We start from the raw sequence: 57671 nt of genomic DNA on the forward strand, positions 1-57671 counted from the left end.
CGGGTTCATCCTCGACTTCAAGGATCGGATCTACCACGTCGACTGCAAGGACGCGAAGCGTCGCGTCGGCAACGGCCGCAACGGTCGGCTCTCCTCGCACCTGCCGTGGGGTGACCTGCGGCGCGGGTGGGATTTCGTCTCGACCGGCCGCGGCGACGTGCCGTGGGAGGACTGCTTCCGGGCGCTCAACGCGATCGGCTACGACGGACCCATCTCGGTGGAGTGGGAGGACGCGGGCATGGACCGGCTCATGGGCGCGCCCGAGTCGCTGAAGCTCGTGCGTGCGCTCTGTGACATCGAGCCGTCCGAGGCGTCCTTCGACGCCGCGTTCAGCTCCGACGGCTGAGGAAAACGTCCTGGAACCAGCCGCCGATCGCCTGCAAATGACCACGCTGAGCGGGCAGTCGGTAGCCGGGACGGGTGTCGACACCCGTCCCGGCTACCGCAGCCCTGCTCGGCGTGGTCATTTGCCGTGCGCCCCCGAGCCCGGCGGCGCGGGGGCAGCCACCGGCCTGACCCGCGCCGCGTTCACTCGCGCGACGCTGGGCACACTCGCCAGTTTCTCCTTCCTGGTCTCGTGTACGGGGCCGCGGACTCCCGAACCCGCCGGCGCGCGCGCACCGTCGGCGGACGTAGACACCCGCCTGCGGAACCAGGACGACGGGTCCGCTCCACCGGGGCGACCCGTCACTCTGCCTGGGCTGCCGTTCTCGTTCCACCGGGACGGGTACGAGTTCCACGACCTCGCGCCGGGGCAGCTCCCGCGCGGTCCGAACGTCACGGCTCCGAGGCGAGACCCTGAACCGCACGACGACCACGGCGTCCGCATGATCGAGGTCGACAACACGCTCTACGACCATCCGAACTACCAGGCGAACTTCGGCCTGGAGAACCTCGAGTCGCACCGGTTGACCGGCGAGGGCTTCTTTCTCCACCGGGCGAAGGCCCAGGGGAGCCGGCTGATCGACCGGCGGGTGGAGTCGCGCGGCGCGTGGTTCTATCCGTACACCTTCGACTTTCCTCTGCACGGCGATCCCGACGACATGGCTGTGGCGCCGTGGTACAGCGGTCTGTCGCAGGGCAAGGCACTCAGTCTGTTCTCCCGGCTGGCGAAGGTCACCGGTGAGGCGAGGTGGCGCGTGGCCGCGGACCGGACGTTCGCGAGCTTCCTCCTCCCGCCGGATCCCGCACGCGCCCCACGCGGTGGTGGTGAGAAGCCGTGGGTGGTCGCCGTCGACTCCCACCAGCTCGTGTGGCTCGTCCAGCATCCCCGGGGCGCCACCCTCGCCGACTCCGACCGGATCTTCAACGGTCACCTGTCAGGGATCTTCGGGCTGTGGGAGTACGAACGATTGACGAGGAATCCCGCCGCACTCGCGTTGTACGACGGCGCGATCACGACCCTCCGGCGACACGTCGACGACCTGCGCGTACCGCACTGGCGGTCGACGTACTGCCTCACGCACCGCGCGGAGGCGTCCAACGGCTACCACCAGCTGCACGTCGACCAGTTCGCGCAGCTGTGGTTGATGACGCGGGAGCCGCGGTTCATTCAGTTCGCCGAGCGGCTGCGCGACGACAACCCGTACCCGATCCTCGCCTCGTCCCGCACCATCGAGTTCAGGGCCGGCGAGCACGTCGGCTACGACGTCGACATCGCCACCGGGCGGATCCTGGACGAGGAGCGGGTGAGCCTGCGTACGCCCGAGACGGGCACCACGGTCCGCCGGATGCGGATGAAGGGGAGCGCCGACCAGCCGGGCGGCATCTACTACCGGGTCGCGTCCGGTCCCCTCTACGACCGGTGGGTACGCGAGGATCCGGACCGTACGACCCTCCGCGGTCCCGTCGCCGAGCTGGCGTACCGGGGCGAGCGGCGGGCGCGTTTCGAGGGCGGTCGGGAGTACGTCGGCACGCGGTACGACCGGACCGGCGACGTCGTGACGACCGAGCGGGCGAGCCCTGCGAAGGACGCCGACGTCCGCATCGACCGGACGGCCTGGGTCGACGGTGCGCCAGCGGCGCACGTCACGGCGGGCCCGCTCGCCGGCACCTGGGTAGCACTCGCGAACGTCCGCCTCGACTAGGGCGTGTCTCCCAAATGGCGCCGGTCAAGCGAGCGGCGCATCCGCGCCCGGTTGGCAAGGCGGAGGAGGAAGGCGCACTGGGTTTGTGCGCCGATCGACGAGAACGCAGCCAGCCGGGATGCGGGGTGACGCGAGTCAGGCGGGATTTGGGAGACAGGGCCTAGACGGTCACCTAGGGTCTGGTCCGCGCCGAGGCGCCGCGCCAGCGCCGACGGTCCACAACTATCCTCCGCATGAGGGAATCCTCATCTGCACTCCGATGCGTGTCGTCGGTGGCGACAGCTGGGGATCGGCCGAGCCCCGTCGTACGCCGGGGCCGCAGCTGCTGGGGGGCTCATGCGGCGTCGGATGGTGCTGGTCGGTGCGCTCGTGTGCCTCGTCGGCACCGCGGCCTGTATTCCGACCGCCGCGGAGCCTGAGGTGCGCGAGCACGGAGCCCCCGCCGCCGCGCAGCCGAGGGTCACGCCGGAGCCGGTCAAGCCCGCACCGCCGACGAACAACGGCACCCGGGACCTCGCGATCGCACCGACCGGTGACGTCGCGGCCGGGATCGCCCGCCATGACGACGGGTCGGCACCGCCGGGAGGGCCGGTGTCGCCGGCGGAGGATCCCTTCACCTACCAGCGGGACGGGTTCGCCTTCCATGACCTGAGTGGTGCGGCCGTCCCCTACGTTCCCAGGACCGAGGTGGCGAAGGACGACGACCTGCCGCGTGACGCCGACGGCGTACGCATGCACGAGGTGGCGGGCGAGTTCTACGACCACCCCAACTTCCAGGCGGGTGACGGGATCGCCAACCTCGAGTCGTATCGGCTCACCGGCGACGAGTTCTACCTCGACCGGGCACTGGTGCAGGCGCGGCACCTCGTCGAGCACCGGGTGGAGTCGCGCGGTGCGTGGTTCTATGCGTACACCTTCGATTTCCGGGTCCACGGCAACCCCGCGGAGACGATGCGGGCGCCGTGGTACAGCGGTCTTGCGCAGGGCAAGGCGCTCAGCTTCTTCAGCCGCCTCGCCGCGGTGACCGACGACGACCAGTGGCGGGAGGCCGCCGACCGGACCTTCGCGAGCTTCCTCAACCCGCCGAGCGCCACCGAGCCGTGGGTCTCGAGGGTCGACAAGTACGGCCTGCTCTGGCTGGTCGAGTATCCGTACCAGGCGACCCCGGCGAAGTCCGACCATGTCTTCAACGGCCACATGTCGGCGATCGTCGGGCTCTGGGACTACTACCGCGTGAGCAAGGAGCCCCTCGCGCTGGGGTTATACGACGGGTCGATCACGACGATGCGGCGCTACCTTCCCATCATCCGCGTCCCCGACCGTCCCTCGCTCTACTGCGTACCGCATGCGACTCCCGCGTCGGGCAGCTATCACACCCTGCACATCAGCCAGTTCGTGTTCCTGTGGCTGATGACCGGGAAGCCGGAGTTCGTCCGCATGGCCGACACCCTGCGCGACGACGCTCCGCCGCCGATCCTGGCGGAGCAGCGGGTCGTCGAGTTCCGGGCCGACGCCCTGGTCGGCTACACGTTCGACCTGCAGTCAGGTGCCGTGCTCGCCCGCGACAACGAGACGGTCCGGGTCGGGAGCACCGGCACCACGATTCGGCGGATGCGGATCGCGCACCGGGGCATCTTCTACCGGATGGCGTCAGGTCCGCTCGCCGGAAGCTGGGTGGCCGAAGGCCCGGACAGTGCGATGGTCCGCGGACCGATCGCCGAGGTCAACTACAAGGGGCTCCGGTACGCACGGCTGTTGCGCGGACGGACCTATGTCGGCCACACGTTCAATGCCGCAGGCGACGTCGTCGACACCGCCGAGGTCGTCCCGACCGATGAGGTCGAGGTGTGGTTCGACAAGTCGGCCTGGGTCGACGGCGTACGAGCAGGTCACGTGGCGGTAGGCCCGCTCGCGGGCTCGTGGGTGGCGACGGCGAAGGTCGACCTCTCCTGACCGGAGGGCCGGCCGAGGTCGAGGTTGCTCGGCCGGTCGTCGCGACAGCTGCGCGGGGCCGGGGTTGGTCATTGCTGCGCGATTATCCGCAAACGCCCAACGTAATGCTCATCAGCCGGGCAGACTGATCACGCTGGTCTTCCTCTGGGAGGAGTTGCGCCGTGCCGGTCTTCGCGCTCAAGTCAGTGGCTCACAGAGCCGACACCCCACCCCCAGAAGTCTCCGCACCACCGGGAACTTCGGATACGGCTCCCTCGTCGGGAGCGGCACCGACGGAGGTCAATACCGGTGTCGAGGAGCTTCCGGCGCTCGACGAACTCGCCGAACGCACCCCCGATCTGGTTCGCCAGTACCTCCGAGAGATCGGACGGGTACGCCTGCTCACGGCTGCGCAGGAGGTGGAGCTGTCACGCTCCATCGAAGCGGGCCTGTTCGCCGAACGTAGCCTCGTCGAGGGCGGCACCGTTGACGCCACCCCAGCCGAACTGCAGGCGCTGGTCCGGCTCGGCTGTGAGGCCAAGCGACACCTGATCGAGGCGAACCTTCGGCTGGTGGTGTCCGTCGCCAAGCGGTGTACGGGTCGAGGGCTGCCGTTGCTCGACCTGATCCAGGAGGGCAACCTCGGTCTGATCCGGGCGGTGGAGAAGTTCGACTACACCCGGGGCTACAAGTTCTCGACCTACGCCACCTGGTGGATCAGGCAAGCGATATCCCGGGCCATCGCCGACCAGTCGCGCGCGATCCGCGTACCCGTGCACGTGGTCGACGCGATCAACCGGATCCTGCGGGCGCAGCGCACGCTCTTCCAACAGCTCGGCCGGGATCCGCTCATCGAGGAGGTCGCCGAGGCGGTCGCGCTCGATCCCGATCGCACCAGTGAGCTCCTCCGACTGGCCCGGGAACCCGTCTCGCTCCATACGCCGATCGGTGAGATGGAAGCATCCGAGCTCGGAGACCTGATCGAGGACCTCGACGCCGTCGCCCCGTTGGAGGCGGCGGCGTCGTCTCTTATGCGCGAACACATCGACCGGGCGCTCGCCCAGCTCGGCGAGCGGGAGCGCTACGTCGTACAGATGCGCTACGGCCTCACCGACGGGCAGGTGCACACGCTGGAGGAGGTCGGCCGCCGCTTCGGCGTGACCCGTGAGCGGGTACGCCAGATCGAGGCGAAGACCCTCGCCAAGCTCCGCGGTGGTGGCTGGGCCCCCGGTCTGAAGGAGTATCTCGCCTGACCCAACCGCTGACCCAACCGCGCGTCCGGGACCGTGGGGGAGTGCCAGTACCGTGAGCGGGTGCGCCGCCGGCCTGGTCTTCCTCGCGACGTGACCGATTCCCTGCAGCTGGAGCGCGGTGAGCGGGTGCTCGCGACATCCCGTGACGCCGCCGAGCGTTGGGTTGTCGGCACCGACCGCACGCTGTTCCTTCCCACGGCAGAAGGGGCATACGACCGAATTCCTTGGGAGCAGGTCGAACACGCCGAATGGGACCGTGACACCGAAGTCCTCCGGGTCACCGGGACGGCGCCGCTCGGGGAGCGTCTGCCGGTCTGGACCGTCAGCTTCGCCGAGCCCGACTCCCGCCTGCTCTCGCTGATCCGCGAACGGATCACCGCCAGCGTCGTCGTCGATCAGCGGGTCAGCCTGCGCGGTCCGCTCGGTGTCCGGGTGATCGCCCGCCGTCCGCCAGCCAAGCTCGCGGATCTGGGTATGGCAGGAGAGCCGGCTACGGAGCTGCCGGGTGCAGCCGGGCAGCCAGGCACAGCAGGGGAGCCAGGCACAGGGGGGATGGTGTGGGCACTCGCGTTCGACGAGGGGCTCGATCCGGCGGACCCGGAGATCCTGGCAGCCGCCGAGCGGGCGCTGGACCGCGTCCGTGCCGAGGTCGAGCCGTGAGCCGGACCGCGACGACCGTACGACGCCTGCTCGCGGCCGGTGTGCTCGTCGCTGGGGTCACCGCGTGTGCGCCGAGCGCCATCGGCGGACTGCTCGACGCCGACCAGGCCACCCCGACGCCCAGCGGATCCGCGTCGTCGGACCGGCTCGGCCCGCGGGCATCGGACCCTCCACTCGGCACTCCCGCACCAACGCAGGCGCCCGGGCCCCAAGGTCCGTCGGCATGTCCGACCGGAGGCGGAGGCGGCGGCAACTTCAAGGTGATCTCGGCGGCGGGACCCGCGCGGGCGAACCGCGCGCGCGACAGCGCGGCACGGGCCCGGCCGTGGAAGGATCGGCCGGTCGTCCGGCTGTGCTTCGACGTCGCGAAGAACCGTCAGGTCGTCCGCGGTACGGAGGCCGTGACCTTCACCCCTGACCGGCGTACCTGTGAGGTGATCTTCCGCGCCTGGCCCAACAAGCCCGAAACAGCTCGGTCGGGCAACCGACTCGAGGTCACCGCGGTCGCGGTCAACGGCCGCATCGTCGAGCCGCGTGTCCAGCCCGCCGGCGCGCCTCGCGGTGTGCCGGGCACGTTGATCAGGGTGCCGGTCAAGGGCTGTGTCGCGGCCGGCCGGTCAGTCAACGTCGAGCTCGCCTTCACGCTCACCCTCGGCGCCGACGGTCCCGAACGGGTGGGCTACTCGTCGGAGGACGGCACCGCCTGGCTGGCAACTGCGTACCCGCTGCTCGCCTGGGAACGCGGCCGTGGCTGGGCGACCGATCCCGCCGTGGACCTTTTCGGTGAGACGGTGACGAGCGAGCAGTTCCAGCTCGAGACGCTCGACGTCGTGGCACCGAAGGGGGACGACGTCCTCGGCACAGGCGAGCTCGTCGACACCATGCCCGCGGCCAGGGCGGGGAGTGTCGTTCACCGCTTCACCGCCGAGGCTGTCCGTGACGTCACGGTCACCGTCGGGCAGTTGACCCTCGCCGAGCGGGAGGTGGACGGCGTACGCATCCACGTGGGCGCACCGGCCGAGGTGAAGACCCGGGCGACACCGCAGGAGTGGGCCGACCTGACCGCGGCGGCTGTCGCGGAGCTGTCCGGCCACCTCGGGCCCTTTCCGTACGACGATCTGTGGGTGACGATCGCGCCCGACATCCCGACCGGCATCGAGTTCCCCGGGGCAATCCAGTTCGGGAACGTGAATCCGCGCACGTACCCGCAGCTCGTTCCGCACGAGGTCGCCCACATGTGGTTCTACGGCCTGGTGGGCAACAACCAGGCGCGGGACCCGTGGCTGGACGAGGCGTTCGCCGAATATGCGGAGGTCCTGGCCAACGGCACCGCCGGAGCCGAGACGCGGTTCGTGGTGCCGCCGCGTGTGCGGAACCGGGTCGGCGAGACGATGCGGTGGTACGCCGCACTGGGTCAGCCGGACTACTACGGCGCGGGGGTCTACCGGCAGGGCGGCGCGATGCTGCACGAGGCGCGGCGTACGGTCGGATCTGCCACATTTGACCGGCTTCTGCGGAACTACATCGATGCCAACGCCCACCAGATCGTCACCGACGACGACGTGGTCCGTGCCTTCTCCAGCGCTCCCGAGGTTGTCAAGCTCCTGCGGGAGTACGGCGCCATATCGCGCTGACGACAGGGCCTCGAAACGCCCTCCCATTGGCCTGTGCCGACGGGGTGCCCGGCGGCGCGGTGGGGCGAAGCAGGGCTGCTAACCTATGCGGGGCCGGCAGTCGTCGGCGTTGCGATCCCGCGTAGCTCAATTGGCAGAGCGTCCGGCTGTTAACCGGCAGGTTACTGGTTCGAGTCCAGTCGCGGGAGCACTTCTGACCTGGGGTTATACCCCGGTCGAGACTCTCTAGAGGTCCCTCTCCGTCGCCACAATCTGTAGCCCAGCGAGGGACCTTCCCTTTCGGGCGTCTTCCTTGAGGGACGCCTCATGAGCCCGGTGCCGACCGTCACCGTCACCGGCCCGCCGAGGGTCTGGGCACCGCACGCTCCTGGCCGCGGATCTCCCGCGGTTTCCGTCCGCCGGGCCAACGCTTTGTTACCGGGAGACGAACACTGTCACACAACTGTCATGCAACCCGCCGTGCCCGTGAGGATTTTCCCATGCACGGGAAGGCGGGCAAGCCGTCCCCAACTGGAGGGAAACACGTGAAGAACATTCGTCAGGTGGCCAGAGGCCTCGGCGTCGGCGGCGCCGCGCTCGCCCTGGTCGCGGGGGGAGCGCTGCTCGCAGGTGGAGCAGCCGTCGCGGCGGGCACCATTACGTCTGGAGACATCGCCGACCAGACCATCCAGTCGAGAGACATCGGTCCGGGTGGGGTCGGGTCCAGCGAGATTCGCGACAACGCGATCCGGCAGCATGACATCGGAGAGGCCGCGGTCGGGTCGAGCGAGATCCGCGACGGGAGGATCCTGATGCAGGATTTCGCCCCGGACACGGTAGAGCAGTTGAAGGGCGAGAAGGGCGACACCGGCGAGGCTGGTCCGGCTGGCGAGCAGGGTCCGGCTGGCGAGCAGGGTCCGGCCGGTGCCGACGGTGCGGACGGCGTGTCCAACTACGAGATTGTCGGCCGGTCGGCCGACGCCAAGGACGTCACCGACGCCGAGGGTCGAGTCACGATCACGTCGAAGTGCAGCAGCGGCGATGAGGTCGCCATCGGGGGCGGCGCGAACACCACCGGCACCGTCGTGCTCAATGCGTCGATGCCGGGCGACGTCCACCAGGTGTCCGAGCCCACCGAGACCGACCCGGCCGGACGCTGGGCGGCTGGTGGCTGGACCGTCGTGGTGAGCGGTACCGGCAACGTGCAGCCGTACATCATCTGCGCCACGATGGAGTAGGCAACAGCACAAATCGAACGGCCCCCGCTCAGACCTGGCGGGGGCCGTTCCTATTCGTCCGTGTCATGCCGGGTCAGGTACTCCTGGAGTGCGAGCATCACCAGCCCGGCCATAGGGATACGCCGTTCCCGCGCGTACGTCTGAGCGCGACGCCACAGGGCTTGATCCTCGGCCCGTACGTGCAGCGTCGTCTGACTTCCCTCGGCCACAAGGAAACCGCTCCCCACATATTGATCCACATGGACCCGTGCGGCTTCTGTGCGATGCATGGCGGGACCCGTTGCGGATGGACGGGCCTTCCCCCGACCGGCAAGTCCTTGCGTCAGACGGTCGGCTGGTTCACTGCATCGCCAAGCCCCGTACGCCCGTGAGAGCCGCCGTGACGACCGTGGCGACGATCGTTCCAGGCGGCCACAGGCAACGTTCGAGCTCAAGCCTTCCCACCAAGCGCATCCAGCGCGTTCCGTGAACGGCCTCTGCAACCGCTGCCGACCACGAAGGTCCGACGTGTAGTCTCGCGGGGAAGCGACGCCAACCTGTCAAGGGCGGCGGAGCGGGCACGGCCGTACCCGGGGTCGAGGGAGGCAGTTGTGGGAATCCCAGATCTCGCCACCTCGGCCTTCGCGATGAAGTACGCCATCCTGGTCGACGTCGGCTATCTCTACGCCGCGGCCGGCGAGGTCCTCTTCGGCGCGCGGGAACGCCGTGAATACCGGGTCGCCGCCGACGAACTGATCCAGGTGCTGCAGAAGCACGGCGCCGAAGGGCTGCCCGGCGAACTTCTCCGCGTCTACTGGTACGACGCCGCCCATGATCGCGTACCCACCGTCGACCAGCGAGTGATCGCAGCCCTGCCGATGGTGAAGGTACGCCTCGGCAATCTCAACAAGCAGGGTCAGCAGAAGGGCGTCGACGCCCAGATCCGCAGCGACCTCGACGCACTCGCCCGGCACGGTGCCGTCACCGACGCTGTGCTGCTCGCCGGGGACGAGGACCTCGTGTCGGCGGTCGAGGCAGCCCAGGCCTACGGCGTCCGGATCCACCTCTGGGGAGTGGAACCGTCCTACGGCAGCAACCAGGCCGAACGACTGGTCTGGGAGTCCGACACCGTGCAGGTGCTGTCCGCCGACCTGCTCCGGCCGTACTTCCGCCAGGCGCACCCGCTGCCCCACCACGCCACCCAGCCGAGCGCGGCGCCGACGCCGGCCGAGGTGTTCGCCGCCCGAGCGCCGGCCGCGAAGTCGGTGCGTACGCACTCACTCGGCGCCACGCTCTCCAAGCTCGGCCCCAATCCGAACACCGTGGAAGAGGTCGGCGAACACGTCGCGCAGAAGTGGATCCTCACCCGCGGCCGCGACAACATCCGCGACCTGCTGCCAGGGCCGATCCTGCCGACCGTGATCGACACCGAACTGCTCATCGAGGCGGAGAAGGAACTCGGCCATTCCCTGCGCCCCTATCCCGAGGCCAGGGTCTGGCTGCGGGACGGCTTCTGGGCGAGGGTCTACCGCGAGTTCGACATCACCGTCGGCAAGGCGACCAAGTAGCCACCCGCCGCTGTCGTCCAGGGGGAGTGGATCGGGTCAGTCCGGGACCCGGAGCCGATGGAGCTCCGCACACGGAACACCCCATTCCTCCAGATGGATCACCGACGGCCGGGATGCGGGTATCGCCCGGAGGTACGTCACGGCACAGTTGGCCATGTCGTCATGGGGATAGGCGTCCGCGACATTCTTGACGAGGTACGGAAGCGCCGCCCGGAACCCGCCACCGTGGCCCACCACCAACACGACCGGCGTGTCACGGCCTCCCTGGGTCGCTGGTCGCTGCCCGACCGTCGTCGCCGCTCCCAGGAGCGCCGCGCGGAGCCGGTTGGCGAGGTTGCGGAGGTTCTCGCCGTCGGGGAACCGGCGGGACCATTCGCCTGCCGCCCAACGACGATGCACCTCGGCGTACACGTCCCACGCCTCCTGGTCGCTGCGGCCGTCGAGAGCGCCGACATCGATCTCGCGCAGGCGTTCGTCCGTGCCGATGCTGAGGTCGAGCTTGGCGGCGATCACCTGAGCCGTCTCCTGGGCGCGCCGCGACGGGGAGCTGACGATCTCGGCGTCATAAAGCCAGCTCTGGTCGGCGAGGCGACGTGCGAGCTGTTCGGCCTGGTCGCGCCCGTGGTCGGTGAGCGGATGGTCGACAACCTTGTGCGACAACTGGTGGAGGGTGTTGGCCAGGTTCTCACCGTGGCGTACGTACAGGATTCGCACAGCTGCTGCGGAGGGCATGCCGATACCTCCGAAATCCGACTCCGAGCCGAACGGGGGTCACACGGTCGCACATGCGTGAGGTTGGGAGAAGATCTTGGTACGTACACAGGCACGGATGGACCGGCTGCACTGCGTCCGGGAAGGATACAGGCGGTCATCCCGGCCGCCCTCGCCGTGATCGCCGGTCCGGCCGTGGGTGTTCGGGTCTCACGCCGCACCTCTCGACGGTCCCGGCGCGGCTGGTGGCTAGGCTCTTCTCGCGGCAGCGGAGCGGCACCGGCGCCCGCTGTGTGGAGGGGCGGTAGCTCAGCCGGTTAGAGCAGGGGACTCATAATCCCTGGGTCGCGGGTTCGAGTCCCGCCCGCCCTACCCACACTGACCTGGGCAGACGTCCCAGCCAGCCAAGCCGGGTCATGTCGCATGGCAGTGGGTCTGTCAATGGTATTGTCCTCGACATGGCGACGAAGAGCAGCCGCCCCCGAGGTTTCGTGCGCAAGCGCGGCAACTCATACCAGGTGCTCGTGTACGCCGGCGTCGATCCGCTGACGGGCAAGGACAGTTACCTCACAGAGTCGACTCGGGACGAGCGCCAGATCGAGAGGGTGCGGACGAAGCTGCTCGGGAGGGTCGACCAGCAACGCAACGCGGCGACCAAGGCAACACTTGGCTACACACTCGACGCATGGTTCGAGGTGCACGACGCCGATCCGGTAACACTGGCCAAGTACCGTGAATACGCAGAACGGTTCCTCAAGCCTGCTATCGGCGACGTCGCGATTGCGAAACTGAGCGCCCGCATTCTCGAGCAGTTCTATGGGCAGTTGCGTCGTTGCCGTCGCCGTTGCGGTGGCAAGTCGTTCATCGAGCACTGGACCGACGAACGGCACGAATGCGGGTTGGTACGGCACCGTCGACGTAGGGAACACGACTGTGCGGCGGCTCGCTGCCGCGTGCTCGAGTGTAAGCCTCACGAGTGCGAGCCATTGGCGGCGTCAACCATTCGCCAGCTCCACTTCATCATCAGTGGCGCGCTTGGGACCGCTGTGCGGTGGGACTGGATCCCGAGCAATCCAGCCACGGTGGCAAAGAAGCCACGCCTCCCACGGCCGAAACCGACGCCCCCAACGCCTTCCCAAGTCGCCCGTATCGTCGCTGCGGCATGGGAACGCGACGAGGCGTGGGGCACCCTTGTGTGGCTCGTCATGGTGACTGGGATCCGTCGCGGCGAGCTGGTGGCGCTGCGCTGGCGCGATATTCACCTCGAAGCCGGCGTGTTGGAGGTCCGCCGGAACTATGTCGACGGGATCGAGAAGGATCCCAAGACCCACCAGATACGGCGGATCTCCCTTGACGAGGGCACGTGCCAGATGCTCCGAAGTCATCACGACCGTTACGCGGAACGCATAGCGGAGCTCGGCATCGACCCCAGCGAGGATGCCTACGTGTTCTCCTACGAACCTGACCACAGCAGACCCTGCAACCCCGATGCCGTTAGCCATCGATACACCGCTACATGCTCCAGCGTTGGGGTAGACAGTCACCTCCACGCTCTACGGCACTACTCAGCCACCGAACTCATCACCCAGGGCGTCGACCTCCGAACCGTCGCCGGTCGGCTTGGCCACGCCGGCGGCGGGACGACCACTCTGCGGGTCTACACCGCATGGGTACCCGAGTCCGACAAGCGCGCCGCGGCCATCCTCGCTGGCCGAATGGCTCCGCCGAACGCTGGCCGCAAGTAGTTGCCTGAGGATTAGCACCCATGTAATGGATCCTTGTCTTGGACCACCAGATGCGCCGCTCGATGAAGTCGTGGAGGAAGAACACGCCGGTGATCTTCAAGCCAACGACCTCGGCCCGAGCCTCATCCGCCGGGTCGTTGCGGCCGCTGCTCGTCATGGCTCCAGTATCGGACCCGTACCGACGGCGAGGGTAAAGCGCGCTCATCGGCACGTTCGTGGTTTCGGGTCAGGTGCCTGAGGCCATGTAGGCGGCGAGGATGTGGTTGGGGTGTGTGTCGAGGTTCTTGCGTGCTCGGTCGTAGCGCATGGTGGTGCGAGGGTCGGCGTGGCGGGCGGCGATCTGGACGTCGCGCAGGTCGACGCCGGCGTCGAGCATGGTGGTGACGAAGGTGTGTCGCAGCATGTGTGGATGCATGCGGGGGAGCCTGACGCCTGCTTGCTCGGCCAGGCGGCGCAGACGTCGGGTGGCACAGTGGCGGTCCATCCTGGTCCCGCGGGAAGTCAGCAGGATAGGCCCGGCTGTCCGTTGGCCGATTGCCCGCTCGATGGCGCGGCTGACCGCAGGCGGTAATGGAACTAGGACGACCTTGCCGCCCTTGCCGCGGACCCGGAGCACCCGGTGGCCGTGCTCTTCGCCTAGGTCTGCGAGGTTGCTTCCGGTGGCCTCGAAGATCCGCAAACCCAGGAGGCGCCCAGGAGGGTGACCAGGGCGAAGTCGTATGGGTTGACCGAGTTCCGGGCGGCGCTGAGCAGCGCCTCGAACTGGAGGTGGCTCAGGCCGAGGGTGGGCGACTCGGCCGGCACGGTGGGGCGGCGGACGTACTCGGCCGGCGAGTGCTCAAGGGCGCCGTCGATCACACAGCTGCGGTAGAACCCGGCGACCACGGACGCGCGCCGCGAGACCGTTGACGGGCGGTAACCGCGGACCTCTTGCATCCACCGGATGTAGAGCTCGATGTGAGGTCGTGCGGCTGTGAAGGGATCGAGGGCACGGTCCTCACACCAGGTCAGGTAACCGCGCAGGTCCGATTCGGTGTGGATCCGCGACTGACCCTTGAACCGGGCCAAGTACGCGGCGACGGCCATCCGCAGCAGCGGGCTTGTAGCGACGACAACGCCGGAGACGGCCGGCCCCGAAGGAGAGGTGTAGGTGTCCATATACCGAGTGCAGGGTCGCCAGAGCACACCGTCAACCCATTCACCTAGTGCGGCTGAGAGTGTGTACGGCCCGATTTGCGCCGTGCAGGGCTGACCAGTTGATTCAGGAAGTCCAACGACGCCACCACGATGGGCGGCCGGGAACTTCCACGCCTGCGAGCGCGGCGATGACAGCACGGTCGTGCGGGAGCCCAACTTGTCCGAGGACGAGACTTGCGTTGCCCGCGCCCTGCTCCCAGGGATCGTCGTTGCGCGCGAGAGCGGCGAGCAGCCGGCCCTGGGTGTTCGACAGATCGTCGGACGACGGCACGTTGATGTACGAAGCCGGTTGCCAGCGGTCCGGGAACAGCCAGGCAAGAAGGCGTCCCCATTCATATGTAGCGCCAAGAGGTCCGTACGCAACCGTGGCGAGCTGCTGTTCGAGACCATCGACCAGCCGGTCATCCGCCGCATCGACCGATACGCGATCTAATACGGCCACCAACAGGGCGGACGCGAGCCAAGGTTCGGGACCTATGAACCCACGCGGAAAGGTGGCTCGAACCCAGTTGCGGTCTGCAGCCGCGCCGACAAGAGTCTCCAGTGCCCGCGGATGGTCGGGGTATCCCAGGGCCGCAGCCACCCGAATGGCGCGGTCGTCGTGATCGATTAGGGCGTCAACGTCGGGTGTCGCCCGGCCCGAGGCCGCAAGTGCGAACGCCGAGGCGGCACGTCGTCTGCTGTCTTCTGGGCCATTGACGAGCGAATGCAGCGCGTGAACAAGGGGCGACGAGGGTGCAAGGCGCACCATTGCGCTTCCAGCATCTATGGCCTCGTCGAGGTAGCGTCGATCGCGCACACAATCCACGACCGTCTGCTCCCAGTCGAGGACGCAGGCGGTAAGTGTGTCGACGTCCGCCTCGGCTGCGAGGAAGTAGTCATCGTGGACTCGGCCGCCGTGCTTCTTGGCGAGCTCGCCGTCAAGCGGCAGGTAGGTTGCCCACGGTGGTTGGTCCGCGGCGCTGCGTTGGGGCTCGGGGTCCTCGCCGGGACAGTCACCTTCGCGCTCGGCGCTCCAGCGCAAGGCCGTTGCGCTCTCCGAAATGGCCAGCAGGCACCAGGCAAGAGCTGGGTGCGTCGACCCATCGCCAAGGATCCGGCGCGCAATCCAAAGGACGGGCGCTGTAGCGGAGTATGGCGTTCCCTGATGCACGACGGTAGTCAGCAGCCAATCCTCCAGCCCCTCAAGGCCCTCGGAGGTACTGCCTTTCACGCCAGCTGCGAGTGCCCGAAGCCATGACGGCGCATCGAGTGCCACGTCATACGCGTGGGCCAGCCGCGACCAAGGAACCGATTCGATCAGGTCGTCGAGGGCGTGTCCAGGGTCCGTCACAGTTGGTAGTGTGACCTATGGGCGACTCTCCCCGGGAGTACCACGCAAAATTGCTGCGACGCAAGGACGGCGCGGCGGACGGCGATCTGGACGTCGCGCAGGTCGACGCCGGAGTCGAGCATGGTGGTGACGAGGGAGTGTTCGTCGATCAAGTCGACGCGAACAGGCTCGCTCGCGCCACACGCAGATCGTTCCATGCCACCGGGCCGGCACCCCACCTCGGCATAGTCGTGCTTCACGCTCGGCGGCATGTGCGGATGGTCAGGAGCTCGGGAAGCGGGGGAGGGGTGCCCGCCCGACGGCTTCGACACATCGGAGCCAGTCGTGCCACAGGGCCGGGTCGTTAGTGCGCTCGCTGTCTGCGGTCGGTTCCATGGCCACGAGCATGAGTTGCAGCGATTCCGAGTCCGGCTCCCTGCTTGCGTAGTCCCACGCGAGCCGGTAAGCCGCCTCGTAGGCTTCGGCGACCGTCAATCGGCGTGGGACAGCATCCATAGCCGCCACGGTAGTCCGGAGGGGCGCTCGTTCGCTCATAGGCATGGCTGCGCGGATCGCAGCATGGTCGGGCATCGCCCCGACAGCGGCATGAGCGGACGTCCTTCGCTTAATGGTTCCGACTCATAAACGAGTTCACTACTGCGGTCCGTCGCGTCGAGCCGACTCGCGTCAGCCATCCCCCTCGCTGGCTCGCCAAGCGATCATGCGATCCGCGACACCGCGCCAGTCCATCGGTCCCCCGCGCTCCTCCGCATGCTCGACGTACTCGGCGAGCCGTTGAAAGAGGACTTCGGCCGTGACTCCCTGCCAGCGGCTGGGATGGTCATGAGCGTCGTCACGGAGGTCCCAAAAGCTGTCCACAAGCCTGCGCTCGACGTTCGCCACGACAGGATCCTAGGCCGCCGACGCCCGGCCTCTTGTCGGCATGGTCTCGCGCTTCACTCTCCGCGGCAGTTGAGTGCATATCGGCCTCGCGCCCGGAACGCGTTCCGGGCAGACTTGACACATCCCGACAACAGGCGTCCAGGGACGCCCGAGGCGCGAGCCAAAGCGGCGGGAGCAAAGGGCGGAGACGGGAGACCCGCTCGCGAGGCCAACGATCGTGGTCCCAGGTAGTCCCTGCCGCACCCTGGCCGCTCGGCGCCAGTCGCGGGCAGCCTGCGCGATCAGTCGAGTCGCCCTGCGGCCAGGTACAGCCGCCGGTGCATGTGGCCTGGCCAAGATGCAACGGTCTCCCCGATGTACAGGCTCAACTCAACGCTGGGCACCGGCTCGCACAGGAACTCCAGCGAGTACAGGAGGTCCGATGCCATGTCCTGAAGTTCCCGGACGTCTGTCTCGTCCCGGTGCGCCAAGCATGCATGAATGACGACCCGCCGAGTCCCCGCCTCTACCGCGATGCCTCGGACCGTGGGGCCGATAGCGCCTTGGGACGACTGGAGAGCTTCCAGCAGGACGAAGTTCTCCCACTCCACGGCGGGCCCGAAATCTGGCCCATAGGTCACCTGCGGGATCGAGTCATCCACGCGGCCATGATGTCAGCGATGTCCGCGCCGCGATTTCGGAAGCACTGTCATCGGCATGACCGCGCGGAACGCGGCTACTAAGAGACTTCACGCAGGATCGGTGTCTGGCCAGACTCGATCCAGGTGTCCGGCGGGACGCTCTCAATCGCGGCTGCCCACCCAGTTTCTGGGTGTGGCTCTCATCTGGACTGCGCCTCGCCGGAACACCGTGACGAGGCGTCGCTCAAGAGGGGACTGCCCAGCTCGTAGTAGCACTGCCCACCTCGCCGTCCTATCGGTCCGAGGAGAGCAGGAGCACCCATGACAGACGTGATCATCGGGGTCGACCCCCACAAGCTGTCGGCCACCATCGAGGTCGTCGACTCCGACGGAGGCCTGTTGGGGTCCGGAAGATTCACCACCGACCAAGCCGGCTACGCCGCAATGCGCGCCTACGTGAAGGCATGGCCCGATCGCGTGTGGGCAGTCGAGGGCGCCAACGGTGCTGGGCGGCCGCTGGCGCAGCGGTTGCTAGCAGCAGGCGAGCGGGTCCTCGACGTCCCGGCGAAGCTCGCCGCCCGGGTCCGCCTCTTCGACACCGGCCACAACCGCAAGACCGACGCCTTGGACGCCCACTCCATCGCGATGGTCGCAGTGCGCACCCCGGGCCTGCGCAGGCTGACACCCGATGGTGACCTCGAAGCCATCCGGATGCTGGCCGACCGGCGCGACGAGCTGGCCCATCAGCGGGTGCAGACCCTCAACCGGCTGCAGCGACTGCTCAGCGAACTGATCCCCGGCCAACGCAAAAGAGATCTCTCCGCCCTGCAAGCCAAAACCATGCTGGGCACCGTCCGGCCCCGAGACATCGCCGGAAAGACCCGACGCCGGATGGCCGCCGAGGAGCTCGCGGACCTGGTCGCAGTCGGCAAGAAGCTGAAGAAGATCAAGGCCGAGCTCAAGACCGCGGTCGAGACCAGAGGTTCGACGCTGATGGAGGTCCACGGGATCGGCCCCGCCGGCGCAGCCAGAATCCTCGCCGACGTCGGCGACATCGCCCGCTTCGCTGACCGGAACCGGTTCGCCTCCTGGACCGGCACCGCCCCCATGGATGCCTCTTCCGGCGAACAGATCCGGCATCGCCTGTCCCGAGCGGGCAACCGCCAGATGAACCACGTCATCCACATCGCCGCCATCGTCCAGCTCCGCCACGACACCGAAGGCCGCGCCTACTACCGCCGCAAGCTCGCCGCCGGCAAGACACCACTCGAAGCGCTGCGCTGCCTCAAGCGACGACTGTCCGACGTCATCTACCGCCACCTGGTCACCGACGCACAAACAACCGAGGACCGCGCAGCCGAAACGGGCCCGGGAGGGCACTGCGGGGCGACTCTTCAATCCAGCGCGGTCGACCTGCCCCCGCACATCGACACTTCGGATCAGCCACTTCCCGGACCCGCAACGCCGACGCTACGCCGACCCACCCGCTCCCGGAAGCGCAGCTCTCCCAACACCCTGGAACCCCGCCCCTTGACACAGAGGGGAGCCAGATCCGGACGTCACGCGCCGTTGGCAGCGGCTGGGAGACCAGCGAGCAGCGCCGAGTACAGGTTTGCGCCGACGCGCTCGTATTCGCGCTGAGCGGCGGGATCAACAAGTCCGCCGTCATTCCACGACCCCATTCCGCCGAAGACCCACCCCTGCACGACCGACGCGGCAAGTTGGCGACGATCGAGCGTGGCATCATGCGGCAGGAGGTCCCGGTGGTACGGAGCAGTGGGGGACGGATCGTCAAGCAGAGCCTCTGCCTTCGTGAACCACGATGCCCAACTGCTGAGCTCGTCGAATCGCTCGGCGAAGATCCGGATTTCCCCTAGCGCCGCACCCAGCGTTTCCTGGGCCTGGGCGACGCTAACCTTCGGTGCGTTGAACCCTCGGCGGGTCTGTTGCTCGCCGCTAGAGACCAGATTCGAGAGTCCGGGGCGTTCCGGTCTGCGACTTCCCAGCCAATCGCCCACACTGTCGGCGCCGACTTGCCCGTGGCGAGCAGAGCCCATGTTCCGGAGTTAGAGAACGCGGACGCGACATGCGGTGGCAGCGGCCCGCCGACCGGGAGATCGGTGATCAACGCGAGATCTGTGACCCCTCGGGCGTGGAGGGCGACCAGCCACTCCTCGGGACCGTTAGCGGTCGAGGGGCGCCTCAGGAAACCCCGTGAAGGCATGTCTGCGGTGAACGACCCCACGTATTGAAACGACGAATTTCCGTTCAGCAGTTCGGGCGTAGGCGCCTTCGCCCCATCCCGAAGCCAACGGCCTCCAATCGCTGCAAGTGCGGCCATCAGAGCAAGTTGTCCGTTCACGGAGCGATGGTAGGAGCCATCCGTGTGCACGTCCACTGATAGGCCCGAGCGGACGCGCGGACAGCGGTATGCCCGGGCGATTCAGTCGCCGACGAACCAGAGGTACCGGTGCACCCGTTCCGTGGCCACCGTCATCAGGCGCTCCAACTCGTCCAGCATTGGCTGAAAGCCGGCGTCGAGCTGCTCCCGCAGAAACCTAACCTCACGCGGCAGTTGTCGCTCGATCTGGAAGCGGTTGAAAACGGTGTCACCGTAGGGGTCCACGGCGACCAGAAGCGGAGTGTCTCTGAGGTTGAGGACACCCTGAGGGACTTTCCACGGGAGCGCGCCCTCGTCGATCCGGGCTCCAGGCTCCGGCATCTCCTTGCGCACCCAGATGTTGATCGGCACACCGGATCGTCTCACGCGGGACGCGTCCGGTCATCGGCATGGTCGTGCTTCACGCGCGGGCGGCGGATCAGTGCGAATTCGTACTCAGTCGTGGAATGAGCGTTCCTCGACAAGCCCGGCGATGAAGTTCTGGAACGTGTCGGCCAGCTGGGTTATGGCATACCCGAGCTCTTGGTCGACGTGCACGACGCACGGATCGCCGGTAGCTCGGCAGGTTCGGTAGTCGAGCGCGATCATGTCGTGGCCCGCTGACGGCGTATCGGCGAAGTAGACGCCGATGGCGGGATAGCCCCACTCCTCAAGCCAGAGTCGCTGACCGTTTGAGCCGCACAGGCTCGACGGCGCAGTGCGTCCGATGGCAAAGATTCCGGTGACTCCAACGTGGTCGTCAGCCCAAGACGTCGGCCTCGCCGTTGGATGAGCATCTCGCCGCAGAAGGCCACCGTTGTCTTCGGGCAAGATCGACATACGCCAACGGGAGGCGATACCCCAGCTCCGACTCGATCGACCTCACGTCGTCGTCCGCCGGCGGCCCTTCGTGGTACTCGGATGCCTCGACCGCATCGTCGTCCCATAGATCGGCAAACACGTCGGACGAGCCGCGCTCCATGGAGCCAAGGTAGCGGCCTGCATCCGTCCGCACATCGGCAGATCCGTGCGCCTAGGTGTCGCACATCAGGTGGCGGACGACTAGGCCAGGGCGAGTGGCCGCGAACGGCCACGCTCGCCTCCGCAGCCTTGGCCCTTCGACGGTCACTGCGAGCTGAGCTGAGTCGCCGTTCGACTTGGATGCGACTGACGTTCACACGCCTGGCGGTACAGAGCGGGATTGACGGGTCACGACGACCCCGGCTCTGACCCATCGGACGACCAGGGCGATGGCGCTGCGGGCGATCGTCGTTGTCGGCAAGAAGCCGGTCCATCACCTCCGCTCCCGCTAGGAGCATCGGCCGCAACTCAAGGCGGTAGACCTTCAGGGTGACGGCAACCCAGGCGTGCAGTTCGCGCCCTGGAACGACAGCGGAGACGCCGGGAGGAGCAGCGAAAGCGAGCGGCGACGCGGTGGGAGAGACAGGGTCGTGTTCACAACTCGACACGGCACGAAGATCGATGCAGGGAGCTTTGGCACAGTTTCGGCTCTCTACCGCCGACCACGCCCACGGCCGTGCACAAGGTGGCCGCCTTCCCGTGATGTTACGGACGGGGCGGCGGCGACCAGCTGCACGCCTCGCTAGCCCGTTCCGCCGGTGGACCGCCGACCCGCGGACAGCCACCTGTCGCAGTTGAGCTGGTGCGAATCTGTTCGGTAGGGCGGAGGTCATGTGTTGTTGGAGCTAGACAGGGCGCTTGCTGCAGTGAGAATGGAGCCGAGCTGGACGGCGGCGAGGGATGCGGGCGCCGCCGGTATTCCGGGTGTCTCGGCTTCAGCGATGTCGGCCCATGAGCTGAACAGCTTGGTGATGCTTGCGTGTGCTGCTCGGATGCGGGGCGCGTGGTGGCCAACGGCGAGTTCGGCTTCGAGCAGGCGTAGGGCGGTTCCGGCGCAACGAAGTCGGAACAGGTGGACCGTGTTTGTATGGTCGAACTGTTCGGCGATGGTGGCGGCGGTCTTGTCGGTGATGCTTCGGGCGTGATCTGTATAGCTGGTCGCCATGGCGCGGGTGATGTGGCGTACGTCGGCGAGGGCGGATACGAACGGCGAGGCAGGGACCTTCAAGTCTTCCAGCGCGGCGTCGAGGACGTCACCGACCATCTTGTCGGTTTCAGCGAGCTGGGTCGCTGTTGTTTGTACCAGGCCACGTAGGTGGTGTTCGGAGGCGGAGGTGTCGGCGCTGCGCGGGTCGATCCAGAGCGGGACTTCGACGACGACGCTGAGCGTTTGGTGGCGTTCGGCGTAGTGGTGGCTTCCGGCACCAGCCGCTGCGGGCTCCGGGCTGGCGTCGGTCAAGTTGCCGTGGATCTGCTCCAAGGTCGGGAACTTGAATACTCCGGTGCCTAGTCGCGGGGTGTTGGGCAGCTCAGCGTCCCCCGCGTGCAATGGCAGGCCCGTCTGGATCACGACATCGGCAAGTGCCTCGGACAGTCCAGGGTGGTCGCGACTGAGATAAAAGTAGGTGCCGCCGAACTCGGCGTTGTGCAAGGAGCACATGAGATCTGGGCGTACGAAGTCGATGGCGCGGATCAACGCCTCGGTTTCTGGCAGTGTTCGGTCGAAGTAGATCGGCCTGGTTGGATCGGTGACGGGGAAGGTCCATTCAGCCTGTTCGCTGAACGCCGGGCGGTAGAAGTGCCGGGCATAGTTGCGACGGGTGAAGGGTCCGGAGTACCAGCCCTGGTTCAGACGTGCCGCGTCCGGATCGATGCAGCCGATCAGGTGCCAGGTGTATCCCAGCTCGGTGCGCAGCTGGTGGTTGCCGAGGAGCAATTCGGCCATATGCGTGATGGTGAGGAATCCCACGGGTTCGTTGGAGTGCGGCCCGGCGTACACCAACGCTGAGCGGTCTCCATCGCCGATACTCACGAGATGGATCGGATCACCCAGCCTGGACGTCCCGATCCTGGTTCGCCGAGTGTCCCTCGGATGCTGCTCCACCAGGGCGGCCAACGCCTCGTCCACTTCGTCCGGTCCAGGAAAGCCAGTCGCGGCCGGAACCGACTGCATGAGTCGTGCGATTCGTTCGTTATCCATGGCCGCGGGTCAGGTCGACGGTAACGCTTCGGCGGCGTCGAAGATGAGCCTGCGGGCATCTTGACCGGTGGCGGCGTCGTCCCACAGCCGCTCCATTACGTGTGAGTAGGCTGCCGCTTCTTCGTCGGTGTGTGTCGTCTCGGTGACGAAGGTTTCGACGATGGCGATGTCGTCGTACATCTGAAACGAGTTCTGTGGGGTGGTTGCTAAAGCGACGCCGAAAGGGATGATGCCAAACCGGATGTTCGGCGTCCCGATGATGGCCTGGAGCCGGTCGAGCTGCCCACGCATCACCTCCGGTCGGGTGATCAAGAACCGCAGGACCGCCTCGGTCAGCAGGAACTCGAACCGCTTGCCCGGGTCGTACAGGTAGCGCTGTCGTGCTAGTCGAGTTGCCACCGACTGATCGATGACGCTGGGGTCGTCGTCGTGCAGATCGACCGACTCACTGAACACATGCCGGGCGTAGTCCGGTGTCTGCAGCAGTCCCGGTATCCAGCAGGTCTCAAAGTGCCGGATCAGCAGCGCGTCATGGACCAGCTGGTTGTAGTCGGCCTGGATCGACTGATGTCCTTGCCGAAGCCGGCGCTTCCAGTCCAGGTGTACCGTATGCGCCTCGTCTAGCAGGTCCAGCAACTCGCGCACGACTGATTCGTCGGCGCGACATGCGGCCGCCCACGTTTGCAGGTCATCCTGCGACGGCATTTGGCGACCGTTCTCCAGACGCGACACCTTCGAGGCCTGCCAGCTGGTCGCAGTGGCTAGCTCCTTGCCGGACAGGCCCGCCTGCATGCGCAGGACACGCAGGCGGGCTGCCAGGCCGCCCGGCTGAGTGAGCCATTCTTCGAGCGGCTTCACGAGCGGATGAGTTCCTTCCTAGGCCGCAGCATCCTGGAGCGGTTCCAGGATGCTGTAGTGGACGGCCAGGTCCCGCCACGCGCAAGCCTGTACGACGACCTCCGGATCGGTGACCAGTTCGTCACCGAGTCGGTTGCCGTCCTGATCAAACGGCATGAGAAGGAGCCGGTTGCTGTCGAGCAACCACCAGTCCGTCGTTCCGGTAGCCGGCAGCAAGCCGATCTCGTACGCGCGACTCCGGGTCATGTACCGGAGCTGCTCTCCTGCCCGGATGTTCCACGCCCCGAGCCACCGTTCCCAGCGCTGGTACGGCGTGGGCGGCTCCTCCTGCACGCGAACCCGCTCGACTCGCTTCCCATCGCTCACAAGCCGACTGATCTGCTCAAACCACGGCACGAAGTTCGGGTCGGTGCCCGGATCGATCGGATCCCCAGCGAGGAAGAGCGCCAATGACTCCGCCTCCGACGGTTCGCGGTATTCCGACTGAAGCTCCAGCCGGAACGCCGTGTGTTCGAAGGTCGCGAGCTGCTCGACGAATTCCTGCAGGCTGATGGGACGGCGCATCGTCGTCACAGATCCCGAAGGCGGTCAAGCACGTCTGCCGGGACGAACACAGCGTCCTCGTCCTCCGCCAGCTGCCGCAGCTGGCCACGCGCCCCTTCGCCGAGCTTCACGCCCTGGACGACGTAGCCACCCTCGGTCCGGTACAGAGCGGGACATCCACCCGTACCGGAGTTACCCGTCTTCCACAAGAACTCGAGCCAGCTGAGTTCGAACATGGATGTCTACCTCTCCCTCGTCGTCAGGCACCCGGGTGGCGCCACGCACTGCACATGCTTCCACCTCGCGCACGCATGCGCAATTGCTCGACGTGTCACGCGACCAGGTTCAGCCTCAAGCACCAGAGGCAGCTTAAGACACAATTGCACGCAATTGCGCTACACTGATCATGGAAGGACAATGACGAGGCGAGGTCGATCAATGCACGACGCTTACGCGGAGTCACCAGGGCGGGCGTTATCTCACAGGCAGGCCGCGGATGTCGTGCGGCTGGACCCCCTGTCTGCCGGCCGTCTTACCGATCAGATCCGCACTGTCTTGGCGTCGGTGCAGGAGCAGGCGGATCAGCTTGTGCGGTTGCTCGAGGAGGCTCGAGGCGGGGCCGCGCATCTGGCGCTGGGTTACCGGTCGTGGACGGAGTACGCCGAGCGGGAGTTCGGGCAGGTACCGCTACGGCTTCCAAAGAAGGACCGGCAGGAGCTCGTCGTACGACTTGCCGAGATGGGCATGTCGGCGCGAGCTATCGCTCCAGTCGTTGGTGCGGGCCTTGGCACCGTTGGCCGCGACATGTCAGGTGTTCCAAATGGAACACCTGACGAAGGTGACCCAGCTGCCGGAGGTGAAGACCGAGGGACACGGAACGTCGCACGGGATTCCGCATCGGGCGTAGCTCAGGGCTCGGCTGTTGCCGCCCGAAAAGGACCCACTGAATCTCGCCGCGTGACGACGGGACGTGACGGCAAGGAGTACGCCGTTCGGCCGAAGTCGAAGAGCCGTGCGGAGCAGGACAAGAAGAAGGAGGAGGTGGCCGACGAATCTGATCGACAGCAGTCGGCTCGGAAGTCGCGGACGAAGGTGGTCGCGGTGATGTCGAAAATCGTATTGAGCGCGACTGATGCGGCGTTCGCGGCAGAGGAGCTGAGGCCGGAGCACTTCAAGCAGAGAAAGGAAGAGGCCACGCGGTGGGCGCGTGACCTCGACTCGGCGATCCAGTCGTTGCAGCGACTGGCAGATCTACTCAAGGAGCAGACTGAATGAGCACCGCCATGCTTGCACGGTCGGCCAAGGCCGCGCAACACGAGACGTGCCACATCGTCACCCTGACGCCAGATCTGGCGCGCAAGTGGTTGGAACGTAATACCCATAACAGGAAGCCGCGCCCGGGCAGGGTTGAGCAGTACGCCCGGGACATGACCGCCGGTCGTTGGGAGTTCAACGGCGACGCGATCCGGTTCGACCACAACGGCGTCATGCTGGACGGCCAGCACCGCTGCCACGCAGTGGTCAAGTCCGGGGTGACGATTCGGGTCCTGGTGGTCGACAACCTGACGCCGGAAGCGCAGAACACGATGGACCGGCCCGGTGTGCGGGAGATGCGGGACCAGCTCGGTCTGGCCGGGGAGTACAACACCGGCATGCTGGCGGCGATCCTGCGGCGGCTGGTCGCCTACACCGCCGGTTCCCGCTCGATCGACGGCGGTCGGGTGAACCCGACCCAGGGTGAGATGCGGGAGTTCCTCGACACCTACCCGCAGGTGCGGGAGGCAGTCGTGGTGTCGGTGAAGGCGCAGAAGTACCTGTCCTGCGCGCCGTCGGTGGTCGGCACGGCGTACTACATCTGCGCCGAGTGCGACCGTGCCGCGGCCGACCAGTTCTTCGTCACCCAGCTGATCGAAGGAATCGGGCTGACCGCCACCTCTCCGGCCAGGGCGTTGGCCAAGCGGCTGAACGACCTTGGTTCAACACGGGGGCGGGTCAACGGCGACGACGCGCTGCGCTACATCTTCGTCGCCTGGAACGCCTACCGCGCCGGGCGTGGCCTGACCCGTCTGCAGGCCCCAAAGGGTGGCTGGACCGCAGCCAACTTCCCCAACCCGAGGTAACAGCAAACGGCAGCGGCCCCGACGCCAACCCCATCAAGAGCCCGGTCGGGGCCACCACCAGGAACGGAGCATTCCGATGACGATCACCACGACCGCACCGCATGGACTGCTGCTCGAGTCCTTGTCCAGGCTCACCGTGCTCGTGCGGGAACATCGCGACGAACTCCCCGAACTGGTCGTGTTCCTGTCCTCCGACCGCAGCCAGGTTGACGTGCAGGTGGTGGAGTACGGCGCAGCTGAGGCCGTCCGCCGCGATGCCGTTGACCACCTGGCGCAGCTTCTGAAGCTCGAACCGCCCAAGGAACGCGACTACGGCCACTACAGGACCGCCAACGACCTGTGGGACATCTACACGCCGATCGCGACCGACTGACCACGCGCAAGATCGCGCCCATAAGCGGCGCGGGGGCGGCGCAGGAACCTTCGCGGGGATACCCGCCGCCCCCGTGCCTTCCAACCCCACCCCATGAATGGAGCGGAGCGGCATGTCCCAGAGTAGTCGCACCCATCACCCTGCCCACGCCGACACCGGCGGCGTGGACCGTACCCAGCTGCGGCTGCAGGTACGGGACCTCGCCCTGCAGAGCGCGCTGCGCAAGCGGGCCTCCGGTGTTCCGACCTATTCGGTGCCGGAGGCGGCGGCCCTGCTGAGCATTTCGCAGGAGCACTTGTACCGACTGATCCGTGCCGATGCGTTCCCGGCGGTACGAATGCGCACGGGTGGCGACCAGGGCCGCTATGTCATCCCGGCGAAGGCGGTCGAGCAGATCCTGGACGCCGCCTCGACCGGAGGTGGCCGGGTCGACGTGATGGAGCTCGCCGACGCATGGCAGACAACCCGCCCGGCCGCAGTGCGGGGTGGTGTGGCATGAGCCCCACCACCTGTCTGGTGTACGTCGACGAAACGTATGACCGGGACTACGCCTCGGACGGGGCGAGCCGCTATGGCGCGTACCTGCGGTCTCGGTCGCATCTGTTCATCGAAGACGGCGAGCCGTTGGATGCGGTGTCGTTCGCGGCCCTGGTGTGGAGGATCGGGTGCTCGCCGATCGTGTCACCGGCGTATGTGCAGCTGCGGGCCCCGGTGCGGTCTGCGGTGTGCCGGGGGAGCGAGAACGATTCTGAGCTGCTGGTAGCCGAGCTGGAGCTGCGGCTGCCCTGGCCTGCCGGCCTGTCACCACAAGGGCTGGCCGGTGTTCGAAGCTGGGACCGGGACACCTCCTGGGGCGGCTCTGGCCAGCTGCTGGACCCAGGAGACGACCGGCCAGCGCTGCTGTACTCGGCCCGACTGGTGCTTCCCCTCGCCCACGGGGTGGACCTTCCGGCACCGGACCGGGCGTGCCCGGTGAATGTGGGTCTGGCCAAGCAGGTCGTCGGCAGGGCGTGCCGACAGATCAACGACGCCGCCGCGCCCATCGTTGGCGGGGCGCTGTCCAGCTGGCGGGGGGTGCACCGATGAGCGCCCACATCGTTTCCAAGGATCTGGTGGCGAAGGTGATGCTGGCCGGCGCAGGCGTCGCCGGTGTGGGGTGGCTGATGCACCTGATGCCGGCCGACACCCCAGGGCGCCGCTGGTGGCCGTGGCTGCTGCTGGCCGGCGTGGTGGTCTTCGTAGCGCCGCTGATGGTGTGGCTGATCCGCCGCACCGGGTCGGCGGGGCAGGTCCGGCGGTGGTCGGGTCGATCCCGCCGAAACGATGGAGTGGCCTCGGCATGGACGATCCTGCGGGTCGCTTCCTGGCTGGCGATGCGGCGCAAGGCGCGCGTGTTGCGGCCGAGCCTGGCCGACCGGAACTTCCTCGAGCGGATGGTGGTGTCGACCAGGGCGTACGCGTCCCGGATCGCCCGGGTCGGTCTGCTGGGGGTGTGGTCAGCGGTCGAGGACGTGACGCTGCGGATCGGCGGCCCGCGAACCGGTAAGACCGGCGAGTTGGCGTGTCGGATCCTGGATGCGCCGGGTGCGGTGATCGCCACCTCGACCCGGACCGATCTGATCGAGCTGACCGCCGGTCTCCGGTCGAAAGCGGGGCCGGTGGAGGTGTTCAACCCATCCGGGATGGGCGGCCTGGCCTCGACTGTCATCTTCGACCCGCTGTCCGGCTGTGACGCCCCGTCGACGGCGACCGCGCGGGCCGCCGACCTACTCGCCGGCGTCAGCGCCCCCGGCAACGGTGGCGACCGGGCGTTCTGGTCCTCACAGGCCCGCCGGGTGCTGGCGGCGTTGATGCATGCCGCCGCGTTGGGGGAGGCGTCGATGCGGGACGTGCTCGCTTGGATCGCCGACCCGGACGAGGCGGCTGCGGAGGTGCAGCGGCTGCTGCGGAAGTCGCCAGAGCCGTCGTATGAGTCCGACGCCCTGCAGTTCCTGAACACCAATATCAACACCCGGTCGTCGATCTGCGCCACGATCATGCCCGCCCTCGGCTGGCTCACCGACGCCACCGCAGCAGCAGCCACCGAACCCGCCAAAGACGGGTCCAGTTTCGACGTCGCCGCACTACTGGAGGAGCGGGGGACGGTGTTCATGCTGGGTGCAGAGGATGCGCAGGTGGCGCCGTTGGTGACGGCGTTGACCGGCTTCATCGCCCGGGAGGCACGCCGGATCGCCGCCGACCAGCCGGCCGGCCGGCTGGATCCACCGTTGACGTTGGCGCTGGACGAGGCGGCACTGATCTGCCCGATCCCGCTGGACAACTGGACCGCGGACATGGGCGGACGCGGGGTGACGATCCACATCGCGGTGCAGTCCCGGGCGCAGCTGCGGCAGCGGTGGGGCGACACCGGTGCTGCGGCGATCATGAACAACGCCGCCACCGTCCTGATCTACGGCGGCACCCGAGACTCAGACGACCTGGCTGCGTATTCGACGCTCGCCGGCGAACGGGATGAGGAAGTCCCCAGCTACGACGCCGAGGGCAAGGTCACCAGCATCGGCCACCGCCGGGTACCGGTCCTGTCCCCGGCGCAGATTTCCCAACTCCCGGCGAAACGGGTACTGATCATCCGCCGCGGCATGCCCGCAGCGATCGGCCGGGTGCAGATGGCATGGAACCGACGCGACGTCCGCCGACACCGCCGCACCGAAGCCAAGACGACCGCGAACACCCTGCAACAGCAGGGGCTGCGGCTGGTCAAACCACCCTCACCGCCACGCGACGGCGACGGTCCGGACCGTAGTGAGGGGGAGGTCGCATGACCGGCACCGAACCGTACGACCAGGCCGCCGCCGCGCTCTATGACCTCGGGATCGCGATGTGGGCGCTGGCGGTGTTCCTGAAGGTCACCGAGGAGATGGCCGCCGACGAGCTGGACCTGTGGTCGGCAGAAGCCGGCTACGCCCCCGACCGCAGAACAGCGCTGAGACAAGCGCGGCAGACCGCCACCCAGCTCATCGCCAAGTACCAGAAAGGAGGACCCTCATGAGCCAGGACCAGCCAGAGGACACCGCAGCCGCCGTTGCCGGCCTGGCCCGCGAGGTCGAAGGGCTCTCCCGGGCGGTGAAGGAGCTGCAGGGTCTGCCGCGGCGGATGGACGAACTGAGCGAGATGTTCGCCCGCCTGTCCACCGCTGCTGCCGCGGCAGCGGCGCAGGGGGCGAGTCCGTCGGTGGGCACGCCGTCGTGGCTGGCGCTGCCCGCCGGCGGGTCCGATGCCGAGATGGTGCTGAAGGATCTGCTGGGCTGGATGGAGCAGGTGTATCTGCGTTACGCCGACGCCGCCTCCTCGCTGCCGGAGTGCTGGATGTGGCACCCGGATGTGGTCGAGGAACTGGTGTGGCTGCAGCACGCCTGGCTGTACGCCTACACCGACGCCGAGCAGTTCCGGCCGCACCTGCCGGGGGACTGGCACGACCGGCAACGCCCCGGTGTGGTCCGCCGGATCAAAGCCAGCGCAGGGACATGCTCACTCGACAACCACCTGCCCGCCGGCACCCACCACCACGACGCGGTGAGGCCACCGGTGGGTGAGGCGCTCGAGCAGATCGCCGCGTGGTGGGCCATGCGTCGGGGCGAGGCCGCTCCGGCGCCCACCCCCGAACAACTCGCCACTGCGGCGGCATCACGGTCGAAGACCCGACGGAGCCGGCAGCGGGAGGTCGACCCCGATGACTGAGGCGATCCTGGCAGTACTCGGCGACCTGACCGGGTGGATGGCCATGCACCGTGCCGACGTACTGCTCGTCACCGCCGGCGTGGTCGTTGCTGCAATCACGGTGGGCGTGTGGCGGGCTGCTCGGCGGGACCGGCTGGCCGATGTTGCCACCTGGACCGCGGTGGTGATCGCGACTGCGTTCTCGGCCGAGGGCATGTGGGAAGTCGCTCGCGAAGGCCTGGGCTTGTCGGTGTGGCAGGCGGTCGGCCTGTTCGCCGCGGCCGAGGCGGCGATGACCTCGGAGGCGATCCGAGCCCGCCGCCGCAAGGACAACGGGCAGCATCCGGGTGCGCACGGCACCGCGGTGTGGGTGATCGCCGGCTGCGCCGGCGTGGTCGCTGCGATGAACGCCGACAGCGCGGTCGAGGTGCCCGTCCGGTTGGGCATGCCGCTACTCGCCTCAGCGCTCTGGTGGTTGGAGCTGACCAGCGACAACACCGGTCAGAAGCCGGTGGATGCGATCAGCTGGCGGCTCACACCGCGGCGGATCCTGGTCCGGATCGGCCTGGCCGACCCCGGCGAGCGGGACGTGATCGCCGTCGACCGCGCCCGCCGGATCGGCGCACTCACCACGACCGCACACAGGGTCCATCACGGCACGGCACTGCTGCGGAGGCTGCACACCGTCCGGCTCCGCCGGCTCGCCCTCGCTGCCGACGACGCCATGGTGAACGAAGCACGCGCCCGCGTCGACCGGGTACACCGCATCGTCACACTCACCCGCCCAACCGCTGAACCCAACTCCAACAAGCACGCAGCCGTGGACATGGCAGTGGACGTGACCGGCGTGTCAGGAGCGGACACGAACACCGTGCACCCGGACATGTCCGCCCGGACATCGCCGACTGCGCATGACCGGACACCGAAACCGTCGGTCCGGCCGCGACGTGGCACCGACACCGCCGCGGCAGTGACACAGCTGAGGACGGCGCACCCGGACATGACCGCCGGCGAGATCGCCGCCCGGGTCGGTGTCACCGACCGGACAGTCCGCCGGCACCTGCCCAAACCGGAACCGACGACGGAACCTGCCGCCATGAACGGCCACCCCACCCACACGACACCCGTCCGCGAGGAGGAGAACTGATGCGTATCCGAGTGACCGGCCTCCCGGTCGAATGCGAAGCCGTCGTGGACGTCCTGGTCGCCACCCTCGACGTGGTGGAGGTCTCCGAACCGCACCCGAATCGTGGCCGGTCGGATCTGGTCCGCGTCTACGTCACGGTCTCGACCGCCGCGCTGATGGCCCGACCCACCGGCGGTGTGACGTGAGCACCGCCTGCGTCGGCGGCGGTCTGGCTGGATGCGCGTGCGGCGTCTGCCTGGACTTCGGCGCCCTGCCCGGGTTGGGACCGTGCCCGGCCTGCCGGCCGGACGCCTACACCGAACACGTCTGCACCCTTGACGCGCTGAACCAGGCGTCCAAGCAGAGCCGGCACGAACGGCAGGCCAACCCGAAACTGCAGACACGCAAGCAACCGATCACCAGATCAGAACCCTGAAACCCCTCCCAGTAATCCGATCCAGCTCCTATCCCTCTCTGAGCCGACACCAGAACAACCCTCTCCTTCCGAACCTCGACAGCACTACCTGAGCAACCAAACAGCGATACACACCCATGCATCACGATCCGAGGGAGGGTTCGGGCCGCTTCGCGGCCCGGATTCCTCAACCGTGGAGGCTTGTCGTGTTGAGCATTTCCTCCGGCCACTCGGCCGACTACCTGACCGGCGCGGTCGCGGCCGGGCGGGAGAACTACTACACCGGCGCGGTCGCGGCCGGTGAGCCACCTGGCCGCTGGTACGGCGCGGGTGCAGAAGCGCTCGGTCTGACGGGGCTGGTCGATAACGACGACATGACCGCTCTGTATGAGCATTTCATCGACCCGCGGGATCCGGCCTTCCGCAGTCCCGACGAGTGGAGCGAGGCGGCACGGTTGGGGCATGCGGGCCGCCGCTATGCCACGGCTGAGGAGATCTACGCCAAGGCGTTGGAGTTCGAGCCGGACGCCTCACCGGAACGGCGGGAGGAGCTTCGGCTCGAGGCAGGTAAGCGGGCTCGGTCGAACGTGGCCTTCCATGACGCGACGTTTAGCGTGCAGAAGTCGGTCACGGTGCTGCACACCGCGTTCGAGGCCCAGGAAGTGTCCGCCCGCAACGCCGGCGATGACACCACGGCGGAGGCGTGGGGGACACACCGGAAGGCGGTCGAGGACGCCATCTGGGCCGGAAACAACGCCGCCCTGGACTACTTGTCCACCCGATCCGGCTACTCGCGGGTCGGACATCACGGCGGACAGACCGGACGTTACATCGACGCCCACGACTGGACAGTGGCGTCGTTCTTCCAACATGACAACCGCAACCACGACCCGCAGCTGCACATCCACAACGCGATCTTCAACCGCGTCCAATGCACCGACGGCGTGTGGCGGACATTGGACGGCAACGCCCTTTACGCCCACCGCGGCGCGGCCGCCGCTGTCGGTGAGCGGACGACGGAAGAACATCTCACCCGCTCGCTGGGTGTCCGGTTCGCTACCCGCCCGGACGGTAAGGCTCGTGAGGTTGTCGGCATCGGGCAAGACGTCCTCAACCTGTTTTCCTCGCGCCGGCGTGCAATCACCGCTAAGACCCGCGAACTGGTGGGAGTGTTCGAGGCTCGGTTCGGCCGGGAGCCGAACTCACTCGAGCTGGACCGGCTGCAACGTCGGGCGACGTTCGCCACCCGCAAGGCGAAAAGCCACGAGGGGGAGACCGAAGCGCAGCGGCTGGACCGGTGGGACCGCGAACTGCGGGCCGAGATCGCCGGCGGGCTCGGAGAGGTGGCCCACACCGTCCTCGCCCTGGCCGGCGACCGTCCCGCCGCGGAGAAGTTCTCTCCGCTCGCGGTGATCCAGACGGCACTGGCAGATGCGCAGGCCTCCAAGGCCGCCTGGACCAAGCCCGATCTGGTGCGGGCGATCAATACCGCGCTGCCGGACTACCTCGGAGGGCTGAACGCCGCCCAGATCACCACCCTGGTCGATGGGTTGGCCGAGGAGGCGATTTCCGCCCATTGCGTCCAGCTGACCGCCGAAGCACCCGCCGAAGAGTCCGTGCCGGCCGAGCTGCGCCTGGCTGACGGCCGCTCGGCCTACGACAAGCCTGCCGGGCCGAAGTACGCCACCACCGAACACGTCCGCAGCGAACGCGTCCTGCGTTCTGCCGCCGTGCAACGAGGCGTACCGGCCCTCCGCCCGGAACTGGCGGAGACGTTCGTGACGGAGCTGGCCGAGTCCGGGATCGAACTCGGCGCCGACCAAGCCGCGGCCGTCACGGGTGTGCTGACCTCCGGCGCCCGGATCGAGGCGCTCGTCGGGCCCGCCGGGACCGGCAAGTCGTTCGTGGTCGGGGCGCTGGCGAAGGCGTGGCAGGACCCGGCCATGTGGGAAGGGCTGCAGCGGCTCGTGGTTGGGCTGGCGGCCAGCCAGATCGCCACCGAAGTCCTCACCGGCGAAGGAATCGCCGCCCGCAACATCACCCGCTGGCTTGCCAGCCAACAACGCATCGCCGACGGGCAGCCGGTCGCCGATGACCGTGCCTGGCGGCTGAACACCGGTGACCTGGTGGTCGTCGACGAATCGGCGATGGCCAACACACAGGAACTCACCGCGATCCGGAAACGTGTCGAGGCGGCGGGGGCGAAGTTGCTGCTGGTCGGTGACCACCGCCAGCTCGCCGCTGTCGGCGCCGGCGGCGGGATGGGCCTGGTCGCCGACATCGGCATCCGCCACGAACTCGCCGAAGTACGCCGGTTCAACCACCAGTGGGAACGCGAAGCCTCGCTCCGGCTGCGGGAAGGCGACGACACCGCGCTGGCCGACTACCGACGCCACGGCCGAATCATCGACGCCGGCGCCATCGAACACGCAGAAGCCGCCGCCACCCGCGCCTACCTCGGCGACACCCTCGCCGGTCGGCACAGCCTGCTGATCTGCGACACCAACGAACAGTCCGCCCGCATCTCCGCACAGGCCCGTGCCGAACTCGTCCGCCTCGGACAAGTCACCGAACATGGCGTGCCGCTTGGCCTGCAAGGGACCGTCGCGGGTGTCGGTGACCTGGTGCAGGCCCGGCTCAACGGGTGGCAGCTGGCCGGCTACCAAGGCAACCGGCGCGGACCGATCAACCGCGAGCTGTACCGGGTGATCGAAACCCACACCGACGGCAGCCTCCTCGTCGCGCCCCTGCTCGGCCGTTCCAGCGAGGGCGACCAGCTCGGGCCGCGGATCAGCCTGCCCGCGGCGTATGTGGCCGAGCATGTGGCGCTGGGGTACGCCACCACCGTCCACTCCGCGCAGGGGTTGACGGTGGATACCAGCCACACCGTCGCCACCAGCCGGACCGGTGCGGCCGCCCAGTACGTCGCCCTCACCCGCGGCCGGCACGCCAACACCGCCTACATCACCACCAGAGCCGTCCCCGACGATGCCGCACCTGGTGTGACCAACCAGGTGCAGCACCGCGACCCACTCGCCGTCCTCGGAGCCGCCTACGAACGGACGACCGATGACCTGGCCGCGATCGCCGAAGCCGACACCAGCCACGCCGAAGCCGCCTCGATCCAAACCCCCGGTGAACGGTTCGCCGACGTCGCCGACCTCGCGGTCGCCGGCCGGACCGCCACCTGCCTGGACCGACTCACCCAGGACGGACTACTCACCGACCCTCAGCGCCACGCGATCGCCGCGGACGAGGCGATGCCCAACCTCGCCCGGATCCTGCGCCAGGCCGAGATCGCCGGACACGATCCCCACCAGGTCCTCGCCGCTGCGGTGAGCCTGGCGGGGTTGGACGATGCGCGCAGCCTCGCCAGCGTCCTGCACCACCGGATCAGCGAACGCGTCAATCTGGAACCAGTCGGGGAGGGCTACGCCGACTGGATCCCCGCCGTCGATGACCCCGCCTGGCACCGCCACCTCACCGACCTCGCCCTCGCCGCGGACCAACGGCGAGAAGATCTCGGCGCCGCAGCGCTCCAGCAGGCACCAGCCTGGGCGGTTGAGGCGTTCGGGCCCGTCCCGGACGACACCGACGACGCGGCCGGCCAGCGTGAGCAGTGGAAGCAGCGGGTCGGAACCGTTGCCGCGCACCTGGAACTCGTCGGACACGACGACGCCACAGTGACGTTGCCCGGTCCACCGAAACCCGGCCAGGTCGAGGCGTACGCCTCATGGCGCGCCGCTTGGCGGGCACTCGGACGGCCCGAAGCCGGCCGAGCCGAAACCGAGATGAGCGACGGCCAACTCCGCGTCCGGGTCCGCGCCCACGAACGCGAAAAGACCTGGCAGCCCGCCTACGTCGCCCAAGAACTCGCCGGCACCATCCAAGCCGAAACCCGGCACCGGCACACCGCCCACCTCCGCAAGGCGGAAGCCGATACCGCCACCGATCCGGCCGAACACGCCCGACTCACCGCCGAAGCAGAACAAGCCGCAGCCCTGGCCGACGCCCTCGCCACCCAGCGCGACCAGCTCACCCGCGCAGATGAGACCCGGGCAGTCTGGTACGCCCACACCGCCGAAACCCGCGCCGCCGCCGAACGCGCCCGCGACGAACTCGCCCGACGGGAAACCGACGTCAACCAGCTCGACGACGCCACCACCGCCGACGAATGGCTCCACGCCGACACCGAAACCCGACTTGCAGAAGACCCCTACCGGCACGTGTCAGGCGAGCACGAACTCACCGACATCGCCGCAGCCCGCCATGCCGACACCGAACTCTTCGCCGACCGGGCGGCAACCAGCGCCCAACCGGCACCCGCCGACATTCGCACCGAGCATGAACCCTCCGCAGGGGTCGACGCCGCAGACACCAGGTCCGCGACCGCCGATGCGCGGGTCGAGGACTGGACCCGGGTGCCCACCGCCGGCGAAACCGCCGAGGTCGTGACCCGCGCCCAACGTGCCCTGGTCGAGCTCGAACAACGCCGGCAGCTCGACCAGCGCCGGGCCAGCGACGAGACCCGCACCGCCGACCTCGCCCGCTGGCACACCGACGACCAAGCCATCGAAGACGACGCCGCCGCCGCTAACCACCGGGGGCACGACCTCGCGCGGACACTGCAGCCCGCACCGATCGACTGATGAGCAACCACAGCAAGGCCAAGCTCAGGTTCCCGCCGATGCTGCGGGAACCGGGCGGCCGGTGCGGATTGCTAGCCGGCGCGGAGGTGTTCGAAGGCGTCCGAGGCGGGGATGAACTGCTCCGGCAGATCCCGCTGACCTGCCCACCACGTCAGCCACACGTAGACGCCGAGCGCCACACTCTCATCCCCAGACCTGCGATGCTCCAGGACATCGATAGCGGCCAGGACCTCCTGGCCAACCATGCCGGGATCGGCCGGATGCACAATCGCCGGATCATCACCGGCGGCGATCCGGACCACATCGTCATCGGTGAGCCGAGCCCGGGCAATCGGTCGTACATCGGTCAGCTGCAGCGTCCACTCCGCGGCGGTGTAGGCGCCGGCCACCAGCGGATGGTCAGACTCCTGCCGCAGCGTGGACACCGCAGCCCACGCCCCATGACACTGCTGCCGGGTCGGTGCCGGCGTGCCCGGGATCCGCTTGTACAACTCGCTGAGTCCCATCGCCGCCTCTCTCCTGCCCGGGGCCATATCGCACTTGCCGGATCGACATACCGGCCACACCTGCGCAGTGTCCCGCCACCCACCGACAACCCGGCCAGCTTCGTACGAAGAGCGAGGTGGCGGTGGTGCCGGCGGCGGCCGGCGCAGTTTCGCCGGTGGGTAGGGTCCCGGAGCCTGTCGCCGGCGAACTCGACGTCAAGGGCCGCGCGAGAGATCTTCTACGCACTGCGGGCCGCTTGCGCTCGCACAACATCTTCGCCGCTGAACCCTTGACCTCGAGCCTCCGCCGCCGGCGGCGGGCGGCCCCTACTCGGGCAGGCACAGATCGGCCCACCCGGCCCCGCCGGGACCCCAACCCACAAGAAAGGACAGCACCGTGTTGAGCACACAGATCACCGTCGAAGGAAACGTGGCCTCGGACATCCAGCTCCGCTACACACAAACGGCACGCCCGTGGCGGACGTCGTCGTCCTCGCCAAGAGCGGCCGGCGGATCAATGGCGAATACCAGCCAGGCGAACCCACCCGGATCCGGGTCACCGCCTGGGACCGGCTCGCCGAAAACCTCGCCGCCAGTGCGACAACCGGTGACCGGCTGGTGATCGTGGGGCGGATGCACACCGAGGTCTACCCCGACCGGGACACCGGCGAAAAACGCACCAGCCAGAAAGTCACCGCCGAAGCGATCGGCTACAGCCTCCGCTTCCACACCGTCACCGCGCAGAAGAACACCCCACACCGGGCGCCCGGCGAACAGACCGGCGACGACCACACTGCGGAAACAGGAACCAATGCGTCCGAACGGTACGAACACGACGTGCAGTGACGTCAAAGACAGGTAGGGGATTGGTCCTCCGGGAATCTGCCCACCCGGAGGACCAATCCACCTGTGGCACCGTGTCATCGGCCAGCCGGAACGGCGGAAGCGAAACGCCTTCGGCGCGCGGCACCGCAAACACCGGGCCATTGCCATCCCGGCCCGCCAGGGCGAGACCACCGGTGGGCGGCGAAGGAATAGGAGTAGACCGTGGCGAGCGCAGCGACGAAACCAGAAACGCCAGGACCAAGTCAGCGAAAGTGACGCAATTTGTCGTCTTACCTGGTCCTCTTCCCTCGCGACGTCCGGACGTGGCTCGCGTCGAGAGTCTTGTAAACCTCCTTGGCGAGGTCCGGATCCCTCTGCAGCTGATCGACGATCGCCTCGGCGTACGACCGATCGTCGTGCCATCGCACCTGCCAGACCTTCAGGTTCGGCGAGTCCCGCTTCACGTTCTTCCCGGCCTCGACATCCTTCCGGCGTTCCGGGTCTCTCGCAATCCGGGACGTGCGTTGGTTCACCACCGCAGCATTGCGTTCACCCCACGCCCGGATCCGTTGGGCAGCGCCCGAGCTGTCCCGGGCAAGTTCCGCCGCGACGTGCTCGAGCGGTCGCCGTGCCCCTGCCTCGGGTGGCTTCCCGCGCCCGGTGATGTCGGCCAGGCGGAGCTGCTTCGCTGCCAGCCCTTCGACTCCCTCCGCTTGTAGGTATGCCCACCTGATCAGCGTCGGGTCGATCTCCTGCGCGGCCAGGAAGTAGTCGAACTCACACGGCTTGAACTTGAAGTGTGTCCCGATCGGCGTCGTGAAGTCCTGCCAGATCCCGGAGTCGATCAACTCCTCCAGACGGTCGACCATCTCGCCGAACCTAGCGTTCCGGATCTGACTGATCAGGGCCGCCACCCGCTCGTACTTACTCTTCGTCATGGCGGTCGTCACCCCCCTTGAGGATCGTGTAGTACGCCATCGGATCGGTTTTCATCGTCGTCTGGACGCCGTGAGCTATCTGCTCGACGAACACTTCTGGCACCCCGGCCCGCTCGGCGGCGCCACGGACCAGCTCGATCAGGTGCAGGTCCACCGCCTCGTTCCCGTCGATGCTGACATGGACGACCTCGCCATCGCCGGTGACTTCGACCGTCAACGGCGGTTGCCCCGATCGGCGGGACCGCGGGCAGGCGCAGCCGGTTGAGCGAGACTTCCCGCAGAGCCCGCAGGTGCACTGGCACCACCGCCACGGCAACTGGCAGCGCGAGCAGGTCTTGTTCTCCGCCCGTGGCCTCGGCATGCAGGCGCACACCTCACGCCCACACGACGCACACGGATCCGGCGGAAGGGACAACATGTTCATCGCGCCAACCAGAATGTCGGCGAACGCTGCCTTGATCTCGGTCTCGTTCGGTACCAGCACCGTCGCCGGCAGGATGTAGCGCATCTCCCGCTCCCGGGGCGTCACCCGCATCGCCCGGCCAACCATCTGGTTCACGAACAGCGGTGCTCGCCATGTCCGAAGATAGGTCAGGACGCAGATGTCCGGGACATCGAAGCCCTCGGTTACCTTCTGCACTGCGACCATGATCGCCTGCTCGCGTGACTGTCGGAACTGCTCGATCTCCGCCTCCGGTGACGACACCTGGCCATGAGCTAGGAACGCAGCCCGAGGGCCGACCGCGTTCACCAGCGACGCGTAAATCTGGTTGGCGTGGTCGATCCCGTCTGCGATAACGAGGCCCTTTACCGGCGCGCCCTCCAATGCCGTGGACGCATGTCCGAGCCGTCGCATCATCTCGTGCAGAATCCCGTCGATGAACCGCGGGGTCCGGATCATTTCCGCGAGGATCCGCTTGTTGATCGGCGCGTCGCCGTCGAGATCGACAGCGTGGATACTCTCCGCCCCAGCATGGGCGCTCCCGGCCAGGTCAACCGGGTCAACGCGCATCTCCGCGTCGAACCCGAGCAGCTTGATGTGGCGAAGCTGACCCTCGGCTACTAGCGTGGCAGCGGTCACTGCGTAGTCCGCGACCGTCTCCACCTGGCCTCCGCCGCGCGACACGTAGCTGATCGTCGAGATCTGCTCCTTGCGGTTCGACCGGAACAGCGTCCCTGACAGGTTGAGTACCCGGTGTCGCGGACGGTCGATGCTTCCGACGATCCGGGCGATGTTTACAGCCCACGCGCTGGCCTCACCCTGCTGACCCTTGGCGAGGTGATGCACCTCGTCGAGGATGAACAGCGTCGGACGATCCTCGGCGTCGTCGATGATCGACTGGACCTGCACCGGGTCGTTCAGGGCGTGGTAGGTAAGGGCCACCCCGTCGTAGCTGCGCTTCTCCGTCGTGCCCTTCGTCGCCAGGAAGATGTTCAGCGACTTGAGGACATCGGCCCACTGGCCGCGCAGGTGCGCATTCGGTACGAACACGACCACCCGCTCCACGTCGTCCGTGATGGCCAGGTTGCGGAACGTCCAACCCGCGAACAACGTCTTCCCCGCACCCGGTGCGGCGCTGACAGTGGCGAACTCGCCCACTCCCGTCGCCCCGCCACGGAGCTGCCGAAGGACCTTCGGCATTGCCTCCATCTGCCACGTGCGCGGCTCGAACGCCGGCAACGTCTTGACTTCGGCCTCCCGGTGGCAGTCCGGGCAGACCGCGACTCCGTTGTCTTCCTCAGTCAGGCCACAGTCGGCCCACGGGACGACATGGTGGACGTGGAACACCTTCGGCAGATCGCCGTGGCACACGTGGCACTGCTGGTGCTGCCGGTCGGCGATGTGGTTCTTCTGGGTATTGGTAAACAGTCGCCGCGGATCACGGCGCGGTTCATCCGTGCCGATTGTCATTGTCCCCCCTGCTCCGCTGGGGCTGTGCCCCAGCGAGAACCCTCAAAGTTGTCAAACGCGATCGCTCCAGATCGCACCCTTGATCGTGATCAACCCGCGGCGACTCCGACGCTTACGACCTTCAGATAGCGGTGGTTCTTCTTCGGCTGTCGTGGTTTGTGGTGCAACCCACCCGGCCGGCGGAAGCTGCCGAGCTGTCGGGTCGCTGCGAGACGGGCGGGAGTCGAACCGGCCGACTGACCATCCGTCTCCTGGAGTTACGCCCTTAGGGTGGATGGGCGTCGGGGCCCCTCTATGGGCGGCACCGCGCCGGCCACGAGCGGACTGCCCTGGGCTAGGCGGCCCGCCGGTCTCTGTGCTGCCCTGGTTTGGTTGGCGCCCCCTTCGCCGACCCAACCAAATTCATTGCGTACACGGCATGAGTATTGCGTATTCGCAACGGCTTGGCAAGGCGGCACCTGCTCATTTCTGGGCGTAGTCTCGGTCAACTGAACTGCGACACGTTGCGCGTACGCTACGAGTTGCGGGCTGGTGGGGCGATACGCAGCGGATCATGAGGCGGGAGAGCCAGCACGAGATCGCGAGGCGAGGGAGGACCTCACCGTCGAGTGTCAACAGATGGAAGAGCTCAGACCTGAGGCCGGAGAGCGTACATGCGCTGGCAGTGGAGTGTGGCCGGCCAGTACCAGACGCATCGCAGGCCTAGCTGTCCGAGGGCGAGCATCCCGCTCACGAGGCAGATGTCCTTAGGTGAGCCGGTAGCACGGTCCACATGTGGATCCTCGTCCGGGAGCTCACTCCGGCTCACTGAGGAGGCTTTCGGTCTCACCGCTTCTACGTCCGGCCACCTGTGGCTCCGTCGTCAACCTGATCGAGCACGAGAACTGATACCCGCCGGCAGCTTGGCGGCCGCCACTCCGAGGCAGCCGCTGACTTGTAGCTCAGCGTGCCCTCCACGTACTCCAAGACAGGGCTCGTCAGGGTCCGCGGCGCTCAATAGGGGTCACGACAGCCGGCCTCAGACACGGGGGGATCTACGCTCGGCACCGCGCACGACAGTGACGGTCCTTAGCAAGGCAGGGGTATGGCGACTGAGAGACTGTCCTATGGCTGACAGCGCGCCTTCCCGTCATGCCCTGACAGTGCCACTGCCGACGGACCGGCTTGTCCTTCGTGCCGTCCAGGCAGACGACGACGGGATGCTCACTCGGATCTGGACTGACCCGGATGTTCGCCGGTACATGGGTGGATCTGTCCCGCAGGATGTCGTCCGGCAGCGCAACCGCGACTTCGTGGGAAAGCCTGGCAAGTACTGCGTCACCCTCCGAGTAACCGGCCAGCCGATCGGCCTGCTCGGCATCGGTCAGGACCACCGCAGCGGACACCTGGAGGTCTCCTACGGCCTCCTTCCAGAGCACTGGCGGAGAGGGTATGCGCAGGAGGCGATCCTCGCACTCCTGGCTTGGGCCTTCGATCGACTCCCGGATACGGACGTCATCGTGGCAAACACCAGGGCCGACAACGCTCCGTCCCGCCAGCTGCTCCAGGCGATCGGAGCCCAGTTCGTTGAATCCTTCGGCGAGGGCGGCGAGGAGTCGGTGATGTACGCAATGACTCGACGGGAAGATCCGACCTCCGTGTGACCTCAACGATCTGCACACGGCGAGCGACAAGGAGCACTTGGTCGCCGAGCGTCCGGGCGCAGACGAGCAGCGGCTGCGATCAGGGTGCTGCCTCTACGGATAGAAGGTCGGCGTGCTCTCGGCGTGCCCAGGCCAGAGACTGGTCATGGTCTCAAGCGGTCACGACGGCCACACGACGGCGCGCGGGCGTGGCGACGATTTGCGGTCACCGCACCGTGAAGGCAGGCGTGCACGAGCGCAGGAGCAAGCGGTCAGGACGCGCCGAGCTCGGCGAGCGCCTGGCGTAGGAATGCGGATGCCCTGGCCTTGTACTGGTCTGGACTGTCGGTGCGTCCCTGCTGCCGGTGGGCGGCGAGGATCCGTGCTCGTTTGCGGAGGGCGTCGAGTCCCCAGATCAGGTCGAAGATCGGGAGGTCTGGCGGTGTCGCGCCGCTGATGGCGACGTAGTGGTGGGTCAGCTGGTCGGCGGCTGTGCGGCCGAGTAGGAGGGCGACGTCGGCCCGGCAGTAGGCGAGGTCGCAGGAGCTTGGGCCGAGCCGGGTGTTGCTCCAGTCCGCGATGCCGGTGAGCCGGTCGCGGTGCCACAGCGTGTTGCCGGGGTGGAAGTCGCCGTGGTTCAGCACCGGTTGCCAGGACACGCGGGGGAGATGGCGCTGGATCGCCGCGACCGTGCGGTCGGCCAGCGGGCTCGGACGTCTCAGCTTGGGCGGTCGCCAGGTCTCGACTGCAGGCGGATGCAGCAGGGGGCCACAGGCACCGGTGGTGTCGGTGCCGTGGATGGCGACCAGTGTGGTCGCGAGCTGCTGGAGCCACCCGCCGACGTCGCGGGGGGGGGGGGGGGGGTGGACGTCCAGGCGTCCGGTGAGGCGGGTCATGGCGTACGCCGGCATGCCGAACCAGCGGCCGTCGGTGTCGAGGGCAAGCGGCTGCGGCACCGGGGCGTCCACTCGTTGGGCGAAGCGGAGCCGTTCCCACTCGAACCGGACCGTATCGTTGCGCCGACGTCGGTACCGCTTGACGACGACGGCGCCGGCGGTGGTGTCGATCGCGAAGGTCTCGGCGGCCGCGCCACCACCGAGGTGGGATACCCCGCGTACCGAGGCGCCAGGCACGATTTCGGCGATCACCGCCGTCCACTCAGGCAGGTCGCTGGCCATCAGGTCGATGCCGCGGCCCGGCCGGGCGGCACCAATCTCCGTACCGGCGGATGGCCTGCGAGCCGGTTGGCAGTTGCGTCGAGCAAGTGGTCCGTGTACACCGTTGGATGCTCACCACACTGGGACGGGAGCGGCCATGACGGCGCATCGGCTTGAGTTCACGATCTCGGAAAATCCTTGGGCACCCACTGCGGCGGTGGCTGAGATCAACGAGTGCTATGGCTATGGGCTGGAGCTTGTCGGCTTGGCCGAGCAGGAGGGCGGTGTGAGCAGTGCGGCGTACGTTCGCTGGCCGGATGGCCGCGACAGTGCGATGAGCAGGTCCAAGCAGCCGTTAGACCGGATGCGTCAGACTGCCGAAGCGGTGGAGCTTGCCAAGGCGGCTGGGCTGCCGGTCGCCCGGCATGAGCTTGTCGTGCAGCTCTCCGACGGGCTGGTAGCCATTGTCCAGGAGCGACTTCCCGGCAGACACGCGGTACGGATCGATGCGCATGTGATTGACGTTGTGGTGGAGATGAACGAGCGTTTCGCGCATCTGCTTGCCGATCGGCTCGACATACCGCTGGCCGCCGCGTTTCCGACGCCGGATGGTGCCGGCGACGGGTGGGAGGACACGCTCGGCAAGTACAGCGACCGCACCAGGCGCGTGCTCGAGCGGCTCTACGAAATCGATGGTGGCGAGCTGTACGTCATGACCGGCGACGATCTCGTCCACACCGACTACTCCCTGGGCAATCTGCTTTTCGATGACCACGGAGAGATCAGCGGCTTGTGGACTGGAACTTCGGAGCAGACCGCGGCGATCGGCGATCCGCACTACTGGGGATGCGCGGATACCTCGCCGGCGATGGGCGTGGGCACGAGGGACACCATGACGCCAGCGATCGCCTCGACCATGTGCTCGCGGACATGATCGATCCGCAACTGCTGCGAATCTACCTCGCGCACAGGGCGGTTCACAGGCTGCACGGGTCGATCAAAGACTTCCCACACAGACCAGACCGAATCGAGAGCGATCTCCGTGCTGCTGAACAACAGCTCGGATAGACCCGGAGTCGACCGTAAGCGTGAGTATCCAGCCGGTCGACGTGGCAGACATGGAGGTTGGCTAGCGTGGGGGTAACCGGGGCAGGGCGGTACCGGCTAACGGTTGATGATGTCGCGCGTGCTGCTGGCGTGTCGAAAAGTGCGGTCTCGAAGCTGCTGACAACTGAGGAGGATGCCACCTCCGACCGGCCGCAACTGGCCTCAACCCGAGCTTCGGACTTCAACGTTGTCCTGCCGGAACTCGATGACGCGGTGTCCGATCTGCTGCGGCTCGCCGTACCCCATGAAGACATCGACGCCATCCTCGCGTGCCTCCCGGTCCTGCAAGAGCCAGGGCCGCTCCGTTGGTTGCTCGAGCGCTGTGTCCACGAGCTGACACAGTGCATGGACCACCCCAGGATCGGTCCACGGTTTCCGACCTTCCCCAACCAAGGTAAGCCTGTGCGCCGCTACTTCTACGTGTTCGTGTTCCTGGCAATGCTGCCGCACCTACGGAAGCTGCACCGACAACGTGGTATCCCCGAGCACGTGTCCTGGCTGACCCTGACAGATCTGGGTCGACGCGTGGCCGCGCACCGCCGTTTTCACGGCGTCGGCGGTCTACGGGACCCGAGCTGGCTGGTCCACCACTTCACCGGAACGCTCTACCAGTTGGGACGACTACAGTTCCAACGGGCCACACTTGACAAGCGGCTCGGACCGTCGATTGCCAGGGCCGGGATGCCGGACCGCCCCGGTGACCCGTGTCTGTCCGTGCACATCCCCGACTACTGTGGGCCACTCTCGCCGCAGGCGTGTGACGCCTCTTTCGCCGCGGCCCGCGAGTTCTTCGCCAAGCACTTCCCCGGCGAGCTCTACCGGATCGCCGTGTGCGGATCGTGGCTGCTCGACACCCAGCTCGCCGAGTACCTTCGCACCGACTCCAACATCGTGCAGTTCCAGCGCCGTTTCACCATCCGAACCTTTCCAGCAAACGACCACACCATCCTGCGATTCGTGTTCGGCACAGACGAAACCGACCTCGACGAGCTGCCACGCCGAACCACCCTCGAACACGCCATCGTCGACCACCTCAAGGCCGGGCGCCACTGGCGCGCAGGCAGCGGATGGCTGGCCCTTTAGCCCGTCGCGCACAGACAGCGGCCCGCCGTCCCGTGCAGCCGATCTGTCTTACGTTGCATGAGCCGGCATGGTCATGGGGGGCCGATCGTTGGCTGTTCATCGGGGTGAGGTGACGGACCAATTTCGTGGGACCAATCCGCATCTGGTTCTGTTGTCCCGTTCGTTCCGTCCAAGTACGTCCACTCGAGTCCGCACGCATTGATGAAGTGGCAAAGGTCAGGTGAGGGCCTGGATGGTAAGAGCAGCGAGCCTTTCGCACCGGGAACGAAGCGGAGGTAGTCCAGGAGCTGGCCGACGCCTAGTCGGATCGTGCTCCGATCGACCCCGCTCTTGGCCTCGTAGAGGGTGTTCGTTGTCGTGCAGTACGAGTCGGTTATGAGAGAGCTTGGCTCTCCAGGTATCGGTGTCCGGATGCGGTTAACTTGGTGGCCGGTGGATCGCAGCCAGCTCTCGAACTGTCGGACGAGGAGCGCTTCGGCGCGACGAGCCACTGATCCGGTTCGTGGGGGAGTCTCGAACTCGGTGACAGTGTTGTTTTCCGAATCGATGAAGGCGACTTTGGGGTCGGCTGATCGCGTCTCCTGCGCTCCGTTTGTTGGTCCGGCAGGGTCGTTGGTGTGGTGTGCTTGGACCCCGTGGGACTCGTCTGCGGCGGTGACGCTCAGCAGCCGGAAGACAATCACCCTTCTCGGGTTGCCCTTATCATCTGGTGCGGTCTCGAGCCGGTACGGGTTATCCGAGTCGAGGCGGAAGGCGCCGACGTACCGCTGGAGCTTGCCGCCCGGCCGTCGACGACCGTCCACGGCTTGGAATACCCGAATCGTCTTCGTGGACCCGGGCTGCTGCAGTATTGCTTTGTTGCCGGCGCTGCCGAGCTGCTGATCGCCCGCCGTGCCTCGCCGGTGTAGTAGAAGACGCCGGGTTCACTGGCATCCCATCCGTCGAAGTTGTAGCCGTGACGTGCACCCGCGGCTGGATCCGTGTAAACGAGGATGTTGTCGGATTGGCGAGATGGCTCGATCCCGCCGTACTTTCCGCCGCCGTAGATGGCGGCGACGTCACTGCGAGTCGTCTCTGCACCGATCGGTAGCGTCCACTTCGGGCCGGATGGCACTGTTACAAGGAAGCCGAGTGAGGTCAGGCGGGCGGCGACGGTAGCGGCCCCACCGCTGAACTCCTTCGCCCTGAGCGCTGTGCCATGTTGGTAGCCATGGGCAACGCCAGCGATCGCTTTCGAGTCGTACGGCCGGCCCTCATGGAGCACGAAGTAGCCTGTCGCCAAGCGGAAGCCGTACCTGGATAGGAACGCCTGCCGACCGATGGCATCGAACTCTGCCAGCGCCGCTAACACGGCTTGCTTGTCCGTGAGGTCCTTTAGCGCCATGGTCGGTCGCTCCGCTCTCTTGCGCCCGGATCAGCCTAGGTACGCTTCTATGTCACTTTCCAACGTTGATCGTGGCCGTGTAGTCGGACATGCAGTCGTTGGCGCACCCCTCGACAGTCACGGATCCACCGGGCTGAGCCCCCGGGAAGGCGAAGGCAATCATGGCGGTGGAGTCTGCGGCGAGCTCGGTCGGCCCGTCGGCCTGAGCGGCGGTGCGTTGCTTGCCGTCTGGTGCCCGGTACTTGGCTTCGTATGAGAACACGTCGATGGCGTTCGTTGTCGTCACCTTGACGACGACCCACAGTGCCTCGGACTGAATGCTGCGGTAGGCGCTGAGGAACTCCCAGGTGGCGCCGCCGGACTGGACGGTGGTGTTGCCTCCCAGGGTGAGCCGGGGGCCGATCTCCTTGCCGTCCACGGTGAGATCGGTGATCTTTCCTTCGGAGGTCTTGAAGTTCCCCCAGATCGTGCAGGCCTTGGCGCCGTCGATGTCTGAGGCGCAGTACTGCAGGCCGCCGTCCTTGGCGGTCGGTGCTCCGTACTCCGGGTACATCGTGCCGCCGTCGAGAGCCGCTTCGGAGTTGTTCGCCAGGTGGAGTAGGTACGCCTCGGCCACCGACCCCGGAACGGTCAGGTCCTTGGCCGTCTCGCGCATGGCCACGGGGTCGAATGACGCTGCGGCGTCCGTGTACTCCCTCAGTGCTGGGTCAGCCTTGGGCTCCTCTGGGTCGGCCGCGGCATCCGCAGGCTTCTGGGTGGTCGCCTTAGCGGGGGTGTCCTCCTCCGTGGCAGCGACCTCCGGCGCGCACCCGGCAGCGATGAGCGCAGCCACGGCGGCCACGGCGATGAGCAGCTTTCTCATGATTGATCTTCCCGACCTCGCAGGCCCACGCTCTGTGGGCAGACCAGTAGAACAGGCAGGAGTTGAACCCGCCAGCACCGCTCCGTTCGTTCCTCTGGGCACACCCGACCGGCTCTACCTCGATGATCACCTGCTGGTCGGGCCTGTCCTGCCGCGCCGCGGGGATGCGCGCGCGGCACAAGTGTTGCGTATACGCAACACTTGGACAAGGGTTAAGGGCGGGTCAGAAGGTAACGGTTCGGCAATCGGTCCGACGTCCCGGCGGTCGGCGTGGCTGACCCTGGTGGTGTGCCTCGGGTCGGATGGCATCCGAGGTCGGTCGGTGGTGCCGCCGGTCGTACGACAACGCGCCACGCCAGGTGGCAGCTCGGGTCGGGAAACCCTCAAAGGCCACGGAGCGCCTCCGGCGCGCAGTCCTGCAACCACCGGGTCCTTGCCATCCCGGCCGTGCAAGTCTGCGGGCGCGCTCCCGCCGCGCAAGATCGTTCGTCCTCGCTCCGCAAGCTCCGCTGCGGGCGCTCCATCTTGCGCTCTGGTCGCTTGTACGCCCGCTGACTCTTCGGTGCCGGGACGGCAAGGAAAAAGGTCGGCCAGCCAGGGCGAGACCACCGGTCGGCAGGGAACGGAGAGGGGCGGACTGTGGTGAGCACCGCAACGAAAACCAGAAGGGCCAGGACCAAGGGTCGGCGAAGGTGCGGGCGGCGCGGGCGGGGAAGGTTGCCGGGCTGCTGGCCGAGATCGCCGACAAGGCGGCCGAGCTCGCGACCGCGGAAGGGTGGCAGCGGATGCTCGCCGGGGCCGCGGCAGGGTTGTGGCGGTACAGCCTGAACAACCAGCTGCTCATCCTGCTGGCCCAGGCGGCAGAGCGCGGCTTCAGCCCCAGCCAGGTCGCCGGCTACAAGACCTGGCGGAGGCTGGGCCGGCAGGTCCGCACCGGGGAGAAGGGGCTGTCCATCCTCGCCCCAGCCGGCCGGTTCCTAGTCGAGGTCGACGAGACCGAACACGCCGGCGAGGGAAGGATCGTCGAGCTGCGCGATGGGACGAAGAAACGGGAGATCGTCCGCTACCACGCCACCTACATCTTCGACATCAGCCAGACCGACCGCATCGACGCCAACGAGCAGCCGGAGGAACACGAGTCCAGCAGGAACGCCGACGCCCAACCCATGCCTGCGGGAGAGGTGACCGTCCAGGTCGTCGACGTCGAACAGCTCCGCGCCCGGCTCGCCGGGCAAGTGACCGCCGGCTACACCCTCAGCTACGGCACACCGACCGCCGGCGCTGACGGACACACCGACCCCCACGCCCGCCCGTGGTCATCGGCAGCCACCTTGCGGCGCTCGAGCAGGTCGGGACGCTGGCCCACGAGGTAGCCCACATCGCCCTCGGGCACTGCGCACCCAGCTACGCCTACCACGCCCATGATCGCATCCGAGTATCGAGGACTGATGTAGCTGGAACGCCACAAGGCCCAGATTGTCGAGGGCGACGACGGGGTGATCGTGGACCACAACCTCGAGCAGGGCAACCCCGCCGACGCGCCGCAGTTGGCGCCGGCAGTGGAGCGGGTCATCAAGCGAACCGGTCGCAAGCCCCGCACCGTGACGGCCGACCGCGGGTACGGCGAGAAGGGCGTCGAGGACGACCTCGCCGCCCTCGGCGTCCGCAACGTGGTCATCCCCGCAAAGGCAAACTCTCAGCCGTTCGCCGAGCCCGTCGAGCATGACGGCCGCGGTACCAGAGATCCCCAGCCCCGAGATCTCGCCCGGTGTTGAGCGTAGCTTGTCGCCCGGGCTGGGTCCGTCCAGGTGGCGACAACGAATCCGGTGGCATGAGAACCGGCGGATCAGCCGCGACCGACTCCGCCGCGTCGCGGCCTTTTGCGGACAGCCCAAGTGGAGGCTCAGGTTGGGGCCTTCTGGAGAACGATGCGGACACGGCCAATGAGCGTTTGTCCCTTTTGGTCTCTCTTGTGCTGACCGGAAACGGGGTGAGGGGTGCGAAACGGGCTATTAGGGTGAAGTAGCTTTGACTAGATGCATTGTGCTGAGAGTGCCCTGGGGGTCCGCTCGGAAGGCTTCGGTAGCTGGCGGGTTAACGTCGGTCGTTCCGCTATGCGAGGGATCGGGTTCTGGTGTAGACATACGCCAGTTTCGGGCTGGGCGGGGGAGTCCTTCTTTTTGGGGTGGGGAGTCGTCCATGTCTGCGTCGTACCGGTGTGTCCGCGTCAACAGCGCCGGGCCTATGCCTGGATCGCGTCGTTCTGCCCGGGCTGTCAGGTTCTTCGGGGCATATAGGACGCGTCGTCGTGCGGGGCGGCGGCGTGGTCGGCTGCTGGTGTTGGTGACGGCGATGTTGGTGGGGTTGTCGTTGTTGCAGCCGCCGGCGATGGCTGGGGTTGTGGCGGCTGGTGCGGCGACATCTTCCGATGGTGGCCCGGGCGTGTGGGACCGGTTGTTGGCCGGTGTTGGGCTGGCTGGTGCTGGGTTTGCCGGTCTGTGGGGTGGTGAGGATCCGGCGCCGGAGGCGGTGGAGCCTGGGTCGACTGGTGCTGTGGGGGAGTGGGCGGCGCCGCGGCAGGATCCGGCGCCCACAGGCAGCGCGTTGCCGGTGCCGGAGCGGGTTCGGGAGTTGGTTTCGCGCCGTTCGCCGAATGCGAAGTTCTTTGAGTTGAGCGACGGCGGGGTGCAGGCGGAGTTGTCGTCTGTTCCGGTGCATTATCGCGACTCGGGCGGTGAGTGGCGCGAGATCGACACGAGGGTGGTTCCTTCGGATCGTCGCCCGGGTTTTGTGTTGGGAAACCAGACGAACGCCTTTGGCAGCCTTTTCGGCAACTCTTCTGATCGGCTGGTGCGGTTTGAAGAGTCGGGTGAGAGCCTGAGTCTGGGTTTGGCGGGTGCGGCAGAGGGCGTCAGACCGGTTGTGGACGGTTCGCGGGTCGCGTTCGCCGATGTAGTCGGGTCGGCCGACGTGACTTATGAGGTACGTCCCGATGGGTTGAAGGAAAACATTGTTTTGGAGTCGGCGCCGGCTGATGGTGGCGATGCGGTGTTCACGTTCTCGGTGGACGTGAGTGGTGGTATTGAGGCGCGGCAGCAGAGTGATGGTTGGATCGGTTTTTGGCGTGCCGGGGTGGCTGGGGATCCGTTGTGGGTGATGCCGAAGCCGTTCATGTATGACTCGACCGATGATGCGGACTCGCCGTACGGGAAGGTGTGGTCGGATAAGGTCACGCAGACCGCTTCTCAGCAGGGCTCGCAGGTGACGGTCACGGTGCGGGCCGATGGTGACTGGCTGGCGGATTCGGCGCGGAAGTTCCCGGTTGTCGTGGATCCGACGATCAAGCTTGCGCCGAACTGGTCGAATGGCCAGGACACGATGATTCAGTCGGGGTCGCCGTCGACAAACTTTGGTGACAGCAGCCGGATGGCGGTCGGCACCAGTAATAGTCAGGTGACGAGGGCGCTGGTGCAGTTCGACCTGTCACAGCTCCCGGACAACACGACGCTGGATACCGCACATCTGGAGTTGTACTACGACCAGGTGCACACCACGAACGACTACGCGGTGGATATCGAGCCGCATCGGGTGACGGCGCCGTGGACGGAGATGACGGCGACGTGGAATTCGATGAGTTCCAACTTCAACGGGAGTGTGCCTCGAACGAAGGTGCAGGTCGACAACTCCGATACCGGCCAGGTGTCGATGGTCGGGTCATGGCCTGCGTCGACGTCGTCGGAGTACACGCAGTACGGCATCAACCAGAACTACCAGTACAACAATGACGCTGCGACGGGTGACAAGTTTACGTGGGTGCCGGACCTTCCCGAGTCCGGTGACTACGAGGTTCGGGCGCACCATGTGCCGAGTGAGACGAACCGGGCGACGAATGCGCCGTACACGGTGTATTTCGATGGTGGTCAGCAGACCTATCCCGTCGATCAGTCCGCCGGCACTGGCGGGGTGTGGACGGCCTTGGGGACGAAACCGTTCCTTGCCGGTTCCAGTCACAAGGTGGTGTTGGGGGATGTGTCGAATGATGCGGTGATCGCGGATGCGGTGGAGTTCAGCAAGTGGGCGACGGTCACCAAGGGCGTCAACCAGACCAACCGGTGGCACTCGTTCAGTGTCACCACGGTTGTGCAGAGTTGGTTGGACGGCACGAACCCGAACTACGGGTTTATGGTGAGGGCCGCTGATGAGTCGGTGATGGGGCGAGGCGGGCCTCGGTATCTGCCGAGTGAGCCGATCTACAACGAGGAGACGGCGGTCCGTCCAAGGCTGATCTTGACGTATGGGCGGCCTGGTGTTGCGTTGAGCCCGGTGAAGAAGACCTATGCCACGGGTGGGGTGTTGTCGTGGTCGGCGTATCAGGACCCGAGTGCGGCGTCGGGTGATGACATTGTCGAATATCAGGTGCACCGGAGCAAGGGGCAGCATTTCGTTCCGCAGGCGAAGACGTTGGTGGCCCCGGTAGACAAGGCTTCCACGACCTATACGGACACGACGGCGACGCCGACTCCGGCGGACAGTACGGATCCGATGGGCACGTACTACTACTACATGGTGGCGGTGAAGACCGCAGATGGTGAGGTCATCCCCGCGCCGACGCAGCTGGCGTGGCTGCCGAAGGCCGGACAGATCATGCAGATCATGCAGGCCTCTTTCACCGACACCACGGTGTCTTCTACCCAGCCCGACACGAATCTGAATGTGCTGGATGGGCAGCGGTGGCTTTCGGTCGGGAACAACTCCTCAACGTATGGGAAGACGCGGGCCCTGTTGGAACGGCCGATGGAGGGCACCATTCCGTCTGGAGTGACGGTGGTGGACGCGGAACTGCAGCTGTGGCAGAGCCACTCGACCGGGTCTGGGGCGACCTTTGATGCACACGCGTTGACGGCGCCGTGGTCGGAGGGGCAGGCGACATGGAACCAGGCCGCCACCTCTGACCTGTGGACGACTGCTGGGGGCGACTACAACGCCGGAGTCGCTGATGACGACACGATCGGCAGTGACCCGAAACGGCAGATCTGGGATGTGGGCACCATCGTGCAGGGTTGGGTTGACGACCCTGCTTCGAACTACGGGCTGTTGTTGAAAGTGCATGACGAGGCGGCGTCTGGACCGCAGCAGCAGGCGACGTTCATCTCGAGTGAGTCCGATGTCGACGCCGAGTTGCGTCCGCAGTTCGTGGTGAGGTACCTGGAGAAGACCACGGAGTCGACCTACTACGCGCCGTACACGCCGTCGCGGATGCTGCCGAACAGCACCCAGACGGTGGATGTGACGGTCTCGAATGCCACCACGTCCGACTGGTCGATGGCGGACTGGGTGATCTCCTATCACTGGGAGTTGCCGGACGGCACGGATGTGACCACGGAGGGGACCCGGTCGGAGACGGCTCTGCCGAAGAACCTGGTGCCCGGTGACACGGTGACGATCCCGGCGGAGTTGCAGACCCCGATCCAGGCTGATGACGGCAACAAACGGACCAACTATGTGCTGAAGTGGGAGCTGCGTAACAAGACCACCGGCCAGTGGCTGTCGCAGATCGAGCAGCAGATCCTGCCTCTGGAGCAGAGCGTTGAGGTGGAAGACCCGACCTCGAACCAGCTGGGCCTGGAACGGTTCTACTCCTACACCGGCACTGACACCGGTGCCGGGTCGGCGGCGGTGACGAACCTGTACGCGGGGAACACCGTCTGGTCCTACGACGCGTTCACCAACCCCTCCCGCGGGCTGGCCACGTTCGTACGGATGTCGTACAACTCGATGGACACCTCACCGTCCTCGATGGGTTACGGCTGGTCGTTACAGACCTCGACGCTCATGCGGTTGGGTACGCCGCTGGACTTCCAACCCAACCCGAACCCGACCGAGGTCAGCTTGACCGACGGGGATGGCACTTCCCACACCTTCACGTGGGATCCCGAGGCGGGTGAGTGGGTCCATCCGGCCGGGGTGCACCTGTACCTGCAGCAGTTGGCAGACTGCGCCCAAAACGACGAGCAGGACCGGGCGTGGAGCATGACGAGGCCTGACCGCACAGAGTTCTACTTCGACTGTGAGGGCTACCAGTCGGCGGTGGTGGACAACAACGGCAACGAGATGCTGTTCACCTACGAGGAGCGGCAGTCCCACAACCAGCCGACGAAGTTCCTGAAGTACATCACCGACCCGTCGAATCTTGAGACGTTGACCCTGGACTACTACGAGAAGGGACAGCAGGACTACACCTACATCGACGCTACCGGTGCCGAGCAGCCCGGGACCAACCTGACCGACCCTCAGATCATCGACCAGATGGAATCCATCACCGACATCTCGGGTCGCACCATCACCTTCACCTACACCGTCGAAGGTTTGATGGCGAAGATGGTCGACGGCGCCGGAGCTGCTGAGCCGAAGATCTTCCGGTTCGGCTACGACGCCGATGAGGGCAACAAGAACGTCAAGCTGGAGTCGGTGAAAGACCCACAGAACAACACGACAACCCTTGCGTACTACGACCTACCCACCGATGATCCGGCGTTCCACTGGTGGAACAAGACGATCACCGACCGCCGCAACAACGCCACGTCCATCAGCTACGCGGATGCAGACGGATCGCAGGGGAAGTTCATCCGCACCGTCGTCACCGATGCGATGGACCATGCCACCGACTATCTGCTGGACGGTTTCGGTCTAGCGTCCGAGATCAAGAATGCCAAGCTGGAGCTGACGAAGCTTGGCTGGGACGCCGACAACAATCTCAACCGGCTGGAGGAGGCCAACGGCGCGGTCTCGACATGGATCTACAACCCGAACACCGGCTACCCGACGGAGCACAAGGACCCGAAGGCGAACCAGAACAGCCACGCAGGCACCAGGTACGACTATGACGAGGTCACCGTTGGAAACCCGTATGTCGTCGACCTGGCCTCCAAAACGTCCCCGGAGGGACGTCGGTGGGAGTTCGACTACAACGTCGAGGGTGACCTGACATCGGTGACCGACCCCGCAGGCACCGCCACCACCACACCGGCCGATGACTACCAGACCACCTACGCCTACGACACGTGGGGCCAGCTGGAATCGTCGACGGACGCGAACGGAAACACCACCAGCTTCGCCGACTACCACCACAGCGGCTACCCGACGAAGATCACCGACCCTCAAGGTGTCACTACCCCGGAGGCGGATGACTTCACCACCACCTACGCCTACGACGTACGCGGGCAGGTCACCAAAGTCACCGACGCAGCCGAAAAGGACAGGTTGCAGGAATACGACGTGTTCGGACGTCCCGGGAAGCACACCGAGCCGAAGGACCAGGCCGCCGGGCAACTGATCGTCACCCCGGCACCGGTCTATGACCGCAACGACAACATCACCACCGCCACGGCCCCCAACGGAGCGGTGACCACCGCCACCTGGGATGCCACCGACCAGCTGACCGAGCTGTTCGCACCGAAGGACACCCCCACCGGTCCGGAACGCAAGACCAGCTACAGCTACGACAAGGTTGGCAACCTCACCAAGACCGTGGAGCCGAAAGGGAACCTCACCCCCACCGTTCCGAACGACTTCACCACCACCTACGGCTACGACCCGGTCAACCAGCTGGTCTCGATGACCAACGCCGACGGCGGCGTCACCACCTACGGCTACGACAACGTAGGCAACCTGGTCGAGGTCGTCGACCCACGCAAGAACGCCACCCCCGACACCACCGACTTCACCACCAAGTACGCCTACAACCGCAACCATCAGCGCACCGTCACCACCGACGCCGCCGGCGAGACCACCTCGGTCACCTACGACAACGACGGCCTGATCAACAGAACCATCGACCAAGCCGGCAACCAGACCGACCTGACCTTGGATGCTCGCGGCAAGGTGTCCCAGGTGCGGGTCCCGCACAAGCCCGACGCCGGCAGCGGCACCATCAACCACACCACCGCCTACGAATACGACCAGGTAGGCAACACCACCAAGATCATCTCGCCGCGGGGGATGGCCACCACGGGCGTGGCCAACGACTTCCTGACCGAATTCGTCTACGACAAGTCCAACCGGGTCGCAGAAAGACTGTCGCCGTTCAACCCCTCCGACACTCGCTACAACACGGCCGACAAGACGATCTACACCTACGACGAGGTGGGCCGGCTGTCGAAGGTGTCGGCACCGCCGTCGGACGGGCAGCCGACGGTGCGGAACGACACCAGCTACACCTACTTCGACAACGGCTGGACTAAAACCACCACCGACCCGTGGGACATCACCACCACCTACGACTACAACCCACTCGGCCAGCAGACCAACCGGACGTTGACCAGCGCGGGCGGGTCGTCGGCGCGGGCGATGGCCTGGACCTACTTCCCCGACGGCAAAGTCAAGACCCGCACCGACGACGGCATACCTGTCGGGGCGCAGACAGTACTGGTCGACAACTCTGACGGCCAGAACACCACGTCGACCGGCACCTGGGCCACCTCCAGCACCGGATCCGGACACCAGGGCTACAACTACCGCACCCGTGCGGCAGGCGCAGAGTCGGACACCTACACGTGGAAACTTCGGATCCCCGAAGACGGCTCCTACCAGGTGTATGTCAAGTACCCGGCCGTCACCGGTGCAGCAACCAACGCCTCCTACAGCATCACCCACGCCTCCGGCACCGCCACCCGCACCGCGAACCAGACCACCGGCGCCGGCAGCTGGGTCCCACTCGGTGCCCCACTCACCTTCGATGAACAGGCCACCAACCAGAAGATCACCCTCACCCAAGCACCGGTCGGCGGTGGGACCGTGACCGCGGACGCGGTCAAACTCGTCCGCAACAACTCTGGCGACACCGACAACGAAAAGACCGTCTTCGCATACGCCTACGACCCGAACGGCAACCTCGACACCCTCACCGACACCAGCCCCGGCAGCGCGATCGACACCTACACGATCAGCTACACCGGTCTGAACCAGACCAACATCGTCACCGAGAAGACCGGCACCACCACGAAGCACACCACCGACTTCGACTACAACTCAGTCGGTGACCTCAGCAAACGCATCCACGACAACAAACCGGTGACGTTCGAGTACGACCCCCGTGACCTGCTATCGAAGATCACCGACAACACCGGCGCCACCGCGAAGATCACCAACTACACCTACACCCCGCGGATGCAGCGACTGGAAGAAACCAAACCCAACGGCAACACCGTCGACTACACCTACTACCTCGACGGCCGCCTCCACACCCAGACCGAGACCAAACCCGCCGGCACCACCGTCACCGGCCACACCCTCGCCTGGGACTTCAACGGCAACAAACTCCAAGACATCGCCCAACGCCAAAACGCCGACAACCACGCCGCCACCCTCACCACCACCAGCGACTACACCTACGACCCGCTCGACCGGATCGCCAACGTCGTCAAAACCGGTACCAGCGCAGGCACCGAAACCTACATTCACGACGCGAACAACAACGTCACCACCCAAACGATCAAGAACATCACCACCAACTACACCTACAACCGGAACCGGCTCGAGACCGCCACCACCAGCGGCGCCACCGCCTCCTACAACTACGACCCCTACGGCCGCCTCGACACCATCACCGCCGCCAACGACACAGTGCTCGAGTCCTACCGCTACGACGGGTTCGACCGGATCAAACGCCACACCAAAAACACCGGCACGTCGACCACCACCAGTGCGTACAGCTACGACCCGCTCGACCGCACCGCATCCAAAACCGCCAACGTCGGCGCCACCGGCGAGAAAACCACCCGCTACGACTACCTCGGCCTCACCGACCAACTCGTCACCGAATTCGTCGCAGGACAAGTCACCAAGTCCTTCAGCTACGACGCCTACGGCAAACGACTCACCCAAACCACTCACCAAACTGGTGGCACCACCGAAGACGCCCACTACTCCTACAGCCCCCACACCGACGTCGACGCCCTCACCGACTCAACCGGCGACACCAAAGCCACCTACGGCTACACCGCCTACGGCAACAACGACGAGAACCTGTTCACCGGCATCGACAAACCCGACCCCCAAGATCCCACCAAAGAGCCCTACAACCCCTACCGCTACACCGCAAAACGCTACGACCCCAACACACAGACCTACGACCTCGGCTTCCGCGACTACAACCCCGGCCTCAACCGATTCCTCACCAGAGACCAATACAACGGCGCCCTCGCCGACCAAAACCTCACCACCAACCCCTACACCAGC

At 66.7% G+C, this 57671-nt stretch carries 48 protein-coding genes, 2 tRNA genes and 2 pseudogenes (2 of these 52 only partly in view); 31 read left to right on the plus strand and 21 right to left on the minus strand.

Annotated features, from left to right (window positions below; all coding sequences use genetic code 11):
• The 8 genes from ABNF93_RS10305 to ABNF93_RS10340 all read left to right on the plus strand — a co-directional run.
• A protein-coding gene (locus ABNF93_RS10305; RefSeq protein WP_349327697.1) for a sugar phosphate isomerase/epimerase family protein crosses the window boundary here: on the plus strand, nt 1-346 show its final stretch. The gene continues 665 nt to the left of window position 1, outside the view; the window shows 346 of its 1011 coding nt (coding positions 666-1011); its start codon lies off the left edge, out of view; it ends in the stop codon at nt 344-346.
• A gap of 37 nt (nt 347-383) precedes the next feature.
• On the plus strand, nt 384-2087 hold the full coding sequence (locus tag ABNF93_RS10310; protein ID WP_349327698.1) for a D-glucuronyl C5-epimerase family protein: 1704 nt from the start codon (nt 384-386) through the stop codon (nt 2085-2087).
• Nucleotides 2088-2423: 336 nt separating this feature from the next.
• Nucleotides 2424-4040 (plus strand): D-glucuronyl C5-epimerase family protein, encoded by a 1617-nt coding sequence (locus ABNF93_RS10315; protein ID WP_349327699.1) that lies wholly within the window; start codon nt 2424-2426, stop codon nt 4038-4040.
• Nucleotides 4041-4201: 161 nt separating this feature from the next.
• Nucleotides 4202-5272: an RNA polymerase sigma factor gene (locus ABNF93_RS10320; protein ID WP_349327700.1), complete on the plus strand. Its 1071-nt coding sequence runs from the start codon at nt 4202-4204 to the stop codon at nt 5270-5272.
• 90 nt (nt 5273-5362) lie between these two features.
• The gene (locus ABNF93_RS10325) at nt 5363-5932 is read left to right on the plus strand and encodes a hypothetical protein (protein ID WP_349327701.1); all 570 of its coding nucleotides are present in this window, start codon (nt 5363-5365) and stop codon (nt 5930-5932) included.
• Entirely contained in the window at nt 5929-7566 is a 1638-nt protein-coding gene (locus ABNF93_RS10330) for a M1 family aminopeptidase (RefSeq protein ID WP_349327702.1), read from the plus strand. The genes ABNF93_RS10325 and ABNF93_RS10330 overlap by 4 nt, the downstream gene beginning before the upstream one ends.
• Before the next feature lie 115 nt (nt 7567-7681).
• Nucleotides 7682-7754, plus strand: a tRNA-Asn gene (locus ABNF93_RS10335).
• A 336-nt stretch (nt 7755-8090) separates the two neighbouring features.
• Complete coding sequence (locus ABNF93_RS10340; RefSeq protein WP_349327703.1) at nt 8091-8783, plus strand: hypothetical protein; 693 nt, start codon at nt 8091-8093, stop codon at nt 8781-8783.
• 50 nt (nt 8784-8833) lie between these two features.
• Here ABNF93_RS10340 and ABNF93_RS10345 read toward each other — a convergent pair whose 3' ends face one another.
• Nucleotides 8834-8992: a hypothetical protein gene (locus tag ABNF93_RS10345; protein ID WP_349327704.1), complete on the minus strand. Its 159-nt coding sequence runs from the start codon at nt 8990-8992 to the stop codon at nt 8834-8836.
• Nucleotides 8993-9373: 381 nt separating this feature from the next.
• On the opposite strand from ABNF93_RS10345, the gene ABNF93_RS10350 reads away from it, so the two are divergent.
• Nucleotides 9374-10330, plus strand: coding sequence for an NYN domain-containing protein (locus ABNF93_RS10350; RefSeq protein WP_349327705.1), 957 nt, complete (start codon nt 9374-9376; stop codon nt 10328-10330).
• Nucleotides 10331-10366: 36 nt separating this feature from the next.
• Here ABNF93_RS10350 and ABNF93_RS10355 read toward each other — a convergent pair whose 3' ends face one another.
• Nucleotides 10367-11062, minus strand: a complete 696-nt coding sequence (locus ABNF93_RS10355) for a histidine phosphatase family protein (RefSeq protein ID WP_349327706.1) — start codon at nt 11060-11062, stop codon at nt 10367-10369.
• Nucleotides 11063-11339: 277 nt separating this feature from the next.
• Between ABNF93_RS10355 and ABNF93_RS10360 the strand changes: the two genes are divergently transcribed.
• Both ABNF93_RS10360 and ABNF93_RS10365 read left to right on the plus strand, forming a co-directional pair.
• Nucleotides 11340-11413: transfer RNA gene (locus ABNF93_RS10360), tRNA-Ile, on the plus strand.
• 86 nt (nt 11414-11499) lie between these two features.
• Entirely contained in the window at nt 11500-12786 is a 1287-nt protein-coding gene (locus ABNF93_RS10365; RefSeq protein ID WP_349327707.1) for a tyrosine-type recombinase/integrase, read from the plus strand.
• Nucleotides 12787-13012: 226 nt separating this feature from the next.
• On the opposite strand, the gene ABNF93_RS10370 is transcribed toward ABNF93_RS10365, so the two are convergent.
• The 7 genes from ABNF93_RS10370 to ABNF93_RS10400 form a co-directional block, all read right to left on the minus strand.
• Entirely contained in the window at nt 13013-13465 is a 453-nt protein-coding gene (locus ABNF93_RS10370) for a tyrosine-type recombinase/integrase (RefSeq protein WP_349327708.1), read from the minus strand.
• The gene (locus tag ABNF93_RS10375) at nt 13423-13944 is read right to left on the minus strand and encodes a site-specific integrase (RefSeq protein ID WP_349327709.1); all 522 of its coding nucleotides are present in this window, start codon (nt 13942-13944) and stop codon (nt 13423-13425) included. Before ABNF93_RS10375 ends, ABNF93_RS10370 begins: the two co-directional genes overlap by 43 nt.
• A 103-nt stretch (nt 13945-14047) precedes the next feature.
• On the minus strand, nt 14048-15241 hold the full coding sequence (locus tag ABNF93_RS10380) for a hypothetical protein (protein ID WP_349327710.1): 1194 nt from the start codon (nt 15239-15241) through the stop codon (nt 14048-14050).
• A gap of 71 nt (nt 15242-15312) precedes the next feature.
• The gene (locus ABNF93_RS10385) at nt 15313-15567 is read right to left on the minus strand and encodes a hypothetical protein (protein ID WP_349327711.1); all 255 of its coding nucleotides are present in this window, start codon (nt 15565-15567) and stop codon (nt 15313-15315) included.
• Nucleotides 15568-15577: 10 nt separating this feature from the next.
• A complete protein-coding gene (locus ABNF93_RS10390; protein WP_349327712.1) occupies nt 15578-15811 on the minus strand; it encodes a hypothetical protein in 234 nt (77 codons plus the stop codon).
• A gap of 171 nt (nt 15812-15982) precedes the next feature.
• Nucleotides 15983-16198, minus strand: a complete 216-nt coding sequence (locus tag ABNF93_RS10395; RefSeq protein ID WP_349327713.1) for a hypothetical protein — start codon at nt 16196-16198, stop codon at nt 15983-15985.
• A gap of 281 nt (nt 16199-16479) precedes the next feature.
• On the minus strand, nt 16480-16839 hold the full coding sequence (locus tag ABNF93_RS10400) for a hypothetical protein (RefSeq protein ID WP_349327714.1): 360 nt from the start codon (nt 16837-16839) through the stop codon (nt 16480-16482).
• A 300-nt stretch (nt 16840-17139) separates the two neighbouring features.
• Between ABNF93_RS10400 and ABNF93_RS10405 the strand changes: the two genes are divergently transcribed.
• Nucleotides 17140-18459: an IS110 family RNA-guided transposase gene (locus ABNF93_RS10405; protein WP_349327715.1), complete on the plus strand. Its 1320-nt coding sequence runs from the start codon at nt 17140-17142 to the stop codon at nt 18457-18459.
• Nucleotides 18460-19261: 802 nt separating this feature from the next.
• Here ABNF93_RS10405 and ABNF93_RS10410 read toward each other — a convergent pair.
• The 6 genes from ABNF93_RS10410 to ABNF93_RS10435 all read right to left on the minus strand — a co-directional run bounded on the left by ABNF93_RS10410 (nt 19262) and on the right by ABNF93_RS10435 (nt 23896).
• Nucleotides 19262-19570 carry a hypothetical protein gene (locus ABNF93_RS10410; RefSeq protein WP_349327716.1) on the minus strand — a complete coding sequence of 103 codons (309 nt, stop codon included), beginning with the start codon at nt 19568-19570 and terminating at the stop codon, nt 19262-19264.
• Between the two features lie 84 nt (nt 19571-19654).
• Nucleotides 19655-20029 (minus strand): SMI1/KNR4 family protein, encoded by a 375-nt coding sequence (locus ABNF93_RS10415; RefSeq protein ID WP_349327717.1) that lies wholly within the window; start codon nt 20027-20029, stop codon nt 19655-19657.
• Between the two features lie 859 nt (nt 20030-20888).
• Nucleotides 20889-22259: a M14 family zinc carboxypeptidase gene (locus tag ABNF93_RS10420; RefSeq protein WP_349327718.1), complete on the minus strand. Its 1371-nt coding sequence runs from the start codon at nt 22257-22259 to the stop codon at nt 20889-20891.
• 9 nt (nt 22260-22268) lie between these two features.
• Nucleotides 22269-23117, minus strand: a complete 849-nt coding sequence (locus ABNF93_RS10425) for a helix-turn-helix domain-containing protein (protein ID WP_349327719.1) — start codon at nt 23115-23117, stop codon at nt 22269-22271.
• An 18-nt stretch (nt 23118-23135) separates the two neighbouring features.
• Nucleotides 23136-23681 carry a DUF6879 family protein gene (locus tag ABNF93_RS10430; RefSeq protein WP_349327720.1) on the minus strand — a complete coding sequence of 182 codons (546 nt, stop codon included), beginning with the start codon at nt 23679-23681 and terminating at the stop codon, nt 23136-23138.
• Nucleotides 23682-23686: 5 nt separating this feature from the next.
• A complete protein-coding gene (locus tag ABNF93_RS10435) occupies nt 23687-23896 on the minus strand; it encodes a hypothetical protein (RefSeq protein ID WP_349327721.1) in 210 nt (69 codons plus the stop codon).
• A gap of 721 nt (nt 23897-24617) precedes the next feature.
• Here ABNF93_RS10435 and ABNF93_RS10440 point away from each other — a divergent pair.
• The 12 genes from ABNF93_RS10440 to mobF all read left to right on the plus strand — a co-directional run bounded on the left by ABNF93_RS10440 (nt 24618) and on the right by mobF (nt 36060).
• Nucleotides 24618-24935 carry a hypothetical protein gene (locus ABNF93_RS10440; RefSeq protein ID WP_349327722.1) on the plus strand — a complete coding sequence of 106 codons (318 nt, stop codon included), beginning with the start codon at nt 24618-24620 and terminating at the stop codon, nt 24933-24935.
• Nucleotides 24932-25780 (plus strand): hypothetical protein, encoded by an 849-nt coding sequence (locus ABNF93_RS10445; RefSeq protein ID WP_349327723.1) that lies wholly within the window; start codon nt 24932-24934, stop codon nt 25778-25780. Before ABNF93_RS10440 ends, ABNF93_RS10445 begins: the two co-directional genes overlap by 4 nt.
• A gap of 76 nt (nt 25781-25856) precedes the next feature.
• A complete protein-coding gene (locus ABNF93_RS10450) occupies nt 25857-26153 on the plus strand; it encodes a hypothetical protein (RefSeq protein WP_349327724.1) in 297 nt (98 codons plus the stop codon).
• Nucleotides 26154-26265: 112 nt separating this feature from the next.
• Nucleotides 26266-26652 carry a helix-turn-helix domain-containing protein gene (locus ABNF93_RS10455; RefSeq protein ID WP_349327725.1) on the plus strand — a complete coding sequence of 129 codons (387 nt, stop codon included), beginning with the start codon at nt 26266-26268 and terminating at the stop codon, nt 26650-26652.
• The gene (locus ABNF93_RS10460; protein WP_349327726.1) at nt 26649-27239 is read left to right on the plus strand and encodes a hypothetical protein; all 591 of its coding nucleotides are present in this window, start codon (nt 26649-26651) and stop codon (nt 27237-27239) included. The genes ABNF93_RS10455 and ABNF93_RS10460 overlap by 4 nt, the downstream gene beginning before the upstream one ends.
• Nucleotides 27236-28975: a type IV secretory system conjugative DNA transfer family protein gene (locus ABNF93_RS10465; protein WP_349327727.1), complete on the plus strand. Its 1740-nt coding sequence runs from the start codon at nt 27236-27238 to the stop codon at nt 28973-28975. The genes ABNF93_RS10460 and ABNF93_RS10465 overlap by 4 nt, the downstream gene beginning before the upstream one ends.
• Entirely contained in the window at nt 28972-29202 is a 231-nt protein-coding gene (locus ABNF93_RS10470; protein ID WP_349327728.1) for a hypothetical protein, read from the plus strand. The genes ABNF93_RS10465 and ABNF93_RS10470 overlap by 4 nt, the downstream gene beginning before the upstream one ends.
• Nucleotides 29199-29891, plus strand: a complete 693-nt coding sequence (locus ABNF93_RS10475) for a hypothetical protein (protein ID WP_349327729.1) — start codon at nt 29199-29201, stop codon at nt 29889-29891. Before ABNF93_RS10470 ends, ABNF93_RS10475 begins: the two co-directional genes overlap by 4 nt.
• Nucleotides 29884-31017 carry an HTH domain-containing protein gene (locus ABNF93_RS10480; RefSeq protein ID WP_349327730.1) on the plus strand — a complete coding sequence of 378 codons (1134 nt, stop codon included), beginning with the start codon at nt 29884-29886 and terminating at the stop codon, nt 31015-31017. Before ABNF93_RS10475 ends, ABNF93_RS10480 begins: the two co-directional genes overlap by 8 nt.
• Nucleotides 31017-31202 (plus strand): hypothetical protein, encoded by a 186-nt coding sequence (locus ABNF93_RS10485; protein WP_349327731.1) that lies wholly within the window; start codon nt 31017-31019, stop codon nt 31200-31202. Before ABNF93_RS10480 ends, ABNF93_RS10485 begins: the two co-directional genes overlap by 1 nt.
• Nucleotides 31199-31432 (plus strand): hypothetical protein, encoded by a 234-nt coding sequence (locus ABNF93_RS10490; RefSeq protein ID WP_349327732.1) that lies wholly within the window; start codon nt 31199-31201, stop codon nt 31430-31432. Before ABNF93_RS10485 ends, ABNF93_RS10490 begins: the two co-directional genes overlap by 4 nt.
• Nucleotides 31433-31617: 185 nt before the next feature.
• Nucleotides 31618-36060 (plus strand): MobF family relaxase, encoded by a 4443-nt coding sequence (mobF, locus tag ABNF93_RS10495; protein ID WP_349327733.1) that lies wholly within the window; start codon nt 31618-31620, stop codon nt 36058-36060.
• Between the two features lie 71 nt (nt 36061-36131).
• Here the strand turns inward: mobF and ABNF93_RS10500 are convergent, their stop codons facing one another.
• The gene (locus ABNF93_RS10500; protein WP_349327734.1) at nt 36132-36566 is read right to left on the minus strand and encodes a hypothetical protein; all 435 of its coding nucleotides are present in this window, start codon (nt 36564-36566) and stop codon (nt 36132-36134) included.
• A 450-nt stretch (nt 36567-37016) separates the two neighbouring features.
• Here ABNF93_RS10500 and ABNF93_RS10505 point away from each other — a divergent pair.
• A pseudogene (locus ABNF93_RS10505) lies at nt 37017-37391 on the plus strand (single-stranded DNA-binding protein); the annotation flags it as partial.
• Between the two features lie 269 nt (nt 37392-37660).
• On the opposite strand, the gene ABNF93_RS10510 reads toward ABNF93_RS10505, so the two are convergent.
• Together ABNF93_RS10510 and ABNF93_RS10515 are read right to left on the minus strand one after the other, a co-directional pair.
• Nucleotides 37661-38308 (minus strand): hypothetical protein, encoded by a 648-nt coding sequence (locus ABNF93_RS10510; RefSeq protein ID WP_349327735.1) that lies wholly within the window; start codon nt 38306-38308, stop codon nt 37661-37663.
• Nucleotides 38295-40220 carry a DEAD/DEAH box helicase family protein gene (locus ABNF93_RS10515; RefSeq protein WP_349327736.1) on the minus strand — a complete coding sequence of 642 codons (1926 nt, stop codon included), beginning with the start codon at nt 40218-40220 and terminating at the stop codon, nt 38295-38297. Before ABNF93_RS10515 ends, ABNF93_RS10510 begins: the two co-directional genes overlap by 14 nt.
• Before the next feature lie 1142 nt (nt 40221-41362).
• On the opposite strand from ABNF93_RS10515, the gene ABNF93_RS10520 reads away from it, so the two are divergent.
• The gene (locus ABNF93_RS10520; protein WP_349327737.1) at nt 41363-41863 is read left to right on the plus strand and encodes a GNAT family N-acetyltransferase; all 501 of its coding nucleotides are present in this window, start codon (nt 41363-41365) and stop codon (nt 41861-41863) included.
• Between the two features lie 251 nt (nt 41864-42114).
• Here ABNF93_RS10520 and ABNF93_RS10525 read toward each other — a convergent pair whose 3' ends face one another.
• Nucleotides 42115-43020 (minus strand): phosphotransferase family protein, encoded by a 906-nt coding sequence (locus tag ABNF93_RS10525; protein ID WP_349327738.1) that lies wholly within the window; start codon nt 43018-43020, stop codon nt 42115-42117.
• 136 nt (nt 43021-43156) lie between these two features.
• Here ABNF93_RS10525 and ABNF93_RS10530 point away from each other — a divergent pair, with 136 nt between their 5' ends.
• Both ABNF93_RS10530 and ABNF93_RS10535 read left to right on the plus strand, forming a co-directional pair.
• A complete protein-coding gene (locus ABNF93_RS10530) occupies nt 43157-43933 on the plus strand; it encodes a phosphotransferase family protein (RefSeq protein ID WP_349327739.1) in 777 nt (258 codons plus the stop codon).
• Nucleotides 43934-44196: 263 nt separating this feature from the next.
• A complete protein-coding gene (locus tag ABNF93_RS10535) occupies nt 44197-45189 on the plus strand; it encodes an acyltransferase domain-containing protein (protein ID WP_349327740.1) in 993 nt (330 codons plus the stop codon).
• Nucleotides 45190-45868: 679 nt separating this feature from the next.
• Here ABNF93_RS10535 and ABNF93_RS10540 read toward each other — a convergent pair.
• Complete coding sequence (locus tag ABNF93_RS10540) at nt 45869-46573, minus strand: ScoMcrA-related endonuclease (RefSeq protein WP_349327741.1); 705 nt, start codon at nt 46571-46573, stop codon at nt 45869-45871.
• A gap of 52 nt (nt 46574-46625) precedes the next feature.
• Nucleotides 46626-47435: a hypothetical protein gene (locus ABNF93_RS10545; RefSeq protein WP_349327742.1), complete on the minus strand. Its 810-nt coding sequence runs from the start codon at nt 47433-47435 to the stop codon at nt 46626-46628.
• 692 nt (nt 47436-48127) lie between these two features.
• Here ABNF93_RS10545 and ABNF93_RS10550 point away from each other — a divergent pair.
• The 3 genes and pseudogenes from ABNF93_RS10550 to ABNF93_RS10560 all read left to right on the plus strand — a co-directional run.
• Complete coding sequence (locus ABNF93_RS10550; RefSeq protein ID WP_349327743.1) at nt 48128-48808, plus strand: ArdC family protein; 681 nt, start codon at nt 48128-48130, stop codon at nt 48806-48808.
• Between the two features lie 90 nt (nt 48809-48898).
• Nucleotides 48899-49149, plus strand: a pseudogene (locus ABNF93_RS10555) (transposase); the annotation flags it as partial.
• A 1442-nt stretch (nt 49150-50591) separates the two neighbouring features.
• A protein-coding gene (locus ABNF93_RS10560) for a golvesin C-terminal-like domain-containing protein (RefSeq protein ID WP_349327744.1) crosses the window boundary here: on the plus strand, nt 50592-57671 show its 5' portion. It continues 747 nt past the right edge of the window; the window shows 7080 of its 7827 coding nt (coding positions 1-7080); it begins with the start codon at nt 50592-50594; its stop codon lies off the right edge, out of view.

The sequence above is a fragment of the Actinopolymorpha sp. B9G3 genome, assembly GCF_040120725.1.
Classification (GTDB): Bacteria; Actinomycetota; Actinomycetes; order Propionibacteriales; family Actinopolymorphaceae; genus Thermasporomyces.

What these genes read in the sequence shown, in the direction of transcription:
- ABNF93_RS10310 (WP_349327698.1), top strand. Translation starts at nt 384, where the DNA reads ATGACCACGCTGAGCGGGCAGTCGGTAGCCGGGACGGGTGTCGACACC.
- ABNF93_RS10315 (WP_349327699.1), top strand. Translation starts at nt 2,424, where the DNA reads ATGCGGCGTCGGATGGTGCTGGTCGGTGCGCTCGTGTGCCTCGTCGGC.
- ABNF93_RS10355 (WP_349327706.1), bottom strand. Translation starts at nt 11,062, where the DNA reads ATGCCCTCCGCAGCAGCTGTGCGAATCCTGTACGTACGCCACGGTGAG.
- ABNF93_RS10365 (WP_349327707.1), top strand. Translation starts at nt 11,500, where the DNA reads ATGGCGACGAAGAGCAGCCGCCCCCGAGGTTTCGTGCGCAAGCGCGGC.
- ABNF93_RS10375 (WP_349327709.1), bottom strand. Translation starts at nt 13,944, where the DNA reads ATGGACACCTACACCTCTCCTTCGGGGCCGGCCGTCTCCGGCGTTGTC.
- ABNF93_RS10385 (WP_349327711.1), bottom strand. Translation starts at nt 15,567, where the DNA reads ATGCCGCCGAGCGTGAAGCACGACTATGCCGAGGTGGGGTGCCGGCCC.
- ABNF93_RS10390 (WP_349327712.1), bottom strand. Translation starts at nt 15,811, where the DNA reads ATGGATGCTGTCCCACGCCGATTGACGGTCGCCGAAGCCTACGAGGCG.
- ABNF93_RS10405 (WP_349327715.1), top strand. Translation starts at nt 17,140, where the DNA reads ATGACAGACGTGATCATCGGGGTCGACCCCCACAAGCTGTCGGCCACC.
- ABNF93_RS10420 (WP_349327718.1), bottom strand. Translation starts at nt 22,259, where the DNA reads ATGGATAACGAACGAATCGCACGACTCATGCAGTCGGTTCCGGCCGCG.
- ABNF93_RS10430 (WP_349327720.1), bottom strand. Translation starts at nt 23,681, where the DNA reads ATGCGCCGTCCCATCAGCCTGCAGGAATTCGTCGAGCAGCTCGCGACC.
- ABNF93_RS10435 (WP_349327721.1), bottom strand. Translation starts at nt 23,896, where the DNA reads ATGTTCGAACTCAGCTGGCTCGAGTTCTTGTGGAAGACGGGTAACTCC.
- ABNF93_RS10445 (WP_349327723.1), top strand. Translation starts at nt 24,932, where the DNA reads ATGAGCACCGCCATGCTTGCACGGTCGGCCAAGGCCGCGCAACACGAG.
- ABNF93_RS10450 (WP_349327724.1), top strand. Translation starts at nt 25,857, where the DNA reads ATGACGATCACCACGACCGCACCGCATGGACTGCTGCTCGAGTCCTTG.
- ABNF93_RS10455 (WP_349327725.1), top strand. Translation starts at nt 26,266, where the DNA reads ATGTCCCAGAGTAGTCGCACCCATCACCCTGCCCACGCCGACACCGGC.
- ABNF93_RS10460 (WP_349327726.1), top strand. Translation starts at nt 26,649, where the DNA reads ATGAGCCCCACCACCTGTCTGGTGTACGTCGACGAAACGTATGACCGG.
- ABNF93_RS10465 (WP_349327727.1), top strand. Translation starts at nt 27,236, where the DNA reads ATGAGCGCCCACATCGTTTCCAAGGATCTGGTGGCGAAGGTGATGCTG.
- ABNF93_RS10470 (WP_349327728.1), top strand. Translation starts at nt 28,972, where the DNA reads ATGACCGGCACCGAACCGTACGACCAGGCCGCCGCCGCGCTCTATGAC.
- ABNF93_RS10475 (WP_349327729.1), top strand. Translation starts at nt 29,199, where the DNA reads ATGAGCCAGGACCAGCCAGAGGACACCGCAGCCGCCGTTGCCGGCCTG.
- ABNF93_RS10480 (WP_349327730.1), top strand. Translation starts at nt 29,884, where the DNA reads ATGACTGAGGCGATCCTGGCAGTACTCGGCGACCTGACCGGGTGGATG.
- ABNF93_RS10485 (WP_349327731.1), top strand. Translation starts at nt 31,017, where the DNA reads ATGCGTATCCGAGTGACCGGCCTCCCGGTCGAATGCGAAGCCGTCGTG.
- ABNF93_RS10500 (WP_349327734.1), bottom strand. Translation starts at nt 36,566, where the DNA reads ATGGGACTCAGCGAGTTGTACAAGCGGATCCCGGGCACGCCGGCACCG.
- ABNF93_RS10510 (WP_349327735.1), bottom strand. Translation starts at nt 38,308, where the DNA reads ATGACGAAGAGTAAGTACGAGCGGGTGGCGGCCCTGATCAGTCAGATC.
- ABNF93_RS10515 (WP_349327736.1), bottom strand. Translation starts at nt 40,220, where the DNA reads ATGACAATCGGCACGGATGAACCGCGCCGTGATCCGCGGCGACTGTTT.
- ABNF93_RS10525 (WP_349327738.1), bottom strand. Translation starts at nt 43,020, where the DNA reads ATGGCCAGCGACCTGCCTGAGTGGACGGCGGTGATCGCCGAAATCGTG.
- ABNF93_RS10530 (WP_349327739.1), top strand. Translation starts at nt 43,157, where the DNA reads ATGACGGCGCATCGGCTTGAGTTCACGATCTCGGAAAATCCTTGGGCA.
- ABNF93_RS10540 (WP_349327741.1), bottom strand. Translation starts at nt 46,573, where the DNA reads ATGGCGCTAAAGGACCTCACGGACAAGCAAGCCGTGTTAGCGGCGCTG.
- ABNF93_RS10545 (WP_349327742.1), bottom strand. Translation starts at nt 47,435, where the DNA reads ATGAGAAAGCTGCTCATCGCCGTGGCCGCCGTGGCTGCGCTCATCGCT.